We start from the raw sequence: 54617 nt of genomic DNA, 5'->3' as shown, positions 1-54617 counted from the left end.
GAACAGTAGCGACTCCGCGGTCGCCGTTCACCTCGTAATCGGTGGGGGCACCGTCCACGACGAGTTTGCCGTTCTGCTCGACGTCGGCTGCCCTGGCAGCGCTGTAGTCGGCGTCGGAACCGGTGATCAGGGCGTCGACCTGCTGCGAACACGTCGTCTCGCGCAGGGCGGCCGCGTCACCGGTGTTCTGCGCGTCGACGAACTCGGTGATCGCATCGGTCATCAGCTGCGCCTGCGTGACGTTGTTCTCGGCGGGGGCGAACCGTGCAGCGATGAAGATGCCGGCGAGGATCACGACGACGATGCCGACCGCGATCAGAAACGGCCAGGCCGTGGGTGCGCGTCGTTCACCCGCGTCGGCAGCTGCTGCCGACGCGTTGTTCTGCGCTTCCTCACGGCTGTCGACCCACTGTTGCCTACGTTCCCGCCAAGACGCCATGTGCCAATCTTCCCCGCCCGGCGAACTCCGGCTACTGCTGGGGTCCGACAGGTATGTCGCCGCGCAACGTGATGCGGTGCATCTTGCGGTGAGCGGTCCCGTAGTCGCGGTTCGCGTAATGCGAGGTGCTGCGGTTGTCCCACAGCACCAGGTCGCCGAGGCGCCAGCGGTGACGCACCACGTGCTCGGGTTTCGTCAGATGCGCGTACAGGAAGTCGAGGATGCCGCGGCTCTCGGCTTCGGACACTCCGACGATGTGGGACGTGAATCCCGGGTTGACGAAGATGCCCTTGCGTCCCGTCTCCGGGTGCACCCGAACCACCGGATGTTCGACGGGTACCAGCGACGTCACCTCGGCGCCGTCCCACACGTTGCCCTTGCCGCCGCGCTTGTGCGCGAGGTAGTAGCCGAATTCGCGATTGCCGTCGTGCACCGCGGTGAGCTGGTCGATCATCTGGCGCACCGGCGCGGCCAGCGACTCGTACGCGAGCTGACTGTCGGCCCAGTTCGTGTCGCCGCCGTGCGGAGGGAGTACGACGGGCCGGAGAATCGACCCCATCGGCGGACGCTGCATGAACGTCACGTCGGTGTGCCAGACGTCGGCGAACCCGTTGTCCTGCGAGTCGAGCGCGTAGACCTCGGCCGCGACGTCACCGCTGTGATGCACCGGATGGCCGGCCGTCAGCTCGCCGAGGCGTCGACCGAATTCGATCTGCCCTGCATCGTCGAGCGACTGTCCGCGCAGCACGAGAACCTTGTGCTCGACGAGAGCCGTGCGGATCGCGAGTATTTCGGCATCGGACGCAGACGCCACGTCGAGACCGATCACCTCGGCACCGAAACTCGGGCCGAACTTGTCGACGGTCAGAATTACCGGGGTTTCGAGAGTGGTCATCGGTACTCCAATGCTCTACTGCTGCAACGGTATGCGCGCATGAAAATAAACTGGGTGAACAGCCCGCCCGGGCTGTGGAATCGAAAGATGGGTCTCGACGGGACCCGGCAGTGCGTCGGGTGTGGTCACCGACAGCGCGCGTTGGTGCACGTACGGCAGAAGTCGACGGCGAGTCGCCGGACGAGATATGTCGTATGCACGATGCAATTCCTACCCGAATAAGGGGAATACCTCAACCCCCGAGGTTGTGGAGACTGCGGATCGCGCGACGTAGCCTGGAACCAGGACCAGCAGCCCAGATCAGGTAATGCTTAATTTATGCTGGGCTGTCCGTACGTTTCGTCGACGAAGGTAGTTCGCTGCACATGACTGATCAGACTCGTCCACTCCGCGTCGCCATTGTGGGCGCTGGACCAGCCGGCATCTATGCCGCCGACGCTCTCATGAAGTCCGACACCGATGTCAGTATCGACCTGTTCGAACGCATGCCCGCGCCCTTCGGCCTGATCCGCTACGGCGTCGCACCCGACCACCCCCGCATCAAAGGCATCATCACCGCCCTGCACAAAGTCCTCGACAAACCACAGGTCCGCCTCCTCGGCAACATCGACTACGGCACCGACATCACCCTCGAAGACCTACGCCGCTTCTACGACGCCGTCATCTTCTCCACCGGCGCCAACGCCGACCGCGCCCTGAATATCCCCGGCATCGACCTCGACGGCAGCTACGGCGCCGCCGACTTCGTCTCCTGGTACGACGGCCACCCCGACGTCCCCCGCACCTGGCCCCTCGACGCCGAAAAAGTCGCCGTGCTCGGCGTCGGCAACGTCGCCCTCGACGTCGCCCGCGTCCTCGCCAAAACCGGCGACGAACTCCTCCCCACCGAAATCCCCGCCAACGTCTACGAAGGCCTCAAAGCCAACAAAGCCGTCGAAGTCCACGTCTTCGGCCGCCGCGGCCCCGCACAAGCCAAATTCACCCCCCTGGAACTGCGCGAACTCGACCACTCACCGAACATCGAAGTCATCGTCGCCCCCGAGGACATCGACTACGACGAAGGCTCCGAAGCCGCCCGCCGCGGCTCCAAGCAAGTCGACATGGTCGCCAACACCCTGCAGGACTGGGCCATCCGCGACGTCGGCGACCGCCCCCACAAACTGTTCCTGCACTTCTTCGAATCCCCCACCGAAATCCTCGGCGACAACGGCAAAGTCGTCGGCCTGCGCACCGAACGCACCGAACTCGACGGCACCGGCAACGTCCGCGGCACCGGAAAATACAACCAATGGGACGTCCAAGCGGTCTACCGTGCCGTCGGCTACCTCTCCCAGAACATCAAAGCCCTGCCCTTCGACGAACAAGCCGGCACCATCCCCAACGAAGCCGGTCGCGTCCAGGACAACGGCGCACACGTGCCCGCCACCTACGTCACCGGCTGGATCAAACGCGGACCCGTCGGCCTCATCGGCCACACCAAAGGCGACGCCAACGAAACCGTCGCCTGCCTACTCGAAGACGCACCGAACTTCGACGGCGCCACCGAGCCCACCGAGCAGGCCGTCATCGACTTCCTCGAAAGCAAGCAGGTCCCCTTCACCACCTGGGACGGCTGGTACCGCCTCGACGCCCACGAACGCTCCCTCGGCGAACCCGAAGGCCGCGAACGCGTCAAAGTCGTCGAGCGTCACGACATGCTGAAAGCCTCCGAACCCGACAAGGCGTGACCGCACGTGCACGAAAATACATAGCCCGCTACGTATTTTCGTGCACATGCGCTGAGCGCTAGCGAAGCGCCTCCCGGATCAAAGCCGCGGCGAATGCCGCGGCTTTTCCTTTCGGTGCGAGCCTTGCCAGTTCGTCCCGATCCGTCGGGAGGCCGAGCTTCTTCGCCTCGTCGAGCGTCTTCTGGTCGAAGTACGGCCCGACCCACGGCCACACGTCCTGTACCTCGCGCAGGAAGATGTCCGAGCCGGTCGGACCGATGCCCTCGAATTCCTGGATCAGTTTCTTCGCGGTTCCGACGTCGCCGTCGGCCTTCTCGGCCAGACCCCTGAGGTCACCGCCGTATTCGTCGCCGACGCGCGCGCCGAGCTTCTGCAGCCGCGTCGCCGTACTTTCGTCGTACCGCTTGTAGTGTCCGCGACCCAACGCGTCGACGAGATCCTGCCAACCGGCGTCGGCCATCTTCTTCGGTGTTCGGTACCCCGATGCCCACAGCTCACGCGCCGCCGCCACCGCGATGCTCGCCGAGATGCGGGTACTGAGCAGTAGCGACAACACGAGCAGCTCGAACAGCGGTGACGGCTTGTCGTGCAGCGTGATGTCCGCTTCCTCGGCGTAGGTGGTGCTGTCGGCCATGAGCTGGTCGACGGTGTCTCGATGGGAAGTCATACGAGACGACTACCCGCGGCCCCCGACGCTCTACACGCGCACCGCGAGGAGTTTCCCTTCCGTCTCGACCTTGCGCTGATGCTCGTTGAAATCGGGTGCCGCACAGACGAACAGCGTGCGTCCATCGTCGCCGCCGAACCCGCACGCGAAGACGCCGGTGTCGAATTCGAGCTGGTCGACGATGCCCTTCCCTGGTTCGATGTGCACGATCCGCTGACCGAGCGCATCAGCGGCCCACAACGATCCGTCGGTGTCGATGGCACATCCGTCCGCGGCGACGACCAGCTGGCCGAGCGCCGTCGTCATGTCCGTCATGTCGGGAAGTTCGGCGAACTTCGCCCAGTCCCGACGCTCCCCGAGCGAACCGTCCGGGTGGACCGAGAACACACTCACCCGGTTGCCGACGGTCTCGTCGACCAGCAGTTCGCCGTCGGGCGTCAGTGCCATCCCGTTCGGGAAATACAGATCCTTCGCGACGACGTGTGCCGACCCGTCCGGATCGACGCGGATCAAATCGGCGGTCGACGGCTGGGCCAGATTCATCAGATCGAACCCGAAATTGCCGACGTAGGCACGGCCGCGGTCGTCGACCAGCATGTCGTTGAGGTTCGCATCCACGTACGACGACAGATCGGCATGCACGACGAGAGACCCGTCGTCCTCCCGTCGGAGAATGGTGTGGTCCTTCATGGAGACGACCAGCAGACGGCCGTCGGGAAGCCACCCGAGTCCCGACGGCTGCTGCGGAACCTCGGCTTCGACGGTCGCGTCGGAACCGTCCGCATTCGCCGAAAGCACGCGGCCGCTGTAGAAGTCGGACACCCAGATGCGGCCGTCGTGCCAGCGCGGACACTCGAAGTAGGTGTATCCCTCGAGAACTACGGAGAAGTCGGGTTTCATGACTCGCATTCAAACACCGCTGCAGGCCCCGGGAAGTCGGAATTACCGAGCTGGCATGCTATTGGTGTGTTCGACGCCCACCGTTACATCCTCGATCCGCAGTTTCCGCTGTTCGAGAATCAGGGCGCACGGGCAGAGCCGTACACGATCGCCGACTACGAACGCGACACCGACGGGCTCGGCATCACTGGAGGCGCCGTCATCAGCGCGTCGTTCCACGGCACCGATCAGAGCTTCCTCGTCTCGTCTCTCGAGACGCTCGGATACGGCTGGGTCGGCGTCGCGAGTCTTCCTCCCGACGCCACCGACGAGGACATCCTCGACCTCGACAAGGCAGGCGTGCGAGCCCTTCGTCTCAACCTCAAGCGCGGCGCCACCGACGTCCAGACGCTGACGTCGCAGGCCCGACGGGCGCACGATCTCGTCGGCTGGCACGCCGAGTTGTACGTCGAAGCGTCGATGCTGATGTCGCTCGAACCGATCCTGTCGAAACTGCCCGCCGTCAGCGTCGATCACCTCGGCATGTCGAGGCAGGGTCTGCCGTACCTTCTCGATCTCGTCGACCGGGGCGTGCGCGTCAAGGCGTCGGGATTCGGCCGCGTCGACATGGACGTCGTGGACACGATGAAGCAGATCCACCAGGTCAACCCAGCGGCATTGATGTTCGGAACCGACCTCCCGGGCGCCCGCGCTCCCCGGCGGTTCCGCGAATCGGACCTCGACCTCGTCGCTGAAGCCGTCGGCGGCGACCTGCCCGCCGTCCTCGGCGGCAATGCGCGAGCCTGGTACCGGGTCAAGTAGTTCCGGTCAGGTGAACAGCACTGCCGCGAGCCACACTCCACTCGCGACGAGCGCACCGAACAGTTCGACGAGAATCGACAGGCCTGCCGCCTTCGTGGCGTGAATGGTGGATTGCCAAGCGCCGCTGCGAATTCGGATCAGTTCCGCGACGTAGGTTCCCGCGACGAAGCCGACGAACAGACCGACGACCGGGATGACGAAGAACCCGACGATCCCGACCAGCCCGCCGACGATCAGAGACCGCGTCGGGATACCGGCGTCGCGCATCCGGCGACCCGGCCACGTGTATTTCACGACGCCACTCGCGACGAGCAACAGCGTCGCGACGGCGAACGTCGTCCACGCCACCGAACCGCCGGTCACGAAGGCCCACACCGCGATTGCGGCGAAGATCAATATCGTCCCCGGAAGGACCGGCACGACGATCCCGGCCAGCCCGACGAGAATCGCAAGACCGACCAGAACTTCACCGAGGGCGCTCACCTGACAGGTCGAACCTTGCCCGCGGCCTCGGTGGCGCGGGAACGGGCGGTGTCGACGTCACCTGCAGTCGACACCGCGACACCCATGCGTCGACGCACGAAGCTCTCGGGCTTGCCGAACAGCCGAAGATCGGTCTCGGGCACGGCCAACGCGTCGGCGACGCCCTCGAAGGCGATACCTTCCGCGTCGACACCTCCGTAGATCACCGCGGACGCACCCGGTGAAATCAGCGAAACATCAACGGGCAGGCCGAGAATCGCACGAGCGTGCAGCTCGAATTCGGAGAACCGTTGTGTGCGGAGTGTGACCAAGCCGGTGTCGTGCGGGCGCGGACTGACCTCGGAGAAGTAGACGTCGTCACCCTTGACGAACAGTTCGACACCGAACAGGCCGCGGCCGCCGAGGGCCGTCGTGATCTTCTCCGCGACCTCGCGCGCTGCGGAGATGGCGGCGTCGCTCATCGGCTGCGGCTGCCACGACTCGACGTAGTCTCCCGACTCCTGCAGGTGCCCGATCGGCTCACAGAAGTCGGTTCCCGACGCGGAACGAACCGTGAGAAGCGTGATCTCGTAGTCGAAATCGACGAATCCTTCGACGATCACCCGACCGAGGTCCACGCGGCCACCTGCCAACGCGTAGTCCCACGCCTTTTCGACGTCCTCGGGGCCGCGGACGACGGACTGCCCCTTGCCCGACGACGACATGACCGGCTTGATGACGGCTGGGAACCCGATCGTCGCGAGTGCGCTCTCGACCTCGGCGAGCGAGTCCGCGAACGCGTACGGAGACGTCGGCAAACTCAATTCCTCGGCGGCCAGACGGCGAATGCCCTCGCGGTTCATCGTCAACTGCGTCGCACGAGCCGTCGGAATGACGGTGGTGCGGCCGCGTCGCTCGACCTCGGCAAGGGCGTCGGTTGCGATGGCCTCGATCTCCGGCACGACGAAATCGGGCTGTTGCGCGTCGATCAGCTTCTCGAGCTCTTCTCCGTCGCTCATGTCGATCGTGAACGCGTGATGCGCGACCTGGTGGCCCGGCGCGTTGTCGTAGCGATCGACGGCGATGACCTCGACGCCCAACCGCTGGAACGCGATGATCACTTCCTTGCCGAGTTCACCCGATCCCAGCAGCATCACCCGGGTAGCGCCGGGGGTAAGGGGGGTTCCGATACGGGCAGGCACGTCGCGTTCGCTCACCCGCTCATTATCCATACCGCTATCGCTTTGACGTCCAATCATAAGTTAACCTCGATTCACCCTGCTCCCCTGCTCTGGAACGAGGACGCGTGTCGAACAAGGATTCATCCAAGAACGGCCCCCTGACGGGGCTTCGTGTCGTCGAGCTCGCCGGCATCGGCCCTGGCCCCCACGCTGCGCTTCTGCTCGCAGACCTGGGCGCCGACGTCGTGCGCGTGCAGCGCGGCGGACAGATCGCCGAGCACGACCAGCAGCTACGTAGTCGCACTCTCGTCGAGGCGAACCTCAAGGACCCCGCCGACATCGAGAAGGTTCTCGGGCTCATCGAACGCGCGGACGTGCTCATCGAAGGTTTCCGCCCCGGGGTGACGGAACGGTTGGGTCTCGGCCCGGACGTCGCTCTGGAACGTAATCCGCGCCTGGTCTACGGACGGATGACCGGATGGGGCCAGGACGGCCCGTGGGCGTCGTCCGCCGGCCACGACATCAACTACATCTCCGTCACCGGCGTTCTGCACGCCATCGGCCGTGAGGGTGAACGCCCCGTGCCGCCGCTGAACATGGTCGGCGACTTCGGCGGCGGATCGATGTTCCTCGTCTTCGGCATTCTCGCCGCACTGTTCGAACGTCAGACGTCGGGCGAAGGCCAGGTCGTCGACGCCGCGATGGTCGACGGCACTGCCGCACTCTCGCACATGATCTGGGGCATGCGAGGCGTCGGCGCCTGGTCCGACGAGCGCGGCGTCAACATGCTCGACACCGGCTGGCCCTACTACGACACCTACGAGACCGCCGACGGCAAGCACGTGGCCGTCGGCGCGCTCGAACCACAGTTCTTCGCCGAACTGCTGCGGATTCTCGAACTCGATCCGGCCACGACACCCGGCCAGGGCGACCGTGCACGCTGGCCCGAGATGCGTGAAATCTTCACCGCCACGTTCAAGTCCAAGACTCGCGACGAGTGGGCGGCGATCTTCGACGGCACGGACGCGTGCGTCTCCCCGATCCTGACCTTCGGCGAGGCGTCCGAGCAGCCACACCTGAAGGCACGGGAAACGCTCATCGAGGTCGACGGCGTCACCCAGCACCGGCCTGCGCCGCGATTCTCCCGCACTCCCAATGGAATTCCGACGCCGCCGCCATCGGTGGCAACGGATGCAGACAGCGTCTGGCGCTGACGTACACGTGCGCGCGAATGTACAGCGGGCTATACATTCGCGCACACGTCAGAAGACGAGAGCCGGTTCGCGTGCTTCCGTATTCGGGGCGAGCGCGCGGTAGGCGCCGGCGGTCGCGCTCACCGCGGCCGCCAACTCCACCGGCTCGCGGGTGTACGGCAAGCGGATGAACCGCTCGAACGCGCCCTCGACACCGAAACGCGGGCCCGCGGCCAGCACCGCACCGAACGACGGCGCCGTCGCCGCCAGTGCACTGGACACCGGCGTCGGCAGTTCGAGCCACAGCGACATCCCACCGGTGGACCGACGGTAGCGCCAGTCCGGAAGATGTTCGGCCAGAGCAATTTCCAGCGCTTCCCGACGCTCACGCAACTGGTCGCGTCGCACCTCGAGGATGCTGTCCGCGTCGTCGAGCAGAGTCCCGGCGGCGAGTTGATCCATGATGGACGTGCCGAGGTCGTGCGCCGCACGTGAGCCGGCAAGACGGCTGATCAACGACGGGTGCGCCCGGATCCATCCGATCCGCAGTCCACCCCAGTACGACTTCGACGCCGACCCGATCGTCACGATGTCCGTGCCGGACACCCGGCCGAACGACGCGACCGGAGGCGGCGGCGGTGCGTCGAGCCACAGGTCGACCATCGTCTCGTCGACGATGAGCGTCATCGACACCTCACGCGCGATTCGGGCGAGTTCCGCGCGACTCTCCGAACTCATGACCCGACCTGTCGGATTGTGGAAGTCGGGAATCATGTACGCAACTTTCGACGCGGTTTGCCGTGCGGCGCTGCGTACTCCATCGAGGTCCCAGCCGTCACCGTCGGGTCCGATCGGCACCGGGACCGCCCGGGCGCCGACGCGTCGCACCGCCTCCACCGCGTTGGGATACGTCGGATGATCGAACAGCACGCGGTCACCGGGAGCGGTCAGCGTTCCGAGCAGCAGCCGAACTGCCTGCTGCGCACCGGAAGTCACCATGATCTGGTCCGCCGTCGTCGGCAATCCTCGTTCGACGAACCGACGCGCGATCGATTCACGCAGAACCGCGAGCCCGATCGGCTCCATTCCGTGCGTCGACAGGTACGTCGGAAGTGCTTGCAGCGCAGAGGCGTACGCGTCGGTCATCGCCTCCGTCGGCGCCGACATCGCCGCATGGCTCATGTCCACGACCGGCCCGGCCACTTCCCTGGTCTGCAGCAGAAGTCCGTTCGGCCGCGCCATGTCCGGCAGTGTGACCGTGCTGCGCGCGCCCTGCTTGCTGACGAGATAGCCCTCTTCTCGCAGGACCGCGTACGACGAAGTGATGGTCGTGCGACTGAGGTCGAGTGCCGCCGACAGATCCCGCTCACTCGGAAGGCCGACTCCGAGTGGGATACGGCCGTCGTGCACGAGCAATCGAATGCCGTCGGCGAGGGCACGATAGGTGGGACGCGAGGTGCGTCGCCGTCCGGGCGCCCCGTCCGTGTCCGTGCGCCATCGACCTAGATCGCGCGCCAATGACGTTGCGTTGAGTACCCGGGTGGCCATGCCTGCCAGTATTCGCTCGACCGGCCTCGTGAATCAAGTCCAATTTCCGATACAGTGGACTGGTGCCGTTCGCGCTGTTCGATACCGCCCTTGGCCGCTGCGGCCTCGCCTGGTCCGGTCATGGGATCACCGCCGTCGCGCTCCCCGAACCCGACGAGCGACTGGTCGACTACCTGCGGCCGTTCGGTGGGTCCGTAGGCGAGCTCGACGGCACAGCCGAACGGGCCGCCATGCAGATCGTCCTACTGCTCGACGGTTCGCCCGCGGACTTCTCCGCGATACCCGTCGTGCTGGGTGTGTCCGAATTCGATCGTGCTGTGTACGACGTGACCAGTAGCATCCCCCGAGGCGCGACGCTCACCTACGGTGCAGTGGCAGCGCGGCTGGGCCGACCTCGGGCCGCTCAGGCCGTCGGCCGAGCGCTGGGCCGCAACCCGGTGCCGATCATCGTCCCGTGCCACCGTGTCCTCGGCGGCGGACGCGAGGTCGGCGGCTTCTCCGCGCCGGGTGGACCGTCGACGAAAGAGAAGATCCTGGCGATCGAGCGCGTCGCGGGTTTCGGTGAACCGACGCTGTTCTGAGATTCGTTGCAGACGGATCGGCGTCGGACCGCACTTGCACTTCGGTTTCGATTATCTGCGGTCGGATATTCGACCGATAACAAACCGCGATTCTTTTCCGAAGCTCTCTTTACGCACGTGCGGTATTTCAAGCCGAAATCGACACGGCGGAAGCCGAAAGAGCAATCGACTCCGTTTCGTCCGTCCCGGATTTGGAATTCAACGAATCGTCCTCGGGCGTACCGATCGCGAACGCACCGGTTTCCGGCAACCACCCGATCGATCCACGCTCGAACAAGCTGTATCTGCCATAGCCCGTCGGAGTCGGCTTCTCGTTGCTGATGGGGTAGCCGAGAGGCCCGTACGGTCCCCCGTGTGCCATGTACCAGTCGAGAATCTCGCCGTGGACCTCGTGCGCACCGCCGTCGGGAAGAGCGAAGACCGTAGCCTTGGCGAACTCCATCATTCCGCCACCGTTCGGTCCGAGCATGAATTCGCCGGTCGGTTCACCGATCCACGAGTGCTCGTAACCGAATCGATCGAATTGAAACTCGAACACGTCCAGACCGTTGTAAGAATTCGACATCGCCCGCCCCTCCCTAGCATCGCCTGGCGACCATTGTCCGCCCAATTCTGCAACAAAGCCCGCGAATTACCCAGATTGTCTGGTGGACTTCAAGATCAATTCAGTCGCGAAGCAATTTCCGCGGGTATGTCCGGTGAGGTCGGTTCCACGATGGTCCTCGTCCACCCCGACGCCCCGCCGTCGAGCCGGACCAACTGGCTCGGTCCGAGGAGCCACAACTGGTCGCCCGACGCCCAGGCCACCCCGTAGCCGTATTCCGCGGACGACGTGATCGGTCCGCTGTACTGAACCTCGCCGGACGAGTCGGTGATCTGCAGCGTCGGCGAACCGTCGACGCTCACCACCTTCGCCACCGCCGAGCCCGACGGGGAGGTCTGGGGTGCAATCAGGTCCGCGGGGACTGGGGCCGGGGTGGTCGTGGTTGTCGTCGTGACGGGTGGCGTTGTCGTGGTGGGCGGGGTCGTCGTCGCGGTGGGCGGGGTTGTCGTCGCAGGCGGAGGCGTCGTCGTAGTGGGGTCTTGCGTTGTGGACGAAGGCGACGGGGTCGTCGTGGTCGATTGGGCGGCTTGCGGTGCCAGGCGGGCGGCGATGTTCGTCTGCGACGGCGCACTGCCTGCGCAACTTGTAACCAGAGCGGTTGTCCAGTTGACCGATTGAGTAACCGATGCCGGTGGTGAAATGTTCGTTCCGATGAATGCGCGCAAGGTGAAAGTCCTCGTTCCAATGAAGAGGAGGGTGCTCAAGCTCGATGTGTTGTACGTCCTCGTGGCACCGGCAGCCGGAGCGAGAACGATCGGGTTGGTCAGCCCGCTCGTCGTCGGCGTGAAGTCCAGCCGATAGCTGTACGTGGGGTTGTTCGGCCACGTGAGTATTGCAGGGTTCAGAAGGCTCCCTCCTGAAGTGCACGTGAAACTTGCCGGCCTCGGCAAGGCAGTGGCAAACGTCCCGCTCGTCACGGTCGAGGTGTCGGTCAGAGGTGCGGCCAATGCAACTGGAGGGTTGGAGGACGACAAGCCGACCGCACCGATCGTGGCCAGCACCGCGAACACCGACATCGGCATCTTGCTGTGACGACCGAAGGATTCCGGTTCGTCGTCGGTCGACGCCCGCTCACCGTCCCGCGGCCTGAACGCGATCATCAGCAGAACCCCGACGAACACCCCACCCGCGAACACTGCAACAGGCCCACTCAGCCAGGTCACCGCGTAGCCCAGCTTCGGCACGCTGAACAGGACCCTGCCTGCTTCCGAGACGACGTACGGCTGCGCATCGGGATCTGCGTTCGCATCACCCTTCAGGAACAGTTCCACGCTGTCGCTTCCGGCCGCCCCGATCTCGACGACGCGGTGAGTGATGCCGTTTCCCGCGGCATCGGTGACGTTCACGATGTCGCCCACACGCACGTCGACGGCAGGCGTCTTCTTGCTCAATGCCAGCGCGCCCGTCTCGATGGCCGGTGACATCGACCCAGACCTGAACACCAGCGGGGTCACACCGAACACGAACGCGGACAACGCCACCAGAACGCACAGCAGGCCTGCCAAAGCTCCGATGGTGAGCGCGGTTTCGCGTACCCATCGTCGGTTCCGTTGATCGTGCGCATCGACTCGCACTGCGTCGGTACTCATCTACGACGACGTCGCCACGAGCGAGTAGGTCAATGTCCCGGACGCAGGCGTTGCCGGCGCTGTAGCAGTCGACGGCATCGTCACGCTGATACACAGCGGATCGGTGGCGTTCCGCGCGAGAGGCCTGCTCAAATTACCGGCGGGAGATGCCTGTTGAAAGAACTTCGACGGAGACAGACCCGACACCGTGCTCAATGCCGTTCCCGTACACGCTGATCCGGCGTACACCGAGGTGTTCAGCAAGGCACCCAGCGTCGCATTGCTCGCGACGACCGAAATCGTGTACGTGAACGGCACGGAATTGTTGTTGCGGACCGTCAGCGGAGCAGACACCGTGTTGCCCGGAGCGATGCCCGTGCTCGACAACGACGTCAGCGTGACGTTGTCCGCACCCGGCGCCGTGTCACCGATCGTGATGTCGATCGTTCCTGTCGTGAAGGTACCCGACGTCGCCGTCGACGTATCCGACCACGCTGCAAGGGTTCCCACCGCACCCAGGCCGAGAACGATGCCGATCGACATGATGGCTCGGGCACGGGCGCTGATCACTGCCGCCCCCACCCGGGACACCACACTGCGCTTCTCCGTATGACGCGCCATCACGAGTACGCACCTTCCCGTTCACCCGAGGCCGTCGCGCACTCGACGTCGTCCTCGTTGTCCCAGCGCACCATCAATTCCACGACCGACTGCGCATTCTGCGTTGCATTTCCTGCATTCACAGCCATATCGACCGTGGCCCCGATACGACGCTTCTCGTGCGCGCCCACCAACACAGCTCCACACCCCGACGAGTACGGCGTTCCGTCGATCGACACCGTCAAGGATTCGCCGAATTTTCGGTTGTCGGTCCGAACCTGCACCTGAATACGTCCATCGTTGTCCGTGTCGTTGAAGACATGGAAGGCCACGTCGCGCCGATCACCGGGAACCCATCGAATCTGCTTGTCCAACAGAGGAGTAGGAAGTACATGCTCCCACGTCACGCCGTCGTAGCTGTACCCGACCGCTTGCACCGGCCGAGCCGAGCCGGTCCCGAGCAAGACCACGATCGCCAATGCCGTGACCACAATTGCGCAGGGCACGGCAACGTCCTTGTTCACGACGCCGCCCTCCGCTTCTTCCGGTGATCCAGTCCAGCTCCGACGAACATGAACAACGCGTACCCGGCGAGGCCGATCACTATGACTGTCACCGTGATTCGGCGCTGTTCGCCGTTCAGCCAGTTGTTGACGTAACCCATGTACGGCACCGAATACCAGACCTTGCCGCGAACCTGACCGATCTGCACTGGGTTCTCGTCGTCGGATCCATTGTTGTCGCCGCGTGTGACGTACGTCGTGACGCCGCCGCCGGACTGTTGCGTCGCGACGATTCGGTGCGTCACCACATCGGGCTTGCCCGACTCGATCTGGTACGTGATCGGGGTGCCTACGGTCAGCTCCGAGCGATCGGCGGGCTTGACGACGACGAGAGTTCCGGGTGGGTAGGTGGGCTTCATGGAAGACGTCAGGATCGTGTACGGCGTCGAACCCGACACGCGCGGAACGACGACCGTCACAGCAAGCACGAAAAGCATTGCGGCAAGCAAGGTATACGAGACGACGCGACTGACCCACCACCACACACCCGTGCGATCGTCGACTGGCTTCTCAGCCCGAACCACGGGGATGACGTCGGTGTCTTCGGTACTCATGTCTGGTCCGCCCGGAACGAGAACTTCACGGTCGACGACTGGTTCTTCGGCGGATCGACCCCGACCGCGAGACGAAAGCACCAGACCTCACCGGCTCCGGGTGCAAGCACCCTGGACCCCGGTGCAAGCGGAGCCTGCGCGCCGGCTGCATTGCCGGTGTACAACTGCGTCGCCCCGGTCGGGTCGACCGTCGACGGGCAGTTCGCGGTCGCGGCAACGATACTCGCGGTCAGCGTCAATGGAACCGTCCCCGTCACCGTTGTCGTCTGCAAGCGATAGCCGAACGGGACCGTGCCCGCGTTCTTCACGGACAGCGGCGCCTGAGAGAACCCGTTGGGTCCGAGGTTCGTCGAGCCCAACGCAGCAAGCACGTAGTCGTTCACCTCGGCTCCCGTGGGTCCGACCTTGATGTCCAAGGTGCCGGAGTTGATGGTGCCCCCACTTACCGCGGCATCGTCACGCCACAACGCGCCCGTCGTCTGTGCTGATCCGAGGACCACCACGACGACGGACGCGGCTGCGAGGGCCCAGTATCGGCCGTGCTTGATCACAGGTCAGCGATCAGGGACGTACCTGATCGAGCGTCAGGGTGAAATCGTTCAGGTTCACCGACTGATTCTGAGCGATCAGATCCGGAGTCGTCTCGTCGAAGGTGATGGTGACCGTTACCTCGATCGTCTGGGTGGGAGATGTCAACGGGAGCGGTACAGCCGACCCGCTGGCCAGTGCAGGACCGCCGTCGACGGAAACCTGCGGGTTCAACCTGGCGGCGAGTTCGTTTCCACCACCGATGCCCGTGAAGTCCGCGGTGATCGTCGCCGCGATGTTCTCACCGGCCGAATTGACCGTGTACGTCGTGTCGTACGTGAGAACATCGCCCGGCACGATGAGGTATCCCGACGGATCGGCACCGATGACGACGTTCGGCGTGACGGAGATGTCCGTCCAGACGCCCGGCGCCCCGCTCGGCTCGAAATTCAGCTCACCCGAGTTGATTTCGCCGCCACCGACGGTTTCGGTGTCCTGCCACAGAGCGAAGGACCCGAGACCACCGAGCAGCAGTACGGCCGAAACACCCGCTGCTACGGCGCCTTTTGTTGCCTTGTTCATACGATTCTCTCTTCGTGTGGGCCCGAGCTTTCTCAGGCCGATGAGGAGACCCAGCTTCTTCGGGTCGGGTGGCCGATGCCGGCCCGCGCACCTGGTGCGTCGTCCATTGTTTCGCAGGTACCGAGGGGTCTGTTAGCGACGCAAAGGAAAAAGGTAAAAGGTATTTTTGACTGCTTTTTACCAACCGGACGTTACATGCTGCGACGGTGTGTAAAGCTGACCGTTCGTTCGAATGCAGTAACGCGAAAACCTCACGATGCCCGACGCTCCGCCCGCAGGCGCACACCTACCCGACCCGATCGGCTGAAACCGACCACGAGGTTTATCCAATTCGTTACCTGCCGATCCGCGGTTCAGAACGAGAAAGGCCCCGCAGCATGAATGCTGCGGGGCCAAGGGCGCGGCGGATCAGGAACCGAGAATGTCCCGACGCACGATGGTTTGGTCGCGGCCAGGACCCACACCGATGCACGAAATGTGGGCACCTGAAAGCTCTTCCAGACGCAGCACGTAGTTCTGCGCGTTCTGGGGCAGGTCTTCGAACGTGCGCGCACCGGAGATGTCCTCCCACCAACCGGGCATCTCTTCGTAGATCGGCTTTGCGTGATGGAAACCGGTCTGCGTCATCGGCATCTCGTCGTGGCGAACCCCGTCGACGTCGTAGGCCACGCAGATCGGAATGGTGTCGAGGCTGGACAGGACGTCGAGCTTCGTCAAGAAGTAGTCGGTGATGCCGTTGACACGCGTTGCGTAACGAGCGATGACGGCGTCGAACCATCCGGTGCGTCGCGCGCGACCGGTCGTCACGCCGACCTCTCCACCCTGTTTCGCGAGGTACTCGCCGTGATTGTCGAACAGTTCGGTCGGGAACGGGCCGGACCCGACGCGCGTCGTGTAGGCCTTCAGGATGCCCAGGACGGTCGAGATCTTGTTCGGGCCGATACCGGAACCGACCGCGGCACCACCGGACGTCGGGTTGGACGACGTGACGTAGGGATAGGTGCCGTGATCGACGTCGAGCAACGTGCCCTGCGATCCTTCGAGCAGAACCGTCTCACCACGCTCGAGTGCCAGGTTGAGTTCGAGGCGAGTGTCCGAGATGCGGTGCTTGAAGCTCTCCGCCTGCTCGAGCACCTCGTCGACGACCTGCTGAGGATCGAGAGCCTTGCGGTTGTAGATCTTGGACAGCACCTGGTTCTTGAACTCCAGCGCCGCCTCGACCTTCTGCGTCAGGATCTTCTCGTCGAGAACGTCCGCGGCACGCACCCCGACACGGGCGAGTTTGTCCTGGTAGCAGGGGCCGATGCCGCGTCCCGTCGTACCGATCTTCTTCGCGCCGAGGAAGCGCTCGGTCACTTTGTCGATGGCCACGTGGTACGGCATGATCAGGTGCGCGTCGGCGCTGAGCAGCAGGCCGGAGGTGTCGACGTCGCGCGATTCGAGGCCGGCGAGCTCGTCGAGCAACACACCCGGGTCGACGACGACGCCGTTGCCGATGATGTTCTTGACGCCAGGAGTCAGGATGCCGGACGGAATCAGGTGCAACGCGAACTTGTCACCGTTGGGGAGAACAACCGTGTGGCCGGCGTTGTTGCCGCCCTGGTAGCGGACGACCCACTGCAGCCGCTCGCCGAACAGATCTGTCGCTTTGCCTTTGCCCTCGTCGCCCCACTGGGCGCCGATCAGGACTATCGCCGGCATGTGCTCTCCTGGTGTGTTTCGCGTGCTGTGTCTCGGGCGATGGTTGCTGCCAGACGCAAGGGCAGGCCGGGGGGTCAGTCTAGCCGAGTCCGTGTGTCGTTCCGGCTCCGCACCGGCCCGGACACCACTTGACGCTACGGTGGACGTCGAACAACGGCCTCTAGGAGCACAGTGAGAAACATGCGCGCACGTTCTCGTCCGATCTGGCGGGCACCGTCGGTAGGGCAAGCACTGTGACGCCGTTCGTCTTCCAGTGCGGCACTCCGCCTGTGCCCATTTCACTGACCGACGTGCCCCTCACCTCCGCATCTCCGATCCCGACCGTCGAGGAGTGCGATGCATTGTTCTCGGCCATCGGGACGGTCGTCGATGCTCGGGTCATCGTCCTCGGCGACGACGCGGCACTGGCGGCCGTGTTGACGAGGCTGATGCGGACCGAGCGTCTGCACGTCGAACTCGCCTACGTTCCCGACTCGGCCACCGCGGCATGCCACATCTACCGCCTCGGGACGGGCGCACGCGCGGCCAAGGTGGCGATGACCGGAACCGCGACGCCCACGCCGCTCATTCGCGACGACGCAGGCAAGGCCGTGGTGGGCCGGGCCGTCGTCCACGGTTCCGGTGAGCGGCTCGAAGGTGAGGCGTACGTCGACGACACGCAACTCTTCTCCGGTACCGCACCCGGAGTCGAGGTGGTACCCACACCGGAGATGCCGGGACTGAAGGCACGTGTGACGGGTCGACGCCGCCTCTTCCGGTATCGCTGGGTGGCCGGACGCGCGATGCAGTTGGGCGCGATGGCAGCTCAGCTCGTTCGCGACGGCGTCCCGGGCGACCGCGAGGTCAAGCGGTCGACGTTCTACCGCCACGACCAGGAGTGGTTGCTGGTCCGGTGAGCATCTCGCCGATTCGACGCTCGGTCCGACCGAGCCCGGTCTTCCTCGCGGTGGTCGTCGCCGCTGTCGCGGGTGGTGTCGTCGCGTGGACCGCATCGTCGCCGACGGCCGTCTCGGCGCGCGTCGGTGTGTTCGTGCTCGTTCTCGCCGGCTGGATCGTGACGGTCTGCCTGCACGAGTTCGGCCACGCGTACACCGCGTATCGCGCGGGTGACCGTGAAGTCGAGCTGCGCGGGTATCTGACGCTGAATCCCGTCAAATACAGCCACCCGCTGCTGTCGATCGTGCTGCCCGTGGTGTTCATCGCGATCGGTGGAATCGGACTTCCCGGCGGGGCGGTGTACCTGCGTCAGGGGATGTTCGCGCCCAAAGTGCAGCGCCGCATTTCGCTGGCCGGTCCCGCCGCCAATGCGATCGTTGCCGTCGTTCTCCTGGTCGTCATCCGCCTGTTCGGAACGGACGGCGACCACCTCGCGTTCTGGTGGGGCCTGAGCTTCCTCGCGTTCCTGCAGGTCATGGCGACCGTGCTGAACCTGCTGCCGGTCCCCGGTCTCGACGGGTATGCCGCACTCGAACCGTCGCTGTCCTACGAGACGCGACGCGCTCTGGCGAACTTCAAGGCCTACGGCATTCTGATTCTCGTTGCGTTCCTGTTCGTCCCGCAGATCAACGCGGCATTCTTCGGCGCGATCTACTGGCTTTTCGGGCTCTCGGGGGTTCCGGAAATCTACGCGCAGTACGGCAACTATCTGATGCGGTTCTGGCTGTGACGTCAGGCGTTCCGGTCTGCCATCTCGAGCGCGACCGCACGCAGCGCCCGACGTAGCCGGGCCGGGGCGAGCACTTCCACACCCACGCCGAGAGCGGTCACCTGACTCAGCGCGACGTCGAACGTCTCGAGCCTCAGATCCGTCGTCGTCCAGCCGTCGGCGCCTCGAGCAGGCATCGGATCAGGCGTCGCCTCTCGCCCGATCACACCCCGCAGCATGTGGACCGCAGCAGGAGACAGCCTGACGCGGCAGTCGAATTTCAGCAACGCGCGGTCGAATTTCGCCGTGGACTCGGCCCACCACGTCGCGAGATGGAACCCGTCGGGACGCTCGACCTGGCCGTCCCGAAGTTCGACGCTCGAGGTGCGGTCCACTCGGTACGACAGAACCGTCGACTCGCGACGTGCGACGAGGTACCAGACTCCGGCCTTCGCCACGAGGCCCAACGGGTCGACCCGCCTGGTCGATCCGCGGTAACCGAGCTCGATCGGTCGTCCGGTGAGTACGGCCGTGCTGATCGTCGGCAGATGCTCGTTGGCCGCCGGCTCGGTGAACCAGCCTGGAGCGTCGACATACAGACGCTCGCGCCACACCTGAGCGCCTGCCCGAAGAGGCATCGGCAACGCGCCGAGGAGTTTGTTCTCGGCCGCCGCGGTGGCGTCGGAAAGCCCGAGGTCTGCCGCGATCGACGGGACCCCGAGCAACATCAGCGCGGACGTCTCGACGCCGGTCATGCCGGTCAATTTCGACTGCCAACCGTCGAGAAGTCGAACGCCGCCGCCCGGTCCTGACTCGGTCCACAGCGGCACTCCGGCCGCGCCGAGTGCTGCGATGTCGCGGTAGATCGTGCGCACGGACACTCCTGCCTCGTCGGCGAGAGCCTGTGCGGTCGTCGCGCGGCCGTGCTGCAGCGTCAGCATCAGCTGCAAAAGTCTCGACGAACGCACCACGCGAATATTACTGACACACGATGTCAGTGACCAGGCTGCACAATTCCGTCATGGCTTCCTGGAGACAATTCGAGACCGATGCACCCGACCTGGCGAAGGCGGTAGCCGCACGCCTCACCGCTCACAAACATCACGTCCTCGCGACACTTCGTAAGGACGGATCGCCGCGAGTGAGCGGCACCGAGGTGGAGATCGGCGAGAAGACCTTACGACTCGGTTCCATGCTGAACGCGCTGAAAGTACAAGATCTCCGCAGAGATTCGCGGTATGCGATTCACAGCAACCCCGGTCATCATTCGATGGACGGGGGCGACGCGAAGATTTCCGGCACTGCCGTCGAGTTGACGGACCCGGTCGAACTGCAGAAGATCTTCGACGCCGCACCGCCGGAATTGACTCCGTACAACGTGTTCGACCTGGACATCACCGAAGTGGTGCTGACATCACTCGTCGACGATCACATGCAGATCGACCTGTGGCGGCCGGGTCGCGGGGTGAAAACGTTCACCAAGTGAGTTCGTCCTTGCACGTCGACCCGTGCGCAGTGGGTTCGACCTGAACGGTCGCGTGGTCGAGACCGTACGTCGCGAGTACGGTCTTCGCGCGCTGGAGCAGCACCGAACTGGACCCGTCGCACTCGAGATGCACGGTCGCGACGTCCATGCCCGTGGTGAGCGTCCAGACGTGCAGGTCGTGCACCCCGACCACTCCGGGCAGCGCTGCGAGATCCGCTTCGACGGCCTCGACGTCGACGTGTCCCGGGCTCGCCTGCGTGAGGATGCGCAGCGCCGCGCCTGCGAGCTTCACCGCGCGCGGGATGACCCACAGCGAGATCAGAACACCGACGACGATGTCCGCCCATGTCCACCCGAACACGAGCAGCAGGAAGCCGGCGACGAGCACTCCGACACTGCCGACGGCGTCGGCGAGCACTTCCATGTAGGCGCCGCGCACTGCGATGCTGTCCTTCGCATCGCCTCGAATGAGCAGCATGACGACAAGGTTCGCCGCCAGACCCGCCGCTGCGGTGAGGATCATCGCGAGGCCGGGGATGTCCGGCGCGTCGCCGATCCGGTCGATTGCCTCGTACATGATGAACGCGGCGACGCCGAGCAACAGCACTGCGTTCGCGACGGCCGTCAGCACCTCGGCGCGATGCCACCCGAACGTGCGAGCCGCGACGGCGCTGCCCTTCCTGGCGAGTAGGAGCGCGACGAGACCCATCGACATTCCGAGGACGTCGGTCAGCATGTGTCCGGCGTCGGCGAGCAGACCGAGGGAGTCGATGATCAGCGCGACGGTGGCTTCGAGGATCAGAAAGGCCACGAGGATCGCCAGTGCGATCACCATGTTGCGTATCCGCTTGGTCGACGGCGCCGCCGACTCGCCTGCGCCCGTGATGCCATGACCGTGCCCGTGTCCGGCGCCCATGTCTCCCCTTGGTCGAAGTAGTTGCCGGGCTCACCATATGCGTACATGCGCATGTGTGCAATGGGCTCATGTCACCAGGGGTCGGGCTTCACCTCCGGGTTCTCGACGGTCGGCGGCAACGTCGCCAGAGCGGAGATCCGCTTCAGGCCGGCGACCTGCAACAGGTCGACGATGATCGACCGCAGCTGCGCGAGCACGACCGTCGCCGACAATCCTGCGTTCCTGATCAGTTCCGGCTTCGCTCCGGCCGCAACGGTTCGCAGCACCCGAGCAGCCTCGGCCGCGTCGGGCTGCTGGCCGGGATCGGCGAGGATCATCTTGCGGAGGACATCGACGGCATGAGCCAACTTCTCGACCTCGTCGACGAGACGCGGGTCGAGGATCTCGTCGTCACGCACGAGCGTCAGCGACCGACGCGCGAGCACGCGGATGTTGCGGATGGCGTTGTCGATGGGGTCGGCCGTTCTCGCGAGCTCGCCCAACCGATTTCGGTGACCCCAGTACAACGGCGAGAGTCGCGCGATCTCGCGACCGCCCTTGATGTTCGTCCGCAGCGCGTCGATGTCGGACTGCGTCGCGCGCGCCTTCTTCAGCGCTTCCTCGATCGGCTTCGGATCGTTGGCGACGAGACCGTCGGCGACCTTCTGCAGCACGTCACCTGCGGTGCCGAGGACCTTGGCCGCATCCTTGCGCGCACGCCACACCGGATGCGTCGGAATGAGGGCGACGATCGCGATGCCGACGAGACCACCGGTCAACGCGTCGACCATGCGGTCGATTCCGCCGGAATTTCCCGGCGGAATGAGCGTCGCGACGAGTACCGCGGACGAGCCGGCCTGCATCGCGATGATGGGGCCGCCGTCGAGAAATACGGCCGTCGACATCGCCAACGCGACGACGAGGGCGATCTGCCACGGGCCACTGCCGATGGCCGAGATGATCAGATCGCCGACGCCGATTCCGACGGTGACTCCGGCGACGAGCTCGGCCGACCGGCGCATGCGAGCGCCGAGCGAGATTCCGAGAGAGACGACGGCCGCGATAGGCGCGAAGAACGGATGCGTGTGCCCCACGATGTCCGTTGCCACGAACCACGCCACGCCTGCCGCGAGCGCGCACTGAACGATCGGAAGCAACGACAGCTGCAACCGGGTGCGCCCGGCCCTGATGCGCGCCCGACCTCGCCTGGCGTTCGGGCGCAGCCGATCAGCCGAGACCGAGAGCTTCGGCTGCCTTCGGGTCGCTGTCTTCGAGGAGGTCGAGGCACCGCGCGTACTCGTCGTTCTCTTCGATGTCGCGGGCGGCTTTGGCGAGGACGGCGACGCAGCGGAGGAATCCTCGGTTGGGTTCATGGCTGTACGGGACCGGCCCGAATCCCTTCCATCCGTTGCGACGCAGCTGATCCAGGCCGCGGTGATAGCCGGTCCGCGCATACGCGTACGCGGTGATGGTCTGGCCGGACTCCAGCGCGGCTTCCGCGAGGTACGCCCATGCGATCGACGCCGTCGGGTGGTTCGCCGCGACCGAAGCCGGGTCCTCGTGATTCAGGAGCGCGGACTCAGCCTCGTCGTCCCCTGGGAGCAGCGTCGGCTGCGGTCCGAGCAAGTCACCGAATGAAGTCATGGGGTCCATTGTGCCCCTTCACCCCGCGCGGCTTCCGGGCCACCACCGGCTTGCTCGTTAAGATCTGGCGATGCAGATGTGGCGGTCGATCGGGAGCAGGCGTGTCGGACGATGAAAACGGAGCGGAGGCGCGGGCGGACGAGCCCGTGACCAAGGCGATTCCGAAATCGAGGAAACCGTCACCGAAGGTGCCGCCGCGCAAGATACCGCCACGGCTCGACACGCTGCCGCCACAGGCGAGGCCGCAGAGGATCGAACCGAGTCAGCCGGAACGCGTGAAACGCAGCTCGTCCGGGCGCCGTTGGGTAATGGCGTTCGTCGGTGCACTCGTCGTGATCGTGGCTGCGGGCGCCGTCGCGTTCGCGTACATGTCCCGAGACCGGGGATCCTCGGAGGAGGCGCAGATCCGGTCGTCGATCGAGACGTTCACACAGGCCCTGACGACGGGCGATCTGGCAACGCTGCGGTCGTCGACGTGCGGAGATCTGGCGACGTTCTATCGAGACATTCCCGACGCGGAATTCGCTGACGTGCACCGCGTGGCCGTCGAGCAGGGCAGCATCCCGGTGGTCCAGAGCATCGACGCGGTCCAGATCACGGACGACACCGCGATTGCCCAGGTCACCGCGTACACGGCCGCGAACGCCGCCGATCGTTCTCCACGGACCTTCGATCTACGCCTCGAGGGCGAGAGTTGGAAGATGTGCGGCTGACGCCGCATGTGAGTGGGAATGTGCAGCGGGCTACACATTCCCACTCACGAGCCGGCTAGCCGGCCGAAACGCTGCGACCTGCGGACTTGAGGTCGTTGCACGCCTCGACGACGCGGGCAGTCATACCGGCCTCGGCCTTCTTGAGGTAGCTGCGCGGGTCGTAGGCCTTCTTGTTGCCCACCTCGCCGTCGACCTTCAACACACCGTCGTAGTTGGTGAAGAAGTGGCCGGCGATGGGACGGCTGAACGCGTACTGGGTGTCGGTGTCGACATTCATCTTCACGACGCCGTACTCCAGGGCCTCGTCGATCTCGCTCTTCAGCGATCCCGATCCGCCGTGGAACACGAAGTCGAACGGCTTCGAACCGGCGGCCAGGCCGAGCTTCTCGGAGGCGACCTTCTGGCCGTCGGCGAGCACGGACGGCTTCAACTTGACGTTGCCCGGCTTGTAGACGCCGTGGACGTTGCCGAACGTCGCAGCGAGCAGGTAGCGCGAGCCCGCATCTCCTGCACCGAGAGCCTCGACGGTCTTCAGGAAGTCCTCGTTCGACGTGTACAGCTTGTCGTTGATCTCGGCCTCGACGCCGTCCTCTTCACCACCGACGACACCGATCTCGATCTCGAGGATGATGCGCGCAGCTGCCGCCTTGGCGAGCAGGTCCTTGGCGATCTCGAGGTTCTCGTCGATCGGCACCGCGGAACCGTCCCACATATGCGACTGGAACAGCGGGTTCTTGCCTGCGTCGACGCGCTCCTGCGAGATGGCGAGCAGCGGGCGGACGTAGGTGTCCAGCTTGTCCTTCGGGCAGTGGTCGGTGTGCAGCGCGATGGTGACGTCGTACTTGGCGGCGACGACGTGCGCGAACTCGGCGAGCGCTACCGCGCCGGTGACCATGTCCTTGACGCCGAGGCCGGAGCCGAACTCGGCACCACCGGTCGAGAACTGAATGATGCCGTCACTTCCCGCGTCGGCAAAGCCCTTGATTGCGGCGTTGATGGACTCGGATCCCACGCAGTTGATCGCCGGGAATGCGAACTGGTGTTCCTTCGCCCGGCCAAGCATCTCTGCGTAGACCTCGGGAGTTGCGATCGGCACGGCGTCATTCCTCCAATGTGAAGCAGATGATTGTCTCCTGCAGTATGGCAAGCCCTGGCCCGGGCTGTCGCGCTACCCACCCGGAGGCGTCCAGTCCCGATCAGGACGAAACGGACAGACGTCGCGAAGGAAATCGACACCTGTCGTTCAGGTTCTCCCAGGTTCGGCCGGTAAGGTGGGCGCGGTGAGTCTTCTTGCTGCCTCGGAATCCGTGACGACGAACCTGGCTTTGTTGCCCGGCTTTCTCGATCCAGTCAACCTGCTGAACTCGTTCGGCACCTGGGTGCTCGTCGGACTGCTCCTCGTGGTCTTCATCGAGTCGGGTTTGCTGTTCCCTCTCCTTCCCGGTGACTCTCTGCTGTTCACGGCAGGCCTGATCGCCGCGTCGAAGTCCACCGAGGTCGAACCGTTCGCCTCCATCTGGACGCTGATCATCCTGATCCCCATCGCCGCTATCGCCGGTGACCAGGTGGGTTACTTCATCGGCCGCAAGGGCGGAACGGCGCTCTTCAAGTCGGACGACGCCAAGTTCTTCAAGAAGAAGTACATCGACGAGTCGCACGCGTTCTTCGAGAAGCACGGTCCGATCACGATCATCCTGGCCCGTTTCGTGCCGATCGTGCGCACCTTCGCCCCCGTCGTCGCAGGCGCGTCGAAGATGAAGTACTCGATCTTCGTCACCTACAACATCGTCGGTGGTGTCGTGTGGGGTGCAGGCGTCACCCTGCTCGGTTACTTCCTCGGCCAGATCGCGTTCATCCGCGACAACGTCGACATCATCTTCATCATCATCGTTCTCGTCTCGGTGCTGCCCATCGCGATCGAGGTCGGCAAGCGATTCGTCAAGGCTCGCAAGACGCCGCTGTCGGAGGCCACGGACGCCATCGACGCGCAGCAGGACAACCCCAACTCCTAGATCGCGAATGCAAGAACAGTGATTCAGTCGATGGGCCAGTTCGGTCCTCTTGAAACCGCAGGGCCACTCGTGGTCTGGATCGTGGTGGTCACGTTCGTCTTTCTCGAGTGCGCGGTCATCATCGGCTTGTTCCTGCCCGGCGATTCCATGCTCATCACCGCAGGCATCGTCATGGCTACGCACGCGTCGGGCACCGGGCACATCTGGGCGCTGTCGGCGGGCGCGATGATCGCCGCCATTGCAGGAAACCAGGTCGGCTATGTCATCGGCCGCAGAACGGGATCCAAACTCGTCGCGCGCAAGAACGGCAAGTACCTCAACACCAAGAACCTGCACAAGGTGAACGTGTTGCTCGAGAAGCACGGCTTCTGGGCCGTCCTGGTCGCGCGGTGGATCCCGTGGGTGCGCACGTTGTGCCCGATGGTCGCGGGCGCGGCCAACATGAATCACCGTCGCTACACGATCGCGAGCACGTTGGGCGCCATCATCTGGGCACCGGTTCTTCTGCTCGTCGGATTCTATTTCGGCAGTTTCCTGGAGAAGGTGCCGTGGCTGCTGCCTGCCGTCCTCATCGCGATGATCGTGCTTCTCGTCGTCGGCACGTGCGTCGGAATCTGGCAGTACCGAAAAGAAATGGCACGACCGGAAGAAGTCGTCGAGGTCGAGGAAGTCCTCGAGTAGTTCAGTTCTTCTCGGCGACGACGAACACCCGCCGGAACGGGAAGAGCGTCCCCGTCGGAGTCGACGGGTAGGCCTCCCGCAGCAACTCCGCGTACTGCGCCTCGAAACGCGGCTGCTGTTCGTCGTCGAGCGCGTCCAGCACCGGCCGCAACCCGGTGCCGCGCACCCAGTTCAGTACCGGATCGGCCCCGGGCAGCACATGCACGTACGACGTCTCCCACGCATCGACGGCCAGGCCCGCACCCATCAGCGCCGACGCGTACTGCTCGGCGCGGTCGACGCTGTCGGTCCCGCGAAGTACTCCCGAGAGCACCGGCGCCCACTCGTCCGACTCGGCGAGGCGACGCATCAACACGTGTGACGGCGCGTCGAAGTTGGCAGGAACCTGAAAGGCCACGGTGCCGCCTGAATTCAGCTGCTCGGCCCAACGGGTGATCAGTTCGCGATGCTCGGGCACCCACTGCAGTGCCGCGTTGGACACCACGACGTCGATGTTCGACGCGTCGAAATCGGAGATGTCTCCTTCGATCACCGTCACGTTCGACGGCAGATCAGCAGGCTGCCCGGCAACCATGTCCGGGGACGAATCGATCCCGGTGATGCGGGCGTCGGGCCACCGCTGCGTCAACGTCGCGGTCAGCACGCCGGTACCGCACCCCAGGTCGACGACCTCGACGGGCGATGCGTGCTGCACCCGCTGCACCAGATCGTAGAAGGGCCTCGAGCGTTCGTCGGCGTACCGGTGGTACACCGTCGGGTTCCAGGACGTCCGCGGCCCGGTTCCTGTCATGACGAAAGCTCCTATCGGTATCCCGCAGCGGACACCGTGTACGCCGCTTCCATGAGCATCCAACCGCTGAGCTGGACCGACAGGTCGCGCTCCGGCACGGCCGACGAACGCACGGTCCCACCCGAAAACGTGGCCACCGTGTGCCCGGGACCGGGTAGCCGCGCTTCGGTCTCCCACGACGCACCGAACAGCGGGTGATCCTCGACTTCCAGCCGGTTCTCCCACGCAGCCTCGGCCGACCGCAGCACGATCGACGCGGCCAGCATGCGGGCCCTTTCGTCCTCGTCGGTATCACCCGGCAGGGACGTCGCGACGAGAGCGAGATAGCGGGCGAGGATGCCGTCGAACAGGCCGCCGTCTCCCCCGCCACCACCGACGATCACGCACTCGCGACACAGATGCGTGTCGACCGAGTTCACCAACGCATGGACACGCTCGCGGTGCCGAGACGCGCCGACCCGGACGGCGAGTTCCGTCTCGACGCCGAGCACGACGCCCTGGCAATAGCTGTACACAGCTCGGTCCAGATCGCCGCTTCCCCTGATGCCGTCGAGAATCAGGCCCGTCGCGGGGTCACGCAGGGTGGCGTCCATCCAATCCGCCATGGCCTGCGCGCGCCACAACCGGCCTCCGCGCGCAAGCAGGATCGACGCAGGCCCGTTCGCGGGTGCGTTGAAGAACGTGTCACCCTTCCGCCACGGAATTCCGCCACCGGATTCCGGTGACCACGCGTCGAACAGCTCCATCTCGAGAGCCTGGATACCGCCGCGATTGTCGACGGCGTGCAGCCGCTGCGCCCGTTCGAGCGCGAGACCGAGCCACGCCATGTCGTCGTAGTAGTTGTTGGTCCATCCACTGATGTTCCGAATGCGGTGTGCGCGCGCGATTTTGGCGAGTCGACGACGTCGCTTCGCGGTGGGTTCACGACTGGCCGCGTCGACGGCGCAATCCAACAGATGTGCCTGCCACCAGTAGTGCCAGTGGAAGTACATGCGTTCGCGTCGAACCGGCGGCCAGGCCACGACCGCGAGCGCAGTGCCGGGCAATGCCCACAGCCGACGCACATGCCGCGCAACGACGGCCCCCTCCGCAGCGTCTGCCCGCTGCGACCACTGCTCCTGCATGTCTCGATCCTGCCATCACCGCACGAGAAGGGTCACGAAGGTGTCACGTCCAGGCATCGGACAGGTCCGCATGCTGCCGAATCCAGGCATGCATCGCGATCCCGGCTGCCACTCCTGCGTTGATGCTGCGCGTCGATCCGAACTGCGCGATCGACACCGTCTTCGACGCCCCACCGCACGCCTCGTCGGTGACGCCCGGGCCCTCCTGCCCGAACAGCAGGAGGCATTGCCGCGGCAGTTCGGCGGTTTCGATGGGCACCGAACCGGGCGTGTTGTCCACGGCGACGACGGTCAGCCCGCGCTCGGTGGCGAACTCGAGCAAGTCGGCGACGGTCGCGTGATGATGGAGATGCTGGTACCGATCGGTCACCATCGCGCCGCGACGGTTCCACCGGCGACGGCCCACGATGTGAACCGCTTGTGCCGCAAAGGCATTCGCGGTCCGGACGACGGTGCCGATGTTGGCGTCGTTGGCGAAGTTCTCGATCGCGACATGCAACGGGTGCCGACGACGGTCGATGTCGGCGACGATCGCCTCACGCGTCCAGTAGCGATACGCGTCGACGACGTTGCGGCGGTCCCCCGACTCCAGCAGTTCGGGGTCGTAGCGAGGGTCGGTCGGGCGCGGTTCGTCGTGTTCGGTCTCCCACGGTCCGACTCCGTTCGGGTTGTCACCCCACTCCGTCGGACCGATCGCTACCTCGTCGAAACCGTTGCTGCTCAATAGACTTCGTTGCTGTCGGGAGCGATACGGAAGCCGTGTCCGGTCTCGTCGTTGGTGCAGGAGATGCCGTCGGCTGCAGACGTGCACGTGTAACCGTCGGCGGCGATGGTCTGCCCGACGCCCAGCGGCGGATCGATGGCCTCCCCGCCCGACGTGTACACCGCGCCGCCCGCGCACATGAACGACGCCGCGCCCTCGTTGGTGACACGAATTCCGTTGCCCCAGCTGATCATGCAGTCCTCCGGACGCGGGGGAACCGGATCGGTCGTGCCCTGACATCCCGCCTCGGTGCGCGAGGACAGCGTGACGATGCCGCACTGGAACTGCCCGTCCGGCGAGCTGAAGTAGTACGCCCCGTCGAGCGCCGCGTACGTGGTCTGCGGCGTCGGCGCGGGGGCGGGCTCGGTCGTCGTGGGGAGCGGCGCTTCGGTCGTCGGGACGGGGGCTTCCGTCGTCGTGGTGGGAGCCGCTGTCGTGGTGGTCGTCGTCGGCGCCGCCGACGACGGAGCGGCGACGTCGGCGCCCGATTCGCTGCTACACCCGGCCAGTACGGCCGCTGCCGCACCGAGACCGGCCACTGCCAGACGCTTGTTCACCATGTTCGACCCCGACCCCACTTTCGCTTCACGCTTTCTCGCTCAGCGACCATACCGGCGAAGGCCGGCGGTCGCCGTCGGGGTGCGGGTTGTTCAGCTCCGGTCGACCATGTCGGTCTAGGTGTGGCTCAGGCGACGGTTCACCTCGCGTGTCAGCCAGGCAGGCGAGAAGCGCGAACCGAGCGACAGAGCCTTCGACTGCAGACCGACCGGGAAGTGCACCTTGTGCAACAACGGCCTCTGCCGCAACCCTTTCGCCGGTCTCGTGGCGTCGAAGATGGCCTGCGAGACGTCGTCGGCGGTGAGCTTGATTCCGAGCGTGCTCGTCGTTCCCGTGCTGACATCCTTGGTCATGGCGGTCTGGACGAACAGCGGCCACATGGCCTTGACCGAGATGTCGTACTTCTTCCATTCGAGGTCGAGCGCCTCGGTGACACCGCGTACCGCGAACTTCGTCGCGCCGTAGGTCACGAGCTCGGGCTGGCCGTAGATCGCCGACGCCGAACACAGGTTGACGACCTGAGCACCTCGCGTCACCTTCAGATACGGGAACGCTGCGAGCGTTCCGTAGACGACACCGTTGAAGTTGATGTCGATCTGCTTCTTGTGCACCTCGAGCGGCATCTCTTCGAACGGTCCGGCAACGAGAATGCCCGCGTTGTTGATCAACACGTCGAGACGTCCGTCCGCCTCGACGTCGAATTCCTTCAGACGCTTCTCCCACTGCTGCGGGTCGGTCACGTCGAGGACGCCGGTGACGATGCGTCCGCCCCTCGAGGTCACCTCTTTGCTCAGCGAAGCAAGGCCGGTCTCGTCGATGTCGTACGCGCCGACGAGGTAACCCGAGCGAGCGAACTTGAGCGCAGTGGAACGTCCGATCCCGGCTGCGGCGCCGGTGATGAAGACGGAAGGCGTAGGCATTCCGACAGAATAGGCGTTACGACGGTTATCGGTAAGTCCCTCGGGGATATTTCAGGACTACGCTGAAGTTCTCGTCGAGGAGATGTGGGTGAATCACGAACGGATATTGCGGGCCGTCGCGGCTGTGGCGGTGGTCTATGTGATCGTGCTGGTGATCTGGGCCGGGTGGCTCAGGCCACGAGCAGAGCCCGGCACCCTTCCCTACCAGCTCATGTTCCTGGTGGCAGGGTTCGCCGTCGCGCTCGGGATCGCCATGCTCGTCGCGAACCGTCGCACCGCGGAGCAGCGACGCCTCGCCAAGAACGGCGTCGAAGGCTGGGCCACGGTGGAGGCGTCGCGCAGGATCGACGACGATTCCACCGAACTCGACCTCGCGTTCACCGTTCCCGGTTCTGCCCCGTTCGCCGGTCGCATCGTCTATTCCATTCCGCCGGACGAAGCCTCGAGGTTCGAGCCAGGCCGCACCCTGCCGGTCATGGTCGACCCGTTGGACCACCACAAAGTGCTTCTACTCCCCGGCAAGACCCCGGACGAGTAGGTACTGAGCAAGCGCATAGGTGGACAGGACGGCCCCTTCAGCGATCCGCCTCACGCGCTCGCTCGACAACACGAGCCGACGGAACACGATGAGGGCGTCGGAGATCGTGAACAGGACACCGCCCGCGGCGAGCCACGACCTGGTGTCGCCGGTCGGCACGACGACTCCGGCGCGCACCGTCGCACCCGGCGCGAGCGTCGGGTCGGCAGACAACGTCGACATCGTCGCCAGCAGGACGCCGTAGCCGGCGAGACCCGGTGCCACGTCCGGTGAGCGTTGCCTCAACGCAACCGCAGCGACGCCCCAGCCCGCCAGTCGCGGAAGCGCGGCCGTCGTCGTGATCCGGGCACCTCGCGACGCCAGCAGCACCGAGTAGCAGGTCTGCATGACGGCGAACGCTCCGGCACCGCCCAGAATGCGCGCATCGTCGTCGGGATCGAGCATCAGGACGTCCCCGAGCGTCGCGGCCGCGAGTGCGGATCCGAGCAAAGCAGACCGACGTTCCACGCTCGCCGCGAGAGCCGGCATCATCAACGGTTTCGCGACGCGATGTACACGCTCGCGTCCCGTGGCTGCCCCGATCACCGTCGCAGCCGCCGACCCGGCGAAGAAGATCCTGGCCACGGACGTTCGTTTCATCGCACACCCCTTATGCTTCGCATAACTAATTAGTTGTGTGATGCTGGCCCCTATCGCTTGATCGGAACCGTGCAGCTTGTCATCGTTGAAAGGTAAACACGCGACACGACACGTAGGGACTACTATGCGCCGGAAACACACTGACCACGCTCGTAACTCCGGTGTCGGCTACCCCGCGTTGCACAACCCCCTTTTCCGACGCTCCGACCGCATCCAAGCCCGCGTCAAGAACGTCGTCGTCACGCTCGTCATCCTGATGGTGCCGATCGCTGCATGGCTCGGAATGTCCACCCTCGAAACGCAGCAGGCGCGGATGGTCGCGCAGGAGACGTCGCTCCACCAGGTAACGGCGACCACCACCGCGGAAGCGCAAGCGATGCCCCTGGCCACAGGCGATGGCGGGTCGTCCACCACCGCATCCGTCGACGCGACCTGGACGTTCGACGGCGCCCAGCACAACGGGTCCGTGTCGGTCGCGTCCGGTTCGCCCGCGGGCACCGAGTCCGAGATCTGGGTCGACGCCGCGGGCGAGCGTACGGCGCAGCCGACGACCGGTGCCGACGCCGTCGCAGCAGCCCTGTTCGTCGGCATCGGAAGCTTGTTCGCGGTTGCCATGATCCTGTCCGGCGTCTATACCGTCGTGCGTTACCGCCTCGACCAGCAGCGCGACTCGGAATGGGACGTCGCAATCAAGAACTTCCTGAACGAGAACAGCCCGAGCTGAGCCCCACCTCCCGACGAAGTTCGGGAGGCGTCCGGCTCGCTTGATATACATAATTAGCTTATGTAACATAATTGAAGTGACGCACCCCGACTCCTCGACGCGCGACCTACTCGTCGAACTGGTGACCACGTCGTCCAGGTTCGCCCGTCTTGCTGCGCAACTCGGCAGTGACGACCACCCACGTGCGTGGATGCGCGCCCTGTCATTGCTCGAGGAGTACCAACCGCTCCGCATCAGCGAGTTCGCTCGCCTGGATCGGTGCTCCCAGCCGTCGGCGACGGCCTTGCTCGGCAAACTCGCCGACCGAGGACTCGTCGCACGCACGGCGGACCCGTCGGATTCACGAGCGGTTCTCGTCGAGATGACCGACGACGGTGTTGCCTGGCTGAACGACGGCCGCACACACATCGGCGACGGGTTGATCCCCTACCTTTCCGACTTCGAGCCGGATCAATTGAAGAAACTGACCGCCGGCTTGAGCGAACTGCGCACGATGCTCAAGACGTCGATCTCCGAGTAGAACGCGACATATTCGCAAGGAGAGAAGAAGAAGTGAGTACATCCTCGGAAAGCTTGTTGAAGCAACCGAAAGCTGTTTGGGCCGTTGCGTTCGCGAGCGTCATCGCGTTCATGGGCATCGGACTCGTCGATCCGATTCTGAAGCCGATCGGTGAACAACTGCACGCGTCCCCGTCGCAGGTGTCGTTGCTGTTCACCAGTTACATGCTCGTCACAGGCGTCGCGATGCTCATCACGGGTGTGGTGTCCAGTAGGTTCGGGCCGAAGAAGACTCTACTGGCCGGTCTGGCGATCATCGTCGTGTTCGCCGCTCTCGCAGGACTTTCCGGAACCGTCGGCGAGATCATCGGTTTCCGTGCAGGCTGGGGACTCGGCAACGCATTGTTCATCGCGACCGCCCTGTCGACGATCGTCGGCGCCGCGTCGGGCGGTGTCGCTCGCGCGATCATCCTGTACGAGGCCGCGCTCGGAATCGGCATCGCCACCGGCCCGCTCGTCGGAGGAGTGCTCGGCGGAATCTCCTGGCGCGGACCGTTCTTCGGCGTTGCGACGCTCATGGCCGTGGCGTTCATCCTGCTGATCGTCATGCTCCCGGAAACCCCGAAGCCGGCGCACACGACGTCGATCCTCGACCCGTTCCGCGCTCTGCGTCACCGCGGCCTGCTGACCGTCGGCATCACCGCGTTGCTGTACAACTACGGCTTCTTCACGCTGCTCGCCTACACACCGTTCCCACTCGACATGGGTACGTACAGCATCGGTTTCATCTTCTTCGGCTGGGGACTGTGCCTCGCGATCGCGTCGGTGTTCCTCGCTCCTCGACTGCAGCGCGCATACGGCACGCTGAACATGATGATGGCGTCGCTGCTGTTGTTCGCGATCGACCTCGGCGTCATGGCTCTGTTCACCGAAGACAAGATCGTTCTGATCGTCGGAACGGTGCTCGCCGGGTTGTTCCTGGGCGTCAACAACACTCTGATCACCGAGACCGTGATGATCTCGGCGCCCGTCGAGCGTTCGACGGCGTCCGCCGCCTACAGCTTCGTCCGCTTCGTCGGAGGTGCCGCGGCGCCGTACCTCGCAGGCAAACTCGGCGAGAGCAACGCTCATGTTCCGTTCTGGGTCGGCGCGGTGTGCACGCTGCTGGCGATCGTCGTATTGTCCACCGGCCGTAAGGTTCTGGCGCACGTCGACGAACACGACCCTGCCCCGCACAGCGTGGACGAGGCTCAGGCCGTCACCGTCGGGGACTGATCAACTGCCTCGTGCGCGCGAATGTACAGCGGGCTGTACATTCGCGCGCACGGGGCGCAATCCGTTCCATTCTATGCGCATGATAGTTACGATTAACGGATGGATACTTCTCGAACTCTCCGCGTCGCCATCGTCGGCGCTGGACCAGCCGGCATCTATGCCGCCGACGCACTCATGAAGTCCGACACCGATGTCAGTATCGACCTGTTCGAACGCATGCCCGCGCCCTTCGGCCTGATCCGCTACGGCGTCGCACCCGACCACCCACGCATCAAAGGCATCATCACCGCCCTGCACAAAGTCCTCGACAAACCACAGGTCCGCCTCCTCGGCAACATCGACTACGGCACCGACATCACCCTCGCCGACCTACGCCGCTTCTACGACGCCGTCATCTTCTCCACCGGCGCCAACGCCGACCGCGCCCTGAACATCCCCGGCATCGACCTCGACGGCAGCTACGGCGCCGCCGACTTCGTCTCCTGGTACGACGGCCACCCCGACGTCCCCCGCACCTGGCCCCTCGACGCCGAAAAAGTCGCCGTCCTCGGCGTCGGCAACGTCGCCCTCGACGTCGCCCGCGTCCTCGCCAAAACCGGCGACGAACTCCTCCCCACCGAAATCCCCGCCAACGTCTACGAAGGCCTCAAAGCCAACAAAGCCGTCGAAGTCCACGTCTTCGGCCGCCGCGGCCCCGCACAAGCCAAATTCACCCCGCTCGAACTACGCGAACTCGACCACTCCCCCAACATCGAAGTCATCGTCGCCCCCGAAGACATCGACTACGACGAAGGCTCCGAAGCCGCCCGCCGCGGCTCCAAACAGGTCGACATGGTCGCCAACACCCTGCAGGACTGGGCCATCCGCGACGTCGGCGACCGCCCCCACAAACTGTTCCTCCACTTCTTCGAATCCCCCACCGAAATCCTCGGCGACAACGGCAAAGTCGTCGGCCTACGCACCGAACGCACCGAACTCGACGGCACCGGCAACGTCCGCGGCACCGGAAAATACAACGAATGGGACGTCCAAGCGGTCTACCGCGCCGTCGGCTACCTCTCCCAGAACATCACATCCCTGCCCTTCGACGAACAAGCAGGCACCATCCCCAACGAAGCCGGACGCGTGCTCGCCGACACGGGTCATTCCGCAGGCTCCACTCCCGGGCACGAAGGCAAGCACGTACCCGCCACCTACGTCACCGGCTGGATCAAACGCGGACCCGTCGGCCTCATCGGCCACACCAAAGGCGACGCCAACGAAACCGTCGCCTGCCTACTCGAAGACGCACCCAACTTCGACGGCGCCACCGACCCGTCCGAACAAGCCGTCATCGACTTCCTCGAAGACAAGCAGGTCCCCTTCACCACCTGGGACGGCTGGTACCGCCTCGACGCCCACGAACGCTCCCTCGGCGAACCCGAAGGCCGCGAACGCGTCAAAGTCGTCGAGCGAGAAGACATGGTTGCCGCGTCGCAGGAATAGCCTACGTGCGTGCGAATGTATAGCGGGCTATACATTCGCACGCACGGGCACGGGCGCTAGCGGAGCGCCTCCCGGATCGAAGCCGCAGGCTCCGTCGCGCGCGGGGTCACTTCAGCACGAATCCCGAATATCCCTCGTCGGCAACGGCATTGCACTTCTTCTCGTACTCCACGCACCCACCGACGTAGGGCATGAAGATCTGCGGCTTGCCCGGAACATTGGCTCCCATGTACCAGGACGCCGCCTTCGGAAACACCGTGTACGACGCCATCTCGTTGACGTGCGCCACCCACTCGTCCTCAGCTTTCTGGGTGGGCTCGATGGTCTCGTACCCGTGAGAGTCCATGTACGCGAGGCAGTCCGACGTCCACTCGACGTGCTGCTCGATGGCGGTGACCATGTTGGCCAGCACCGAAGGACTTCCGGACCCTGCGATCAGCAGGAGGTTCGGGAACCCGGCGACGCCGAGTCCCAGATAGGTGGTCGGTCCGTGCTGCCACTTGCTCTTCAAGCTCTGGCCACCGGACCCCCGAATGTCGATACGGTCGAGCGCACCGGTCATGGCATCGAAACCTGTTGCCAAGCAGATTATGTCGAAATCGTACTCGGCTTCGGTGGTGCGCGCTCCCGTCGGGGTGATCGACTCCAGCGGTGTCCGTCGCAGGTCCACCAGCGTGACGTTGCCACGGTTGTAGGTCTCGAAATAGTCCGTGTCCACGCAGATGCGTTTCGCCCCCAGGGGGTATCCACGGGGAATCAGAGATTCGGCGATGTCAGGATCGTGGACCGTCGCGCGAATCTTGGCGCGCACGTAGTCCGCCACCGTGTCGTTGGCGTCGTCGGTCAGCATCAAATCCTGGTAGGCACCCAGTAGAGCGAAACCACCCTTACCCCAACGGCTGTCGAACTCGCGCGCACGATCCTCGGCTGAAACATCCAGCGCGTTCTGCGGATTGTCACCACGCTCGACTCCCGCGGACGACGCCCGAGCTCGGCGACGTCGTTCCGGGTAGTTCGCCTTCACCTCGGCCTCGAATCGGGGATCGAGTGGCCCGTTCATCGCGGGAACGGAGAAACTCGCCGTGCGCTGCAGAACAGTGAGATGATCGGCTTGTCTCGCCACTTCCGGTATGAGCTGAATTCCCGAGGAACCCGTCCCGAGCACGGCGACCCGCTTACCCGTGAAGTCGACCCCTTCCGTGGGCCAGTTCCCCGTGTGATAGACGTCGCCCGTAAAGCTCTCCAGCCCAGCGATGTTCGGCGTCTGAGGCACGGAGAGGCACCCGGTAGCCATGATCACGAACCGGGCGGTGGCACACGCCTGTCCAGCGGCGTACACGGTCCAAGCTTTCGTCGTTTCGTCGTAGCGCGCCGACTGGATCCGAGTGTTCAGCGAGATGTCGCGACGCAGATCGAATCGGTCTGCAACATGCTGGAGATACGCGAGAATCTCCGGCTGAGCGGGATACCGCTCCTTCCATGTCCACTCCTGTTGGAGTGCGTCGTCGAACGAGAACGAGTAGTCCACACTTTCGACGTCGCACCGTGCACCTGGATAGCGGTTCCAGAACCAGGTGCCACCGACGTCGTCACCTGCCTCGAAAAGACGAACATTCAATCCCTGGCCACGCAGTTTCCACAGCAGATACAAGCCGGAGAATCCCGCCCCCACCACCACGACATCGACCTGACGTGCATCATTAGTGCGCATGATTAGCACGGTATGGGTATAGTACACCTGTGTCAACGGTCACACAGCCATGAGATCGGCGCGAGGAGAGATGGCATGGTCCACAGAACTCGTTGTCCGGTAGCACAATTGGACCACGTTGCGAGATCGCAGCGGGACGGCGAACCACAAGGCCTCCTTCGCCATCGGACAGACCATCGCCGTCGACGACGGTTCAGACGCAGTAACGATCGACACGAAAAGGACACTTCATGACCAGCACCGCCGACATCACGACCGTCGTCACCGACCGCGCGTTTCTCGAATGCCCACGGTGGCACGACGGTCGTATCTGGGTCTCCGATCTGTATGCGCACGAGGTGTTGTCGATAGGCGACGACGGCGACGTGCGCGTCGAAGCGACCATGGAGGACCGGCCGTCGGGACTCGGGTGGTTGCCGGACGGCCGCCTGCTGATCGTGTCGATGGTCGACGGGCTCGTGCTCAGACGCGAACACGACGGCTCACTCGTCACCCACGCAGATGTATCGCACCTGGCAACAGGCAAGCTGAACGACATGGTCGTCGACGACCGTGGCCACGCGTACATCAGCACATTCGGCTTCGAGTTTCGCAGCCGTTCGTACGTCGAATCCGCCGTGCTCATCCATGTCGCACCGAACGGTGACGCGGCCGTCGCTGCGGGAGATCTGTTGTTCCCCAACGGTTCTGTGATCACGAAGGACCGCACCCTGGTCGTCGCCGAGTCGATGGGCAATCGGATGACGGCATTCGACGTCGCCGACGACGGGGAACTGTCGAATCGTCGAACATGGGCCGCCTTCGGTCCGGAGGTCCCCCGTACGAGCGTCCGGGATGCGATGAGTGCGGCGTCCGTGGCACCCGACGGCATCGGACTCGATTCCGAAGGTGCGATCTGGGTGGCCGACGCCCTGAATCAGCGTCTGATCCGCGTCGTCCAGGGCGGTGAGATCGTCGACGAGAAGGTCTTTCCGACAGGTGTTTTCGCGTGCATGCTCGGAGGCGCCGACGGGAGGACACTGTTCGCATGTGCGGCCCCGTCGTCGTCCGAGCATGCACGTCAGGACACGCGCGACGCAAGCCTTCTGTCGGTCCGTGTGGACATTCCCGCATAGGCCCGAACAGGGACACGAACACACCGCGTGACGACCACACTCACGAACAGGGGCTCGAATGAACGAATCGCATGACGACGATTTCGAATCGGTTGCGACGGAGTGGATCCAAGAGTTCGGCGCCGCGCTCGCCACTCGTGACGCCGACGCGGCCGCGGCCTTGTTCCGACCCGACGGATGGTGGCGTGATCTGCTCATGTTCGGCTGGGATCTGCGTAGCCTGAACGGCAACGTCGGCATCGGACAGTACCTCGCGCAAGCGCACGATCAGGGCGACGTACGCCTGTCGCTCGTCGGCGGAGCAACGATCGTGGGGCAGGGCGACGACGCCTGGATTCAAGCGGTCATCGCCGTCGACTCGGACTCCGCACGAGGCCGAGGCGTACTGCGACTCACTCGATCGACGGATGATCGGGCATGGAAAGCATGGACGCTACTGACGGCGATGGACGAGCTCGTCGGTCACGAGGAATCCACCGGTGCCCGCCGCCCGCGCGGGGGCGCTCAGGGCGCGAACCGAATCGCGCGCAACTGGCAGCAGCACCGTGCCGCCCGACGGGAGTTCGCCGAGGGCGACCCAGAGGTGCTCGTCGTCGGGGGCGGACACGGCGGCCTCGGTCTCGCAGCCAGATTGGGGCAGCTCGACGTGGCCACGCTGGTGATCGACAGGAACGAGCGCATCGGCGACAACTGGCGCAATCGTTACCATTCCCTGGTCCTGCACGATCCGGTCTGGTACGACCACTTGCCGTACCTCCCGTTTCCGTCCACGTGGCCGGTCTACACGCCCAAGGACAAGATCGGTGATTGGCTGGAGTTCTACGCCTCCACGATGGAGCTCAACGTGTGGACCGGCTCGGAACTGGTGGCGAGTACGTACGACGACGATGCCGCCGCGTGGACCGTGACCGTCCGTCGTTCCGATGGCACCGAAAGAACTCTGCGCCCTCGGCACCTCGTACTGGCCACCGGCGTCAGTGGTACCGAACCCAATATGCCGACCGTTGCGGACTCGGAGCTCTTCGCGGGGAGCATCTCCCACTCGAGTAGCTTCGCGAGCAGCGGTGATCTTCAGGGCAAGAATGCAATCGTCGTCGGCAGTTGCAACAGCGGACACGACATCGCGCAGGAACTGTTCGAGCGTGGCGCCGAGGTCACCATGCTGCAACGGTCCCCCTCCTACGTCGTCAGCGTCGACGCCTCCAAGATCGCGATGGCCGGGTTGTACGACGAGACGGGCCCACCCACAGAGACCGCCGACCTGCTCGGCGCGTCCTTTCCGTTCAAAGCTGTCCCGGACATCCACCGAAACACCACCGCCGCGATGGCCGAGTTGGACGAAGAACTTCTGGATGGCCTTCGCCGAGCCGGATTCCTGCTCAGCTCGGGAATCGACGGCACCGGCGCTCTGATGTTGTTCTTGCAGAAGGGCGGTGGCTACTACATCAACGTCGGCTGCTCGGAACTGATCGCAGCGGGCGACATCGGCATTCGCTCGGGCGTCGAGATCGAACGGTTCACCGAACACGGTGTCCACCTGACCGACGGAACATCCCTGAGTGCCGACATCGTCGTCTTCGCCACCGGTTTCAAGGGGATGTTGCAGACGGCGCGACGCCTCCTGGGCGAGGACGTCGCACACCGTTGCGGTCCTGTGTGGGGTCTCGACGCGGAAGGCGAACTGCAGGGCGTCTGGCGCGAATCCGGGCACCCGGGTCTGTGGTTCATGGGTGGCAACCTCGCCATGGCTCGCTACTACGGAAAGTTTCTGGCTCTGCAGATCAAGGCGAAGGTGGAGGGACTACATCCCTCGGTTCCGAGGAGTCCCGTACCTGCGTGAACGAAGGAAACGAAGAAGGGCCCCTCGCGAGAGGGGCCCTTCTTCGTCGACACGCCTAGTCGGCGAACTGAATCAGCTTGGTCTCGAGGAACGAGCTCAGACCCTCGACGTTTCCTTCGCGTCCGAGGCCGGACTGCTTGTATCCACCGAACGGTTGAGTGACGCACATGTCCCAGCCGTTGATGGAGATCTGGCCGGTGCGGACGCGTCGGGCAATGCTCTCCGCCAATGCTGCATCCTCGGCGTAGACGGCACCGGACAGTCCGTAGTCCGAGTCGTTGGCGATCGCGACAGCCTCGTCGATGCTGTCGAACGGAATCACGACGACGACGGGACCGAAGATCTCTTCCTGAGCGATGCGCATGTCGTTGGTGACGTCGGCGAACAGCGTCGGCTCGACGTACCAGCCCTTGTTTAGTCCTGCCGGTCGCCCGCCTCCGGTGACGAGTCGCGCGCCTTCGGCTTTGCCGACCTCGATGTAGTCGAGGACTCGGGTGCGCTGACGTTCGGCCGCCAGCGGTCCGATCGCGACGCTGTCGTCCCGTGGGTCACCGACGGAGACCGACTCGAAGATGGTCTTGATGGTGTCGACGACCTCGTCCTGACGATGACGCGGAACGACGATGCGAGTGATCGCCGCGCACACCTGACCGCTGTGGCCGATGCCTGCGAACGCCAGGGCGGGAAAGACCTTGTCGAGAGAGATGTCGTCGGCGATGATTCCCGCTGATTTGCCGCCGAGTTCGAGCGTCACTCGTGCGATGCGCTCTCCGCACAGACTCATGATCTTACGACCGGCGGCGGTCGATCCGGTGAAGGAGATCTTGTCGACGTCCTTGTGCCGCACCAGATGTTCGCCTGTCTCGCGACCGCCGGGAAGGAGGGAGATGACACCTTCGGGCAACCCTGCCGCTTCGAGAGCCTCGGCGAGAAGCATCATGCTGACCGGCCCCTCGGGAGCCGGCTTCAGCACGACGGTGCATCCGGCCGCGAGCGCAGGAGCAATCTTCAACGAGGCCGTGGCAACCGGACCGTTCCACGGGATGATCGTCGCGACGACTCCGATGGGTTCGCGAACGAGCTTGCCGTGGCCGTCGGCCCAGCTGCGTTCTTCCTCGAACTCGAACCGCTCGTGCAGCGTCGATGCGTCACCCCACATCTTCAGCGCGTTGTTGTGGAACGCGACGCTCGCGCCCGCAGGAGCGCCGATCTCGGCAGTGAACGCCGCTGCCATCGCGTCGAATCTCTTCTCGACTTCCTGCTGAATGCGCACGAGGTACTTCGCTCGCTCTTCGGCCGTCATGCGCGGCCATGGACCGTCGTCGAACGCCTTGCGTGCGGCCGCAACTGCCTTGTCGATGTCCGCAGGTTGCGCATCGGGGACCGTCGCGAGCAGTTCCTCGGTGATGGGTGAGACCACCTCGATCACCTTGTCGCTCGACGGCTCCACCCATGTGCCACCGATGAATAGTTTGTCGTAGCTCTTCAAGGTCGTCGAAGCTGGGACTGTCGCGGTCATCGATTCTTCTCCTCTGTCAGCTGAGCGGTTGGGTGATATCGCGTAGAGCGGTGGCATCCGGACGTGTGCCTGCGGCGATCGCGGCGCGGGCCCCGATCATGAGTTTCGGTGTGTCGATGCTCAGATGTGCTGTCAGCACACCACTGTCGTCGAGCCAGGCAGCTGCCCACTTGTCGTCGTCGCCGTGACGAACGACCACGGCGTCCGTCGCGCTGTGGTGGCCGACGTATTGAATTTTGTGACCGAACTGGTCGCTCCAGAAGTACGGAACCGGATCGTGGACGGCGGGCTCGCGACCGACGATCGTTCGGGCAACGGCGTCGGGCCCGGTGCGGGCATCGTCCCAATGCTCCACGTGCAGTGACTGATTCGACCGAGGTGACCACCGAACTGCCACGTCTCCGACTGCGAAGACGTGGGGGTCCGAGGTGCGCAGGTGCTCGTCCACCTCGATACCGCGCGCGATCGACAGGCCCGAATCCTCCAGCCAGCTCACGTCCGGCCGAACTCCGATGCCTGCGACCACGACGTCCGCGGACACGTCCTCACCGGTGTCGAGCGTGACTCCGGTGTCCGTGACTTCGCGAACGCCGACCCCGACGCGCAGATCGACTGCGTCCCACCAGGGGACGAACCGTGTGCCGACGTCCACACCGAGCGCGTTCGCCAAGGGTGCAGGTCCGTACTCGACGCACGTGACCTCGGCCCCTGCTGCGAGTGCAGCCGTCGCGACCTCGGCGCCGATCCAACTCGCGCCGACGAGAACGACTTTCGCGCCGGGCTTCAGAAGTTCGCGCAGTTTCTGCGAGTCGTCGACGGTGCGTATCGCGAGCTGGCGGCTCGAACCGGGCAGCATGATCGGAGCGGCGCCCGTGGCGATGACGAGGGTGTCGTATTCGACTGCGCCCTGGGCCGTCTCGACTTTCTTGGACTGGAGGTCGAGGCCCGTCGCGGCGACCCCGACGCGAACGTCGATCTTCAGCGCCTCGTAGTCGGTGCGCAGCCGCGTGTTCGAATCGCCTCTCAACGCGGCCTTGGTGAGCGGTGGCCTGTCGTACGGAAGATGCCGTTCGGCGGCGAGAAGAACGATCTCGCCCTCGAAACCGTTCGACCGCAACGTTTCACAGGTACGCGCGCCGGCGAGCCCCCCGCCGACGACGACTACTCTGCTCATCAGTACATCGGCGCCGCAGGTGCGGTGGCCGCGGCCACGGCTTCACCGTCGGCGAGTCTTTTCTCGCCGGGCGTGAAGTGAGCGGGAATTCTCTGCCATCCCATGTTCGTTCCCTGATGGGGGTAGCGCTCGAGCTTGTCGGTCTCGATGGTGTAGTCGGGCATTCTCTCGAGAATCTGCGTCAGCAACGTCTTCGCCATCAGGCGACCGAGATGCGACCCCGAGCAGCGGTGCACTCCGATGCCGAATGCGGTGTGGCGGTTGGGCCATCGCTCGATGTCGATCTCGTCGGGATTCTCGAACAACGCCTCGTCCCGGTTGGCCGACGCCCACGACAGCAGCACGCGGTCGCCCTTCTTCATCGGGCAACCCTTGAAGTCGACGTCCTCGGTGACCGTACGCGCCAGTGCCTGCGTCGGCGAGAAGAAGCGCAGGAACTCTTCGACGGCGTGGTCCATGAGAGATGGGTCGTCGATGAGACGTTGCCGGACGTCGGGGTGATCGGCCAGCCACACCAGGGTTTGACTGACCAGCGACGCCGTGGTTCCGGTGCCGCCTGCAACGAGCAGTTCCACCATGGCGAACACCTCGAAGTCGTCGAGCACCCGCCCGTCCACTTCCTGCTGGACGAGGTAGCTGATGACGTCGTCGGTCGGGTTCGCGCGGCGATCCGCGATGACCGTGCGCATCTTCTCCGACAGGTACGGGAAGTCGACCTTCATCGCATGTTCGTAGTGCGGACTGCCCGGAACACCTGCCAGCGCCTCGTGATGCGCTGCGGCATAAGTCTTCCAGTCCTCGATCCCGAGCCCGAGCCAGTCGACCGTCACGATCGCGGGCACCCCGATGACGGAGGTGAAGTCGCACTCCCCTGCCTCGATGACACTGTCGATGAACGCCGTCGTGTGATGTTCGACGAGGTCCTTCATCTTCTCGACCGCGGCGGGCGAGGTGATCGGATTGACGATCTTGCGATACTTGCGGAACTCGGGCGGGTCGAGCTCGATCGGAATGTGAAAGTGCATGGGCGTCTTCGGAATTACGACCGACAGCCCTTCGCCGCCGTACTCGGAACGCGCCGAGGAGAAAGTGTCGTCGTCACGTGAGGCGTCGAACACCGCGTCGTAGTCGGACAGGACCCAGTAGCCGCCGTGCGCCTCCGACCACCCTCGCTTTTCCGCGTTCCGCAGTGCCCGGTAGGAACCGACAGGATCTGCGGAATGCTCTTGCGAGTTGTGATCGAAGTGAATGACCGGGCACCTGCCCCCGCTGTCCGTCATGGCTGAATGTCCTCCCGCGAAATCTCGTGACCAATTCATGCACTGCGCTGATAATGGTTATACTAGATTCCGATGTTGTCAACATCACAGCAGCGACAGCATATAGTCGAGATCACTGGAATGGCTGTAAACAAACAGCCCTTCGGACAGCCCAGAAGGAGGAGTCGTGAACGTTTCGGTCGACGAGTTCCAGTGCCAGGGGCACGGACTGTGCCAGATGACGTCGCCGCAGGTCTTCGCGTTACGCGACGAGGACGGCCACGCCTATGTACTACCCGAAGGCCAGGAGCCGACCCGTATCGACGAAGCGAGGGCCGGCGCCGACAGTTGCCCGGAACGGGCAATCAGTGTCGAGTAGGCGGCTTCGCCACCCGTGAGTGCGAATGTATAGCCCGCTGTACATTCGCACTCACGTACGCGAGGCGTCTACAACGCGCGATCCCACTGAATGACCGAGCCCATGACGTCGGGGAACTTCCGCTCGGCGTAGCGCACGTATTCGTTGATGTGCTTGGCCATACGGTCCTGGGACAAATCCGGATCCCGTACGAGCAGAGAGTCGTAGATCGATTGGTGAGCGGTGATGATGGCACTGCGCCGAGGCGCCGGATAGTCGATTCCGATGATCGTGCCGTCCATGATCCCGAGCAGCGAGTCGACGATGTAGCCGAACAACGGATTGCCCGACGACCAGGCGATGATGTCGTGGAACTGCTTGTTGGCCTCGAGGAACACGTACTGGTCGTCGAGGGATTCGCGCATGGTGTCGATGGTGCCGCCCAACTGGACGAGCGATTCGTCGGAGATGCGTTCGGCGGCAAGGCGCGAGATCATCGGTTCCATCGCGACGCGGGCCTCGGCGATCGCCTTGAACGGCGCATTCTTCAACTGCATCAGCAGGATGACCGTGCTGGCGAGGTGCGACGCGTCGGGATCGAGCAGAACAGGCCCACCTTTGGGGCCCGGCTTGAGCGCGATGACGCCCTGGAACTCGAGGAGTCTGAGCGCTTCTCGGAGCGTTCCGCGGCCGATCTGATACTTCTCGAGCATCGCTTTCTCGGGCGGAAGAAGATCCCCGGCGGTCAGCCCCTGCCGCAAGGTATCGCGGATGATCTGCTGCGCAATCACCATCGCTGCTTTGGGAGCGCGGTTGGCTACGGTCATGGGTCGAGTCTCCCTGCTATTCGAGGCGATTGATTATAACAATAGGCCCGTGCGGCGCCTGCAACCTGCGAAACCGCGGTATCCCCATACCCCGGATCACGAACTACTACCAACGAACAGGACGGACTCATGCCCGACGTGATCATCGAAAGTACCCCAGCGACGCTGTGGATTCGGCTGAACAGGCCCGAGCGTCGCAACGCGTTCGATCCCGAGATGTCCGCCGCGATCGCCGACGCCCTCGACGACGCGTCGGGCTACCGCTCGGTCGTCATCACCGGCTCGGGTGGAAGCTTCTGCGCCGGTGGTTCTCTGGCCAAACTCAGCGAACCGACGCCGAAGGAGATGCGCCGGCTCTACCGCGGTTCGCTACGGCTGTTCGACGCCATCCGCACGTGCCCGCGCCCGGTCATCGCCGCGGTCAACGGTGCGGCCGCGGGCGGAGGCAACGAATTGATCGTTGCGTGCGATCTGGCGGTTGCTGCACGTTCGGCCACGTTCGGCCAGACCGGTCCGCGGGTGGGAAGCGCACCGGTCACCGGCGCCACGAACGTCATGGGAGTGCAGATCGGCGAGAAGCGCGCCAAAGAACTGTCGATGCTGTGTCGCCGATACTCCGCACAGCAGGCGCTGGACATGGGCTTGATCAACGAGGTCGTCGACGACGACAAGCTCGAGGCGACGGTCCAGGAGTGGTGCGACGAGATCTCGGCCTTGAGTCCGCGATACCTGGAGATCACCAAGACGAGTTCCAACCTCTGGTGGAACGCGGCGCGCGACTCCTTCTCGTCGGGACTCGGGATGCTCACCCAGGCCGTCGGCAGCCCCGACATGATCGAGGGTGCGACGGCGTTCCTCGAGAAGAGGAAGGCCGTCTTCCCCGATCCGGAGTAGCAGTCCGTCACTTCTCGGACAGCAGTACTTCTTCGGTCCCGTTCCATTGCACGAGAGCGCCTTTCACGCTCATGTCGTTTCCTTCGAACGTGACGTCGCCCTCGGCCCCGGTGAATCCCTCGGCCACGACCTGCTGCAAGCCGTTCTGGATGTCCTCCCGTGACGCGCCACCCGACTTCTCGATGGCACGGGCGATCATCCAGGCGGCGTCGTAGCCCTCCGCTGCATAGTTGTTCGGATTCTCACCGTCGTACTTGGTGCGGTACGCCTCGACGAAGTCCTGAGTCGCGGGATTCGTGCCGTGATAAGTGAAGTCCGTCGGCCATGTCATCCCTGCGCCCGCGGGCCCTGCAGGCGTGAGATTGCCTGCCCCGGAACCGGTGTGGGTGACCAGGGTCCCGTCGAAACCGGCCTGACGAAGCTGAGAGACAGCCGTCGCGTTCTGAGCGCCGTTCATCATGATCGCGATACCGTCGGGATCGTCCGCGAGCAGTTTCGCAATAGGGGCGGTGAAGTCCTGGGTCGTGTTCTGCACCGCCGAGGTCGACGCGACGGTGAAGCCGTATCGTCCGCCCATGTCGGGGATAGTCCCCTCCGACAACTGCGCAAGCGTCGGGTTGGCACTGTTGTACAGAATTCCGAGCGACTTCACGTTCTGCGTTTGCAGGTACTCGCCCGCCTGGTCGTAGTACGTCGCCATGGGAGCCGTTGCGCGATAGGTGTATTCACCGACCAACGTTCCGTCGCTGCCGGATTGGGTGAAGACGATCGGCACCTTGGCGGCTTGGGCGAGAGGTGCCACTGCGACGGTCTGCGCGCTCGTCACGGTACCGAGTATCGCTGCCACGCGGGGATCGACGGTGGCCTCGGTCACCTGACTCGCCGCCGTCTGCGCCTCTCCTGCAGAGTCACGGCTTTCGAGAACCATCGTGGACTCGCCGAGGTAGTTCTGCTCGTTGATCTCCTCGATTGCCAGCTCGATGCCCTTCAACTGGTTGGTGCCCGCATACGACAGCGTTCCGGTCTTGTCGGTCACCGAGAACACCTTGATTTCCGACGGCATCTCGCCCGACGCGGTGTCACCGCCCGCGCCACTTCCGCAGCCCGCTGCGACGAGCACGACACCCGCGAACAGCGGAGCAAGTCTCATCCTCATTCAATTCACCCTTTTGCTGGTAATGATGCGCATATAATGACCACCACATCATGAGGCGTCGACGGGCACCGCGTCCCGAGAATGGAACAACCGCCGTGACCGACATCGATATACTGCTGAGGCTCGATCGGCTCGAATCACGTTCGGCGATAGCCGAATTACCCGTTCTGTACTGTCTCGCGATGGACGAGCGGGACGTCGACGGCATCACCGCGGTGTTCACCGAAGACGCAACGATGCGCTCGGCGGACGGGGTGTTCGACGCACATGGCCGGGACGCGATAGTGCGAACCTTCCAGAGCCGATTCGACGCGTTGGGGCCGACCAATCACGTCGCGCACGGCCATGTCGTCAGATTCGACGAGGATCGAAACTCGGCGCACGGCATCGCCGTCGGGCATGCGGAGCTGGTCAGGAACGACGTTCCGATGGTCACCGCCCTGCGGTATCGCGACCGTTATCGACGCGTGGACGGCGTGTGGCGGATACACGATCGACTGATGTCCTACATGTACTATCTTCCGGTTTCCGAATACGAAGAGGGACTGGGTGATTCACGTAGCATGCGAGCCTACGGCGACCTACGGCGAGCTGATTGGCCCGAGACACTGCGCGGCGCCGACACGTCGTGGCTCAGACGGTTCCGACCTGGCTACGAACCATGAGTACTGCGTTGTCACCATCGTTTTCCCACCGCCCGCGGCCCAGTAACGCGACGACGGAACACAGAACGACCAGAATCGCGCCTGCCGTGGCCATTCCCGTTGCGCTCCCCCATCCTGTGGAGACAGCACCCGTCGTCAACGTCAGGATCGCGGTCAGTCCGTAGCAGAACGACGCGTACTTGGAGGCGACGCGCCCCTGTTCGACCGCCGAGACACCCCGCGTGAGCAATCGCAGACCGCACGAATAGGCGAAGCCTTGTCCGAGACCCCAGGAGAGACAACCGATCACGACGAGCTCCAACCTCGACGACACGACACCCGCCGCGCATGCCACCGCGCCGAGGGCAATCAGCGCAAGCGACACACTCGGAGGCAGAGCAGTGTGGCGCGCCGCGAACACGAGGGGCGCCAGCCACGCGACGAGCAACAGCACGATCGGCGCCGACACGCCGACGAGCAGCGACGTGCCGCCCGTCTGCTCCCGGACCGCGGTCGGGAGAATTCCGACCGCGAGCCCACCGATGGCCCAACCGGCAAGCCCGATTCCGTAGCCGGCCGCGCGGGCGCGCGCGGAGGTGTCGGCATGCCCGTCCGTTCGGAGCGGCCCCGGCCCGAGCTCGTCTCGTAGCAGAGTCCGAGCACGAGCGAGGGAGATGACGAGAAGCACACCGATGGCGACGAGCAACGACATGTGGATCACATAGGGGGTCACCGTCGGTCCCGGAAAGTTCTCCGCGACAACGGCTCCCAGGATCAGGCCGACGAATGACCCGAAGATTGCGCCCGACGCCGCGATCGTCCGGCCTTTCTCGCCGCGTGCCGCGACGGCGATCGTGGCGGTGGCACCCGTCGCAACGCCGACACATGTGCCGGTGAGGAACCGCCCGACGAAGAGGAACACGACGTCGTCGCCGCCCGCGATCAGCGCCGCGTCGGCCACGACGCCACCGACGAGAGCCGCCGGGAGCAACAACCATGCTCGGCGTGTCAGGCGCGTTCGCGCCATCACCGTGAACGTCACGACCAGCGCGACGAGGTAGGCCGCGAACAACGCCGACACAGTGAACGTGGACAACGACATTCGTTCGGCATACATCGGAAGCATCGACCCGGGAACGTTGGAACCGACGACCAGCGCAGCGAACGCCGCGGACGCCGACGCGCCCAACATTCGACGCCCCCGCCGCGATCCGGACTCGGCTACCACGCCGGCGATCACGGGCGGTCGAGCGAGGTGAGCGCAGACCGCAGAGCATCGGGAATCGGCGCCTTGAGGCCGTCAGGTCCCCGTACCGCGTACTTGATCTTGCCGTAGGCGACACGCTCGCCACCCCGGGTGAACGGGAATCCGACGACGTACGACGTCGTGCCGAGATGGTCGAGTTCCATGCCACACGTGATCTCGTCGAACACGTGACACTGTGTGAGATACGTGCATTCGGAGGAGAATCCGACCGTTCCCACGCCGAGGGCGTCGACCATCGTGTGACTGTCGATGCCGAACGAGTGCAGCCAGACGCTGTACGTTCGCTCCATCCACGGATAGTTGATCGCGAAGTACGAGATGCCGATGGCATCGCAATCGCCGTACGACAGACGGAACGTCTGGCTGGTGGGATGTTCGCTCACGGTTACTCCTCTGTCCGTGCTCATACTTCATCATTCGAGTCTTTACACTAATCATTATCATGGTTATGGTGACTGGGGTCACATCATGACGTGCGCATCCGTGGGAACCATCGTTCACATCGTCAGGAGCATCAGTGAAAACAATCGGAGCATTGATCTGGGAACCCGGCACCCGTTCCGGCTGGAGTGTCGAAGAGATCGAGATCGACCCACCGAAGAGCCGTGAGGTACGCATCAAGCTCGCAGCGTCGGGAATCTGTCACAGCGACGACCACGTCGACACCGGAGACATTCCGCTCGATTGGGCCCCGATCATCGGGGGACACGAGGGCGCCGGTGTCATCGAGGAACTGGGCCCCGACGTCACGGGCTTCGAGGTAGGCGATCACGTCGTGCTCTCCTTCCTTCCGTCGTGCGGGCACTGTCAGATGTGTACGGTCGGACGATCGAACATGTGCGAGATGGGCGCGGGAGTACTCGCCGGCTTCGCACCCGACGGCACTCACCGTGTCCATGCCCGAGGCCAGGGCGTCGGCCCCTTCTCGTTCCTCGGCACCTTCTCGCCGTACGTCGTCGTCAACATCGACTCGTGCGTCAAGATCGGCAAGGACATTCCGCTCGACAAGGCCGCGCTCATCGGATGTGGCGTACCCACCGGCTGGGGATCCTCGGTCTACGCCGCCGAAGTCGCACTCGGTGAAACCGTCGTCGTCATCGGAACCGGCGGCGTCGGTATGAACGCCGTGCAGGGAGCCCGCCACAAGGGCGCGAAGAACATCATCACCGTCGATCCCGTCGAGTACAAGCGTGATCAGGCAAAGCTTTTCGGCGCAACGCACACGGTGGAGAACTTGGAGCAGGCCAAGGAACTGGTCGACTCCCTGTCGAACGGCCAAGGCGCGGACAAGGTGCTCATCACCGTCGACATCGCGTACGGTCACCTGCTCAATCCCGCCCAGGAGATGACTCGGCGCGGCGGCACATTGGTGCTGACGTCGGCGGCCCCGGTCACCCAGCGCGACGTTCCCTTCGACCTGTTCACCTTCGCCATGTCCGGCAAGCGCCTGCAGGGAACCCTGTACGGAACGACGACGGCACGTCGCGACATCCCCCTGATCGCGGACATGTACCGTCGCGGCGAGTTCATGCTCGACGAACTGGTCAGCAAGACATACAAGCTCGAGCAGATCAACGAAGCGATCCAGGACATGCGCGACGGTAAGAACATCCGCGGCGTCATCGTGTACGACGACTAGGAGGCCGACATGAGTGTCGACGAGATCATCTCCGTAACCCACACCTATGCACTGGGTTTGGACAAGTTCGATCCGAAGTTGGCGCTGAGCGCGTTCGCCACCGACGCCGTGTGGGACGCGACTCCCGTCGGACTCGCTCGGTACGAGGGACACGACGCCATCCTGGACTTCTTCGAACGTGACGCTGCGCAGGTACAGGACCAGTTCCACATCATCACCAACCACATCGTGCATTTCGATTCCGACAGCGAGGCGCACGGAACCAATTACGTTTTCTCCGAGGGACATACGAAAGGTGGTGCCGCGTTCAAGGCCATCGCCCTGAACGAGGACACGTACGTCCTCACGAGCGACGGGTGGAAGATATCCTCCCGCGTCATCTCACCTCTGACCCCACCGCAGATGGACGGGTTCGAGGCATAGTCGTCGGATGCGGCCCGTACGCGAGTCACCATGCGTACGGGCCGCGTCGCGGTGCAAGGAGGCACATGAACCCCCTGGACCTACTGATGGCCAAGGACGAGATTCGAGACCTAGCCGGCGCCTACTCGATCGCGGTCGACGATCACGACATCGAGGCGGTTCTCGCCATGTACACACCCGACGCCACGTTCACGGTCGCGGGCCGAACGATGTCCGGTCGCGACGAACTGCGAGCGTTCTACGTCGACAGCATGGATCGCTACACGACCATGCTGCACACCCCCGAGATTCACCTGATCACCGTGCACGACGACGGGTCAGCCAGCGGCCGCATGACCGGCCACGCAGAGTTGGCAGTACGAGACACATTGATGCTCAGCGCGTTTCGTTACACGGACCGTTACCGATTCGCCGACGGATGGCGATTCGAGCATCGTGAGGTGTCGTTCATGTACGCCGTCCCGGTCGAGGCGATGGCGTCGAGCTTCCGTACGAACCAACGCATCAGGTGGCCGCAGACTCGGTACGCCGAAGCCGACTATCCCGAATCCGCGCCCACCTGGAACACCTACCGCACCTGACCGCCGCGGCCGTCGCCCGGCATCTTGGTCGAATCATGGCTGACGGCAACACGAACGGGTTCGACCTCCAGAACCACCCGCTCCGGACTGTCCAGAAGTGCAACGAAGGCGTCGGGATCGTCGGGCGCGAGATGTTGCGCGAACTCCGGATAGAACCAACTCTTCACCGAGGCCTCCCGATGAACGGTGGCAGTACCGCGAATCGACACCATGCGACGGCCCGGCAACGCAGTTCCCGCATTGGAGATCACCAACGTGACACGTGGGTCGCGGACAGCTCCGCGGACGTGGGCGCGCCCGGCCGCCGCCGTCAGCCAGAACCTGTCGCGCGTGAACAGGTAGCTCATGACGACGCCTGCCGGCCAACCCGCTTCGGTGGTGAACGCGAACGTGCATTCGGTCTGCGCGGCAATCAGTTCCGCACGCCCGGCCTCGGACGCGCGGACCGATTCCAGGTTCTCGTTGTCGTCGATCCCGACGCGACTCACGACTTGTCGGAGCCGTAGGGCACGAACGCGTCGGTGGCGACGGGCAGTGCCATCACGCGGTCCACGAAGATACGCTTGTGCTTCAGCTTCAAAGAGCCGTCGACCTCGACGAGCGAGTCGGAGTAGCGGCCGAAGATGCGTGAGGTGCTCCCGGAGGTGAACAGGGTGGCCTCGAAGTACGCGTCGATACGGACGCCGTCACCTTCGTTCGTCACCACCGTGTTGGTCACGACATGGCGTGAGAGTTCGGTATCGGAGGCGGCGAACGCCCGATAGATGTCGAGGAATGCCTCTCGGCCCTGCTTCTCCTGGGTGGACTGGGTGACGGCGATATCCTCGAGTGCCATGTCGCGCAGCGTGTCCAGATCACCGGAATCCGCGGCCCAGGCGTAGCTGTACAGCGCGGCCTGAGCACGATAGGCGAGGTCCGCGGAAACGAGACCTTCGAAAGCAATGGTCATGGTGTGTCCTTTCACTTGACGTAGGCGCCCGCGTCCACGGGCAGGGTGACACCGGTGACGTATCGACCTTCGTCACTGGAGAGATAGAGCACGGCATTGCTGATGTCGACGGGGTCGATCCACGGCACCGGCAACGTGTTCAGAGACATGAATCCCGGCATCGCCTTGTCCTGGTTCGGTTCCGGATCCCCGGGCGCGAACATCGAATAGGTGCCGGGATTCTGAATCATGAGGGTGTCGACGTTGGTCGGGTGCACAGTGTTGACGCGGATCCTGTGTGGCCCCAGTTCGTTGGCCATCGTGCGCATGAGGCCGACGATGCCGTGTTTGGCTGCCACGTAGTGCGCCACGTGCTGAATGCCCTTGAGCCCACCGATCGAACTGGTGAACACGATCGAGCCGCCGCGGCCTGCTGCGATCAGCGTGGGGATGGCCACCTTGGCGGTGTGGAAGACTCCCGTGAGATTGACGTCGATCATGTCCTTCCACTGCTCCGACGTGAGCTCCCACGACAAGCCGTACGTCGCGATGCCGGCGTTGGCGACGACGATGTCGATGCGGCCCAGTTCGGCGACACCCTCGTCGAACACGGCTTGCAGTGCGTCGACGTCACGGACATCTGCTCGCCGAGCGACGATGCGGCGATCGAGAGCCTCGACTTGGCTCACCGTCTCGGCGAGTTCCTCTTCGGTTGCGAGCCTGTAGAACGGCGTGACGGTGTCGATGTCCTCGCAGATGTCGACGGCGATGATGTCGGCACCTTCTTGCGCCAACCTGAGTGCGTGACTTCGGCCTTGGCCACGTGCGGCGCCGGTGATGAACGCGACCTTGCCTTCGAGACGACCTGACATGTGCCCTCCTTTCGTGTTCAAACCTTGTCCAGTCGAACCGTTCCGGTTCCGGTGAGCACCTCGTGTCCGCCGACGACGGTCAACGACAGCGCACATTGCACAGCGAGTCCGTCGTCGACGTCCTCCACGGACGTCACGGTTCCCGACGCCTCCAGCCTGTCCCCGGCGAAGACGTTGCCGAGGAATCGAAAGCGATAGTGCGTGATTCGATCGGTTCCGCCGGCCCACTCCCCCAGCATCGACAGCACGTAGGCCATGTTGCTCGGTCCTTGATTGACGGTTCTCGACCCCATACCGAGCGCTTCGACGGAGGCCACGTCGAAATGGATCGGGTTGGGATCGCGCATCAACGCCGACAGCAGCTTCATCTTCTCGGCGTTCACCGATTCGATCGTCCGTGTCGGAAGCGTCTGTCCTACGGTCGGTTTCATGTCGACGCTCCCCGACGGGGAAACACGATCGAGTTGGTCGTACTCGCTGCGACCGTACCGGACTCCTCGATGACGTCCAGGCGATAGCCGACGATGTCGAACACACCCGTCTTCTTTCCCACTTTGCGTGCGGCGGAGACTATCTCGCCCCGTACGGTGTAGGTAGCACCGGCCTGCAGCGGACGATGCACTTCGGTGTCCGTCTCGCCGAACATGGGCCCGTCCTCCTCGGTCGCGTCGAACACCGCGAACAACTCGTTCCACGTCCATCCCATCGAGCCGGTTGCGACCAGGAACACGAACGTGGGGTGGGTAGCGCCGTCGCTCGGTGAACACTCCATGGCGTCGAGCACGAGTGTGACCCACCACTTCTCGAGCGTCCGCACCCCTCCCGGCATCCGTGTGCCGACGAGACCGGTCAGTTCGTCCTCGGTCATACGGTCCGGCCCGCAGCCTCCCAGTAGGGTGCGCGTAGATCGCGCTTCATGATCTTCC

Annotated in this window: 63 protein-coding genes (2 of these 63 only partly in view); 23 read left to right on the top strand and 40 right to left on the bottom strand. The window is 64.4% G+C overall.

The features are described from left to right. On the bottom strand, window positions 1-439 hold the 5' portion of the coding sequence (locus tag HQ354_RS13635; protein ID WP_068421948.1) for a hypothetical protein. The gene continues 98 nt to the left of window position 1, outside the view; 439 of the gene's 537 nt are visible here — the first part of the coding sequence; its start codon is at window positions 437-439; its stop codon lies off the left edge, out of view. A 31-nt stretch (window positions 440-470) separates the two neighbouring features. After that, complete coding sequence (locus HQ354_RS13630; protein WP_114328587.1) at window positions 471-1334, bottom strand: TauD/TfdA family dioxygenase; 864 nt, start codon at window positions 1332-1334, stop codon at window positions 471-473. A 365-nt stretch (window positions 1335-1699) separates the two neighbouring features. Here HQ354_RS13630 and HQ354_RS13625 point away from each other — a divergent pair, with 365 nt between their 5' ends. Beyond that, window positions 1700-3061 carry an FAD-dependent oxidoreductase gene (locus HQ354_RS13625; RefSeq protein WP_222634828.1) on the top strand — a complete coding sequence of 454 codons (1362 nt, stop codon included), beginning with the start codon at window positions 1700-1702 and terminating at the stop codon, window positions 3059-3061. 58 nt (window positions 3062-3119) lie between these two features. Here HQ354_RS13625 and HQ354_RS13620 read toward each other — a convergent pair whose 3' ends face one another. Both HQ354_RS13620 and HQ354_RS13615 read right to left on the bottom strand, forming a co-directional pair. After that, entirely contained in the window at window positions 3120-3728 is a 609-nt protein-coding gene (locus HQ354_RS13620) for an endonuclease (RefSeq protein ID WP_167679278.1), read from the bottom strand. Window positions 3729-3758: 30 nt separating this feature from the next. After that, window positions 3759-4628: an SMP-30/gluconolactonase/LRE family protein gene (locus HQ354_RS13615; RefSeq protein ID WP_371828783.1), complete on the bottom strand. Its 870-nt coding sequence runs from the start codon at window positions 4626-4628 to the stop codon at window positions 3759-3761. Window positions 4629-4694: 66 nt separating this feature from the next. Here HQ354_RS13615 and HQ354_RS13610 point away from each other — a divergent pair, with 66 nt between their 5' ends. After that, window positions 4695-5429: an amidohydrolase gene (locus HQ354_RS13610; RefSeq protein ID WP_167679274.1), complete on the top strand. Its 735-nt coding sequence runs from the start codon at window positions 4695-4697 to the stop codon at window positions 5427-5429. 6 nt (window positions 5430-5435) lie between these two features. Here HQ354_RS13610 and HQ354_RS13605 read toward each other — a convergent pair whose 3' ends face one another. Both HQ354_RS13605 and purT read right to left on the bottom strand, forming a co-directional pair. After that, entirely contained in the window at window positions 5436-5912 is a 477-nt protein-coding gene (locus HQ354_RS13605; protein WP_167679272.1) for a DUF456 domain-containing protein, read from the bottom strand. Continuing rightward, window positions 5909-7123: a formate-dependent phosphoribosylglycinamide formyltransferase gene (purT, locus tag HQ354_RS13600; RefSeq protein WP_167679270.1), complete on the bottom strand. Its 1215-nt coding sequence runs from the start codon at window positions 7121-7123 to the stop codon at window positions 5909-5911. Before purT ends, HQ354_RS13605 begins: the two co-directional genes overlap by 4 nt. Before the next feature lie 74 nt (window positions 7124-7197). Here purT and HQ354_RS13595 point away from each other — a divergent pair, with 74 nt between their 5' ends. Next, window positions 7198-8286 (top strand): CaiB/BaiF CoA-transferase family protein, encoded by a 1089-nt coding sequence (locus tag HQ354_RS13595; RefSeq protein WP_167679268.1) that lies wholly within the window; start codon window positions 7198-7200, stop codon window positions 8284-8286. A gap of 48 nt (window positions 8287-8334) precedes the next feature. On the opposite strand, the gene HQ354_RS13590 is transcribed toward HQ354_RS13595, so the two are convergent. Further along, window positions 8335-9813, bottom strand: coding sequence for a PLP-dependent aminotransferase family protein (locus HQ354_RS13590; protein WP_222634827.1), 1479 nt, complete (start codon window positions 9811-9813; stop codon window positions 8335-8337). 62 nt (window positions 9814-9875) lie between these two features. Between HQ354_RS13590 and HQ354_RS13585 the strand changes: the two genes are divergently transcribed. Continuing rightward, the gene (locus HQ354_RS13585; protein WP_167679265.1) at window positions 9876-10394 is read left to right on the top strand and encodes a methylated-DNA--[protein]-cysteine S-methyltransferase; all 519 of its coding nucleotides are present in this window, start codon (window positions 9876-9878) and stop codon (window positions 10392-10394) included. Between the two features lie 127 nt (window positions 10395-10521). On the opposite strand, the gene HQ354_RS13580 is transcribed toward HQ354_RS13585, so the two are convergent. The 8 genes from HQ354_RS13580 to HQ354_RS13545 all read right to left on the bottom strand — a co-directional run bounded on the left by HQ354_RS13580 (window position 10522) and on the right by HQ354_RS13545 (window position 17094). After that, the gene (locus tag HQ354_RS13580) at window positions 10522-10959 is read right to left on the bottom strand and encodes an LGFP repeat-containing protein (protein ID WP_084423555.1); all 438 of its coding nucleotides are present in this window, start codon (window positions 10957-10959) and stop codon (window positions 10522-10524) included. Between the two features lie 95 nt (window positions 10960-11054). Beyond that, complete coding sequence (locus HQ354_RS13575) at window positions 11055-12587, bottom strand: signal peptidase I (protein WP_222634826.1); 1533 nt, start codon at window positions 12585-12587, stop codon at window positions 11055-11057. After that, the gene (locus tag HQ354_RS13570) at window positions 12588-13187 is read right to left on the bottom strand and encodes a SipW-dependent-type signal peptide-containing protein (RefSeq protein ID WP_114327861.1); all 600 of its coding nucleotides are present in this window, start codon (window positions 13185-13187) and stop codon (window positions 12588-12590) included. Continuing rightward, on the bottom strand, window positions 13187-13690 hold the full coding sequence (locus tag HQ354_RS13565) for a hypothetical protein (protein WP_068421916.1): 504 nt from the start codon (window positions 13688-13690) through the stop codon (window positions 13187-13189). Before HQ354_RS13565 ends, HQ354_RS13570 begins: the two co-directional genes overlap by 1 nt. Beyond that, the gene (locus tag HQ354_RS13560) at window positions 13687-14283 is read right to left on the bottom strand and encodes a signal peptidase I (protein ID WP_068421913.1); all 597 of its coding nucleotides are present in this window, start codon (window positions 14281-14283) and stop codon (window positions 13687-13689) included. Before HQ354_RS13560 ends, HQ354_RS13565 begins: the two co-directional genes overlap by 4 nt. After that, entirely contained in the window at window positions 14280-14834 is a 555-nt protein-coding gene (locus tag HQ354_RS13555; protein ID WP_167679117.1) for a hypothetical protein, read from the bottom strand. The genes HQ354_RS13560 and HQ354_RS13555 overlap by 4 nt, the downstream gene beginning before the upstream one ends. A gap of 10 nt (window positions 14835-14844) precedes the next feature. After that, entirely contained in the window at window positions 14845-15393 is a 549-nt protein-coding gene (locus HQ354_RS13550; protein WP_068421908.1) for an alternate-type signal peptide domain-containing protein, read from the bottom strand. Window positions 15394-15801: 408 nt separating this feature from the next. Beyond that, the gene (locus HQ354_RS13545) at window positions 15802-17094 is read right to left on the bottom strand and encodes an adenylosuccinate synthase (protein WP_068421905.1); all 1293 of its coding nucleotides are present in this window, start codon (window positions 17092-17094) and stop codon (window positions 15802-15804) included. A gap of 233 nt (window positions 17095-17327) precedes the next feature. Between HQ354_RS13545 and HQ354_RS13540 the strand changes: the two genes are divergently transcribed. Together HQ354_RS13540 and HQ354_RS13535 are read left to right on the top strand one after the other, a co-directional pair. Continuing rightward, window positions 17328-17990, top strand: coding sequence for a hypothetical protein (locus tag HQ354_RS13540; RefSeq protein ID WP_222634825.1), 663 nt, complete (start codon window positions 17328-17330; stop codon window positions 17988-17990). Then, complete coding sequence (locus HQ354_RS13535) at window positions 17987-18760, top strand: site-2 protease family protein (protein WP_308115237.1); 774 nt, start codon at window positions 17987-17989, stop codon at window positions 18758-18760. Before HQ354_RS13540 ends, HQ354_RS13535 begins: the two co-directional genes overlap by 4 nt. A gap of 2 nt (window positions 18761-18762) precedes the next feature. On the opposite strand, the gene HQ354_RS13530 is transcribed toward HQ354_RS13535, so the two are convergent. Beyond that, window positions 18763-19707 carry a YafY family protein gene (locus tag HQ354_RS13530; RefSeq protein WP_222634823.1) on the bottom strand — a complete coding sequence of 315 codons (945 nt, stop codon included), beginning with the start codon at window positions 19705-19707 and terminating at the stop codon, window positions 18763-18765. 53 nt (window positions 19708-19760) lie between these two features. On the opposite strand from HQ354_RS13530, the gene HQ354_RS13525 reads away from it, so the two are divergent. Continuing rightward, entirely contained in the window at window positions 19761-20225 is a 465-nt protein-coding gene (locus HQ354_RS13525) for a pyridoxamine 5'-phosphate oxidase family protein (RefSeq protein WP_222634822.1), read from the top strand. On the opposite strand, the gene HQ354_RS13520 is transcribed toward HQ354_RS13525, so the two are convergent. From HQ354_RS13520 to HQ354_RS13510, 3 genes are all read right to left on the bottom strand, one after another. Then, window positions 20215-21141: a cation diffusion facilitator family transporter gene (locus tag HQ354_RS13520; protein ID WP_222634821.1), complete on the bottom strand. Its 927-nt coding sequence runs from the start codon at window positions 21139-21141 to the stop codon at window positions 20215-20217. The genes HQ354_RS13525 and HQ354_RS13520 overlap by 11 nt on opposite strands. A 71-nt stretch (window positions 21142-21212) precedes the next feature. Beyond that, a complete protein-coding gene (locus HQ354_RS13515) occupies window positions 21213-22283 on the bottom strand; it encodes an FUSC family protein (protein ID WP_174551359.1) in 1071 nt (356 codons plus the stop codon). 64 nt (window positions 22284-22347) lie between these two features. Further along, window positions 22348-22764 carry a DUF3151 domain-containing protein gene (locus HQ354_RS13510; RefSeq protein WP_222634820.1) on the bottom strand — a complete coding sequence of 139 codons (417 nt, stop codon included), beginning with the start codon at window positions 22762-22764 and terminating at the stop codon, window positions 22348-22350. 101 nt (window positions 22765-22865) lie between these two features. On the opposite strand from HQ354_RS13510, the gene HQ354_RS13505 reads away from it, so the two are divergent. Further along, window positions 22866-23477, top strand: coding sequence for a hypothetical protein (locus HQ354_RS13505; protein WP_174551354.1), 612 nt, complete (start codon window positions 22866-22868; stop codon window positions 23475-23477). Between the two features lie 55 nt (window positions 23478-23532). Here HQ354_RS13505 and fbaA read toward each other — a convergent pair whose 3' ends face one another. Continuing rightward, window positions 23533-24573, bottom strand: coding sequence for a class II fructose-bisphosphate aldolase (gene fbaA, locus HQ354_RS13500; RefSeq protein ID WP_068421889.1), 1041 nt, complete (start codon window positions 24571-24573; stop codon window positions 23533-23535). Window positions 24574-24757: 184 nt separating this feature from the next. Between fbaA and HQ354_RS13495 the strand changes: the two genes are divergently transcribed. Next, a complete protein-coding gene (locus HQ354_RS13495; RefSeq protein WP_068422247.1) occupies window positions 24758-25489 on the top strand; it encodes a VTT domain-containing protein in 732 nt (243 codons plus the stop codon). A gap of 30 nt (window positions 25490-25519) precedes the next feature. Further along, entirely contained in the window at window positions 25520-26170 is a 651-nt protein-coding gene (locus tag HQ354_RS13490; RefSeq protein ID WP_068422244.1) for a DedA family protein, read from the top strand. Between the two features lies 1 nt (window position 26171). Here HQ354_RS13490 and HQ354_RS13485 read toward each other — a convergent pair whose 3' ends face one another. The 5 genes from HQ354_RS13485 to HQ354_RS13465 form a co-directional block, all read right to left on the bottom strand. Continuing rightward, entirely contained in the window at window positions 26172-26960 is a 789-nt protein-coding gene (locus HQ354_RS13485; RefSeq protein WP_068421887.1) for a trans-aconitate 2-methyltransferase, read from the bottom strand. Window positions 26961-26971: 11 nt separating this feature from the next. Beyond that, window positions 26972-28084 carry a glycoside hydrolase family 76 protein gene (locus HQ354_RS13480; RefSeq protein ID WP_222634819.1) on the bottom strand — a complete coding sequence of 371 codons (1113 nt, stop codon included), beginning with the start codon at window positions 28082-28084 and terminating at the stop codon, window positions 26972-26974. 43 nt (window positions 28085-28127) lie between these two features. Continuing rightward, entirely contained in the window at window positions 28128-28808 is a 681-nt protein-coding gene (locus tag HQ354_RS13475; protein WP_261768706.1) for an RNA methyltransferase, read from the bottom strand. Further along, on the bottom strand, window positions 28805-29407 hold the full coding sequence (locus tag HQ354_RS13470; protein WP_222634818.1) for a DUF6636 domain-containing protein: 603 nt from the start codon (window positions 29405-29407) through the stop codon (window positions 28805-28807). Before HQ354_RS13470 ends, HQ354_RS13475 begins: the two co-directional genes overlap by 4 nt. Window positions 29408-29521: 114 nt before the next feature. Beyond that, window positions 29522-30325 (bottom strand): SDR family oxidoreductase, encoded by an 804-nt coding sequence (locus HQ354_RS13465; RefSeq protein WP_222634817.1) that lies wholly within the window; start codon window positions 30323-30325, stop codon window positions 29522-29524. Between the two features lie 88 nt (window positions 30326-30413). On the opposite strand from HQ354_RS13465, the gene HQ354_RS13460 reads away from it, so the two are divergent. Next, a complete protein-coding gene (locus HQ354_RS13460) occupies window positions 30414-30863 on the top strand; it encodes a hypothetical protein (protein ID WP_114328579.1) in 450 nt (149 codons plus the stop codon). Here the strand turns inward: HQ354_RS13460 and HQ354_RS13455 are convergent. After that, window positions 30834-31502 (bottom strand): lysoplasmalogenase, encoded by a 669-nt coding sequence (locus HQ354_RS13455; protein ID WP_222634816.1) that lies wholly within the window; start codon window positions 31500-31502, stop codon window positions 30834-30836. The genes HQ354_RS13460 and HQ354_RS13455 overlap by 30 nt on opposite strands. A gap of 178 nt (window positions 31503-31680) precedes the next feature. On the opposite strand from HQ354_RS13455, the gene HQ354_RS13450 reads away from it, so the two are divergent. The 4 genes from HQ354_RS13450 to HQ354_RS13435 all read left to right on the top strand — a co-directional run bounded on the left by HQ354_RS13450 (window position 31681) and on the right by HQ354_RS13435 (window position 35484). Then, window positions 31681-32226 carry a hypothetical protein gene (locus HQ354_RS13450; protein WP_261769139.1) on the top strand — a complete coding sequence of 182 codons (546 nt, stop codon included), beginning with the start codon at window positions 31681-31683 and terminating at the stop codon, window positions 32224-32226. Window positions 32227-32302: 76 nt separating this feature from the next. Beyond that, complete coding sequence (locus tag HQ354_RS13445) at window positions 32303-32746, top strand: MarR family winged helix-turn-helix transcriptional regulator (protein ID WP_243636568.1); 444 nt, start codon at window positions 32303-32305, stop codon at window positions 32744-32746. Between the two features lie 32 nt (window positions 32747-32778). Beyond that, window positions 32779-33999, top strand: coding sequence for an MFS transporter (locus tag HQ354_RS13440; RefSeq protein ID WP_167679098.1), 1221 nt, complete (start codon window positions 32779-32781; stop codon window positions 33997-33999). A gap of 99 nt (window positions 34000-34098) precedes the next feature. After that, the gene (locus tag HQ354_RS13435; protein ID WP_222634815.1) at window positions 34099-35484 is read left to right on the top strand and encodes an FAD-dependent oxidoreductase; all 1386 of its coding nucleotides are present in this window, start codon (window positions 34099-34101) and stop codon (window positions 35482-35484) included. 106 nt (window positions 35485-35590) lie between these two features. Here HQ354_RS13435 and HQ354_RS13430 read toward each other — a convergent pair whose 3' ends face one another. Beyond that, on the bottom strand, window positions 35591-37195 hold the full coding sequence (locus HQ354_RS13430; protein ID WP_261768705.1) for an NAD(P)/FAD-dependent oxidoreductase: 1605 nt from the start codon (window positions 37193-37195) through the stop codon (window positions 35591-35593). Window positions 37196-37425: 230 nt separating this feature from the next. Here HQ354_RS13430 and HQ354_RS13425 point away from each other — a divergent pair, with 230 nt between their 5' ends. Continuing rightward, complete coding sequence (locus HQ354_RS13425) at window positions 37426-38310, top strand: SMP-30/gluconolactonase/LRE family protein (protein WP_167676374.1); 885 nt, start codon at window positions 37426-37428, stop codon at window positions 38308-38310. Between the two features lie 58 nt (window positions 38311-38368). Then, window positions 38369-40150 carry an FAD-dependent oxidoreductase gene (locus HQ354_RS13420; protein WP_068421850.1) on the top strand — a complete coding sequence of 594 codons (1782 nt, stop codon included), beginning with the start codon at window positions 38369-38371 and terminating at the stop codon, window positions 40148-40150. Between the two features lie 55 nt (window positions 40151-40205). Here the strand turns inward: HQ354_RS13420 and HQ354_RS13415 are convergent, their stop codons facing one another. The 3 genes from HQ354_RS13415 to HQ354_RS13405 are packed head-to-tail and all read right to left on the bottom strand — an operon-like array spanning window position 40206 to window position 44123. Beyond that, window positions 40206-41669: an aldehyde dehydrogenase gene (locus HQ354_RS13415; RefSeq protein ID WP_068421845.1), complete on the bottom strand. Its 1464-nt coding sequence runs from the start codon at window positions 41667-41669 to the stop codon at window positions 40206-40208. 16 nt (window positions 41670-41685) lie between these two features. Then, on the bottom strand, window positions 41686-42843 hold the full coding sequence (locus tag HQ354_RS13410) for an NAD(P)/FAD-dependent oxidoreductase (RefSeq protein ID WP_068421843.1): 1158 nt from the start codon (window positions 42841-42843) through the stop codon (window positions 41686-41688). Then, window positions 42843-44123, bottom strand: coding sequence for a cytochrome P450 (locus tag HQ354_RS13405; RefSeq protein WP_068421840.1), 1281 nt, complete (start codon window positions 44121-44123; stop codon window positions 42843-42845). The genes HQ354_RS13410 and HQ354_RS13405 overlap by 1 nt, the downstream gene beginning before the upstream one ends. A gap of 166 nt (window positions 44124-44289) precedes the next feature. On the opposite strand from HQ354_RS13405, the gene HQ354_RS13400 reads away from it, so the two are divergent. Beyond that, the gene (locus HQ354_RS13400; RefSeq protein WP_068421835.1) at window positions 44290-44481 is read left to right on the top strand and encodes a ferredoxin; all 192 of its coding nucleotides are present in this window, start codon (window positions 44290-44292) and stop codon (window positions 44479-44481) included. Window positions 44482-44549: 68 nt separating this feature from the next. Here HQ354_RS13400 and HQ354_RS13395 read toward each other — a convergent pair whose 3' ends face one another. Further along, window positions 44550-45287 (bottom strand): FadR/GntR family transcriptional regulator, encoded by a 738-nt coding sequence (locus HQ354_RS13395; RefSeq protein WP_068421831.1) that lies wholly within the window; start codon window positions 45285-45287, stop codon window positions 44550-44552. 129 nt (window positions 45288-45416) lie between these two features. On the opposite strand from HQ354_RS13395, the gene HQ354_RS13390 reads away from it, so the two are divergent. After that, window positions 45417-46181 (top strand): enoyl-CoA hydratase/isomerase family protein, encoded by a 765-nt coding sequence (locus HQ354_RS13390; RefSeq protein ID WP_068421828.1) that lies wholly within the window; start codon window positions 45417-45419, stop codon window positions 46179-46181. 7 nt (window positions 46182-46188) lie between these two features. Here HQ354_RS13390 and HQ354_RS13385 read toward each other — a convergent pair whose 3' ends face one another. After that, window positions 46189-47337 carry an ABC transporter substrate-binding protein gene (locus HQ354_RS13385; RefSeq protein ID WP_222634814.1) on the bottom strand — a complete coding sequence of 383 codons (1149 nt, stop codon included), beginning with the start codon at window positions 47335-47337 and terminating at the stop codon, window positions 46189-46191. A gap of 95 nt (window positions 47338-47432) precedes the next feature. Here HQ354_RS13385 and HQ354_RS13380 point away from each other — a divergent pair, with 95 nt between their 5' ends. Then, window positions 47433-48002 (top strand): nuclear transport factor 2 family protein, encoded by a 570-nt coding sequence (locus HQ354_RS13380; protein ID WP_222634812.1) that lies wholly within the window; start codon window positions 47433-47435, stop codon window positions 48000-48002. Here HQ354_RS13380 and HQ354_RS13375 read toward each other — a convergent pair. Together HQ354_RS13375 and HQ354_RS13370 are read right to left on the bottom strand one after the other, a co-directional pair. Then, window positions 47971-49221: an MFS transporter gene (locus HQ354_RS13375; RefSeq protein ID WP_308115238.1), complete on the bottom strand. Its 1251-nt coding sequence runs from the start codon at window positions 49219-49221 to the stop codon at window positions 47971-47973. The genes HQ354_RS13380 and HQ354_RS13375 overlap by 32 nt on opposite strands. After that, window positions 49218-49631: a thioesterase family protein gene (locus HQ354_RS13370; protein WP_068421820.1), complete on the bottom strand. Its 414-nt coding sequence runs from the start codon at window positions 49629-49631 to the stop codon at window positions 49218-49220. Before HQ354_RS13370 ends, HQ354_RS13375 begins: the two co-directional genes overlap by 4 nt. Before the next feature lie 134 nt (window positions 49632-49765). Here HQ354_RS13370 and HQ354_RS13365 point away from each other — a divergent pair, with 134 nt between their 5' ends. The 3 genes from HQ354_RS13365 to HQ354_RS13355 all read left to right on the top strand — a co-directional run bounded on the left by HQ354_RS13365 (window position 49766) and on the right by HQ354_RS13355 (window position 51891). After that, window positions 49766-50887, top strand: coding sequence for an NDMA-dependent alcohol dehydrogenase (locus HQ354_RS13365; RefSeq protein ID WP_068421817.1), 1122 nt, complete (start codon window positions 49766-49768; stop codon window positions 50885-50887). Between the two features lie 9 nt (window positions 50888-50896). Beyond that, on the top strand, window positions 50897-51310 hold the full coding sequence (locus HQ354_RS13360) for a nuclear transport factor 2 family protein (RefSeq protein WP_068421815.1): 414 nt from the start codon (window positions 50897-50899) through the stop codon (window positions 51308-51310). Window positions 51311-51375: 65 nt separating this feature from the next. Beyond that, window positions 51376-51891, top strand: a complete 516-nt coding sequence (locus HQ354_RS13355; protein WP_222634810.1) for a nuclear transport factor 2 family protein — start codon at window positions 51376-51378, stop codon at window positions 51889-51891. On the opposite strand, the gene HQ354_RS13350 is transcribed toward HQ354_RS13355, so the two are convergent. The 6 genes in view from HQ354_RS13350 to HQ354_RS13325 are tightly spaced (at most 17 nt apart) and all read right to left on the bottom strand, a layout consistent with a single transcriptional unit that may run on beyond the window. Next, complete coding sequence (locus tag HQ354_RS13350) at window positions 51879-52379, bottom strand: pyridoxamine 5'-phosphate oxidase family protein (RefSeq protein ID WP_222634809.1); 501 nt, start codon at window positions 52377-52379, stop codon at window positions 51879-51881. The two genes, HQ354_RS13355 and HQ354_RS13350, sit on opposite strands and share 13 nt — an antisense overlap. Beyond that, a complete protein-coding gene (locus HQ354_RS13345) occupies window positions 52376-52840 on the bottom strand; it encodes a nuclear transport factor 2 family protein (RefSeq protein ID WP_222634808.1) in 465 nt (154 codons plus the stop codon). Before HQ354_RS13345 ends, HQ354_RS13350 begins: the two co-directional genes overlap by 4 nt. A gap of 11 nt (window positions 52841-52851) precedes the next feature. Continuing rightward, window positions 52852-53691: a mycofactocin-coupled SDR family oxidoreductase gene (locus HQ354_RS13340; RefSeq protein WP_068421806.1), complete on the bottom strand. Its 840-nt coding sequence runs from the start codon at window positions 53689-53691 to the stop codon at window positions 52852-52854. A gap of 17 nt (window positions 53692-53708) precedes the next feature. Next, a complete protein-coding gene (locus HQ354_RS13335; RefSeq protein WP_222634807.1) occupies window positions 53709-54122 on the bottom strand; it encodes a MaoC family dehydratase in 414 nt (137 codons plus the stop codon). Further along, window positions 54119-54559, bottom strand: a complete 441-nt coding sequence (locus tag HQ354_RS13330; protein ID WP_222634806.1) for a hypothetical protein — start codon at window positions 54557-54559, stop codon at window positions 54119-54121. The genes HQ354_RS13335 and HQ354_RS13330 overlap by 4 nt, the downstream gene beginning before the upstream one ends. Then, a protein-coding gene (locus HQ354_RS13325) for an AMP-binding protein (protein ID WP_068421798.1) crosses the window boundary here: on the bottom strand, window positions 54556-54617 show its 3' end. It continues 1495 nt past the right edge of the window; only the last 62 of its 1557 coding nucleotides appear in the window; its start codon lies beyond the right edge, outside the window; it ends in the stop codon at window positions 54556-54558. The genes HQ354_RS13330 and HQ354_RS13325 overlap by 4 nt, the downstream gene beginning before the upstream one ends.

Source organism: Rhodococcus sp. BP-261, assembly GCF_019835205.1.
GTDB lineage: Bacteria > Actinomycetota > Actinomycetes > Mycobacteriales > Mycobacteriaceae > Rhodococcoides > Rhodococcoides kyotonensis_B.
The sequence above is the reverse complement of the archived record's forward strand: the minus strand, read 5'-3'. Positions and strand labels throughout refer to the sequence as shown.

What these genes read in the sequence shown, in the direction of transcription:
- HQ354_RS13615 (WP_371828783.1), bottom strand. Translation starts at nt 4,628, where the DNA reads ATGAAACCCGACTTCTCCGTAGTTCTCGAGGGATACACCTACTTCGAG.
- HQ354_RS13330 (WP_222634806.1), bottom strand. Translation starts at nt 54,559, where the DNA reads ATGACCGAGGACGAACTGACCGGTCTCGTCGGCACACGGATGCCGGGA.
- HQ354_RS13360 (WP_068421815.1), top strand. Translation starts at nt 50,897, where the DNA reads ATGAGTGTCGACGAGATCATCTCCGTAACCCACACCTATGCACTGGGT.
- HQ354_RS13355 (WP_222634810.1), top strand. Translation starts at nt 51,376, where the DNA reads ATGAACCCCCTGGACCTACTGATGGCCAAGGACGAGATTCGAGACCTA.
- HQ354_RS13470 (WP_222634818.1), bottom strand. Translation starts at nt 29,407, where the DNA reads ATGGTGAACAAGCGTCTGGCAGTGGCCGGTCTCGGTGCGGCAGCGGCC.
- HQ354_RS13545 (WP_068421905.1), bottom strand. Translation starts at nt 17,094, where the DNA reads ATGCCGGCGATAGTCCTGATCGGCGCCCAGTGGGGCGACGAGGGCAAA.
- HQ354_RS13625 (WP_222634828.1), top strand. Translation starts at nt 1,700, where the DNA reads ATGACTGATCAGACTCGTCCACTCCGCGTCGCCATTGTGGGCGCTGGA.
- HQ354_RS13425 (WP_167676374.1), top strand. Translation starts at nt 37,426, where the DNA reads ATGACCAGCACCGCCGACATCACGACCGTCGTCACCGACCGCGCGTTT.
- HQ354_RS13385 (WP_222634814.1), bottom strand. Translation starts at nt 47,337, where the DNA reads ATGAGGATGAGACTTGCTCCGCTGTTCGCGGGTGTCGTGCTCGTCGCA.
- HQ354_RS13485 (WP_068421887.1), bottom strand. Translation starts at nt 26,960, where the DNA reads ATGACAGGAACCGGGCCGCGGACGTCCTGGAACCCGACGGTGTACCAC.
- HQ354_RS13390 (WP_068421828.1), top strand. Translation starts at nt 45,417, where the DNA reads ATGCCCGACGTGATCATCGAAAGTACCCCAGCGACGCTGTGGATTCGG.
- HQ354_RS13620 (WP_167679278.1), bottom strand. Translation starts at nt 3,728, where the DNA reads ATGACTTCCCATCGAGACACCGTCGACCAGCTCATGGCCGACAGCACC.
- HQ354_RS13590 (WP_222634827.1), bottom strand. Translation starts at nt 9,813, where the DNA reads ATGGCCACCCGGGTACTCAACGCAACGTCATTGGCGCGCGATCTAGGT.
- HQ354_RS13345 (WP_222634808.1), bottom strand. Translation starts at nt 52,840, where the DNA reads ATGACCATTGCTTTCGAAGGTCTCGTTTCCGCGGACCTCGCCTATCGT.
- HQ354_RS13395 (WP_068421831.1), bottom strand. Translation starts at nt 45,287, where the DNA reads ATGACCGTAGCCAACCGCGCTCCCAAAGCAGCGATGGTGATTGCGCAG.
- HQ354_RS13490 (WP_068422244.1), top strand. Translation starts at nt 25,520, where the DNA reads ATGGGCCAGTTCGGTCCTCTTGAAACCGCAGGGCCACTCGTGGTCTGG.
- HQ354_RS13550 (WP_068421908.1), bottom strand. Translation starts at nt 15,393, where the DNA reads ATGAACAAGGCAACAAAAGGCGCCGTAGCAGCGGGTGTTTCGGCCGTA.
- HQ354_RS13580 (WP_084423555.1), bottom strand. Translation starts at nt 10,959, where the DNA reads ATGTCGAATTCTTACAACGGTCTGGACGTGTTCGAGTTTCAATTCGAT.
- HQ354_RS13630 (WP_114328587.1), bottom strand. Translation starts at nt 1,334, where the DNA reads ATGACCACTCTCGAAACCCCGGTAATTCTGACCGTCGACAAGTTCGGC.
- HQ354_RS13405 (WP_068421840.1), bottom strand. Translation starts at nt 44,123, where the DNA reads ATGACGGACAGCGGGGGCAGGTGCCCGGTCATTCACTTCGATCACAAC.
- HQ354_RS13510 (WP_222634820.1), bottom strand. Translation starts at nt 22,764, where the DNA reads ATGACTTCATTCGGTGACTTGCTCGGACCGCAGCCGACGCTGCTCCCA.
- HQ354_RS13435 (WP_222634815.1), top strand. Translation starts at nt 34,099, where the DNA reads ATGGATACTTCTCGAACTCTCCGCGTCGCCATCGTCGGCGCTGGACCA.
- HQ354_RS13525 (WP_222634822.1), top strand. Translation starts at nt 19,761, where the DNA reads ATGGCTTCCTGGAGACAATTCGAGACCGATGCACCCGACCTGGCGAAG.
- purT (WP_167679270.1), bottom strand. Translation starts at nt 7,123, where the DNA reads ATGGATAATGAGCGGGTGAGCGAACGCGACGTGCCTGCCCGTATCGGA.
- HQ354_RS13560 (WP_068421913.1), bottom strand. Translation starts at nt 14,283, where the DNA reads ATGAGTACCGAAGACACCGACGTCATCCCCGTGGTTCGGGCTGAGAAG.
- HQ354_RS13520 (WP_222634821.1), bottom strand. Translation starts at nt 21,141, where the DNA reads ATGGGCGCCGGACACGGGCACGGTCATGGCATCACGGGCGCAGGCGAG.
- HQ354_RS13340 (WP_068421806.1), bottom strand. Translation starts at nt 53,691, where the DNA reads ATGTCAGGTCGTCTCGAAGGCAAGGTCGCGTTCATCACCGGCGCCGCA.
- HQ354_RS13465 (WP_222634817.1), bottom strand. Translation starts at nt 30,325, where the DNA reads ATGCCTACGCCTTCCGTCTTCATCACCGGCGCCGCAGCCGGGATCGGA.
- HQ354_RS13480 (WP_222634819.1), bottom strand. Translation starts at nt 28,084, where the DNA reads ATGCAGGAGCAGTGGTCGCAGCGGGCAGACGCTGCGGAGGGGGCCGTC.
- HQ354_RS13575 (WP_222634826.1), bottom strand. Translation starts at nt 12,587, where the DNA reads ATGAGTACCGACGCAGTGCGAGTCGATGCGCACGATCAACGGAACCGA.
- HQ354_RS13455 (WP_222634816.1), bottom strand. Translation starts at nt 31,502, where the DNA reads ATGAAACGAACGTCCGTGGCCAGGATCTTCTTCGCCGGGTCGGCGGCT.
- HQ354_RS13335 (WP_222634807.1), bottom strand. Translation starts at nt 54,122, where the DNA reads ATGAAACCGACCGTAGGACAGACGCTTCCGACACGGACGATCGAATCG.
- HQ354_RS13415 (WP_068421845.1), bottom strand. Translation starts at nt 41,669, where the DNA reads ATGACCGCGACAGTCCCAGCTTCGACGACCTTGAAGAGCTACGACAAA.
- HQ354_RS13430 (WP_261768705.1), bottom strand. Translation starts at nt 37,195, where the DNA reads ATGCGCACTAATGATGCACGTCAGGTCGATGTCGTGGTGGTGGGGGCG.
- HQ354_RS13410 (WP_068421843.1), bottom strand. Translation starts at nt 42,843, where the DNA reads ATGAGCAGAGTAGTCGTCGTCGGCGGGGGGCTCGCCGGCGCGCGTACC.
- HQ354_RS13570 (WP_114327861.1), bottom strand. Translation starts at nt 13,187, where the DNA reads ATGGCGCGTCATACGGAGAAGCGCAGTGTGGTGTCCCGGGTGGGGGCG.
- HQ354_RS13420 (WP_068421850.1), top strand. Translation starts at nt 38,369, where the DNA reads ATGAACGAATCGCATGACGACGATTTCGAATCGGTTGCGACGGAGTGG.